The following is a 57,671-nucleotide window of genomic DNA, read 5'->3' as shown; positions in this document are numbered from 1 at the left end:
TTATCAGCAGGAAGAGTGCAGTCAGTCTCAGTACGATTAATAGTAGAAAGAGAACGAGATATACTTGGTTTTAATCCAGAAGCTTCATTTAGGATTGATGCAGAGTTTTGTAACCAAGCGGGGAAATCTTTTAAGGCAAAATTGCCTAAAAATTTTAAAACGAAAGAAGAAGCTCAGGCGTTTTTGCAGAAAAATATAGGAGCTTCTTTTGCTGTAGGAGACCTTTCTAAAAAGCCTGCAAAAAAATCACCAGCGCCACCATTTACAACGTCAACCTTACAACAAGAGGCGTCAAGGAAATTGTATTTCTCAGTGAGTAAAACAATGACTATGGCACAACGGCTGTATGAGGCAGGATTGATTACATATATGAGAACTGATAGTGTGAACTTATCTGCAGAAGCTCAAAATGGAGCAAAAGCAGAGATTGATTCTGCTTATGGGAGTGAGTATAGTAATCCAAGACAATATAAAGGAAAGACTAAGGGGGCTCAAGAAGCTCACGAAGCAATACGCCCAACAGATTTTTCTAGACATAGTGTGAATGTAGATTATGATCAGCAGCGATTGTATGAGTTGATCTGGAAACGTGCTATAGCCTCACAAATGAGCGATGCTCGATTAGAGCGAACTAATGTGAAAATTGATGCTAATACACATAAGGAGCAGTTTTCTGCAAGTGGAGAAGTGATCAAATTTGAAGGATTTTTGAAGGTGTACCTTGAAGGTAATGATGATGAAGATGAAGAGCAAGAAGGGATTCTGCCAGAGATGAAGATAAGAGAAAATCTATTTAATAATTATATTACAGCGACCCAAAGATTTACAAGGCCACCTAGTCGTTATACAGAAGCGTCGTTGGTTAAGAAATTAGAAGAATTAGGAATTGGGAGACCATCAACATATGCTCCTACAATCTCAACTATTCAAAATAGGAATTATGTAGAGAAAGGAGCCAAAGAAGGAGAGTTGAGAGGGTATGTTCAGATGGTTCTTTCTGGAGATGCTGTGGAAGAGAAAAAACTTTCAGAAAAAGTAGGTAGTGATAAAGGTAAGTTGATACCAACCGATGTAGGTATGGTGGTTAATGATTTTCTTGTGAATCACTTTGCATCTATTCTTGATTATAATTTTACAGCAAAAGTAGAACAAGATTTTGATGAGATAGCAGAGGGTCAGGAAGATTGGACCCAAGTGATGAGGGAGTTTTATCAAGAATTTCATCCAAGGGTTGAAGATGTTGCGCAAAATGCAGAAAGAGAAGTAGGAGAGCGTATTTTAGGAGAGGATCCTGCTACAGGTAAAGTGGTGAGTGTGAGGCTTGGTAAGTTTGGTCCAATGGTTCAGATTGGTACAGCTGATGATGAAGATAAACCTAGGTTCGCAAGTTTGCCTCCAGGACAAACGCTTAGTAGTATTACTTTTGAGGAGGCGATAGATTTGTTTCAGTTGCCAAAAGAATTAGGAGACTATAAAGGAGAAACGATAGTTGTAAATAATGGTCGTTTTGGTCCTTATGTAAAATTTGGTGAAAAATTCGTTTCGTTAGAAAAAGGAGAAGATCCTTTGCAAACTACGTTAGATAGAGCAATAGAGCTAATAGATGCTAAAGAAAAAGCAGACGCTCCTATATACACATATGAAAATCTTCCTGTTCAAAAAGGGAAAGGTCGATTTGGACCATTCATTAAATGGAACGGAATGTTTATTAACGTGAACAAAAAATATGATTTTGATAACTTGTCAGACAATGATATTGTAACTCTTATTGAAGAGAAAAAGCAGAAAGAGATTGATAAGGTGATCCATAACTGGGAGGAAGAAGGAATTCGTGTAGAGAAAGCCAGATGGGGGCGAAGTAATATTATAAAAGGCAAGGTGAAAATTGAATTGCCAAAAACAGTTGACGCTTCAAAATTGACTTTGGATAAGGTGAAGGGTCTGATAGAAAAGAATGCTCCTAAGAAAAAAGCAACAAAAAAGAAAACAACAAAAAAGGCCACTAAAAAGAAATAAATTAATCTATGTCTTTTGAATTTCTTGTACCTGTTAGTGATTCGGTTATCGAGTATATTGAACCACTTTCTGATTACGCATTAGGAAAACAAATTAGAATTCATACACTTGATGATGGGATTCCAGATCTAGAAAAAACAGATATTGCTATTCTGGGAATTCAAGAAAACAGAAATGGAATTAATGCTCTGGAGGAAGAAGGATTGGATTTTTCTTCTATCCGTAAGGCATTCTACGAGCTTTATCCAGGAAATTGGAATACAAACATTGTAGATCTTGGAGATATTATTGCGGGTAATGAGGTTAGTGATACGTACTATTTGGTTCAAGAAGTGTTGTCAACCTTACTGGTCAAAAATATAATACCTGTAATTATTGGTGGTAGCCAGGATTTGGTATACGCACAATACAGGGCATTTGATGTGTTTGAGAGAATGGTTAACCTAGTAAATGTTGATAGTAGGTTTGATTTAGGAAACTCATCTCAGCCAATAACCAATACTTCTTTTGTTGGTAAAATTATAGTAGAACAACCGTATAATCTGTTTAATTATAGTAATATAGGGTATCAAACGTATTTTAATCCTCAAGATGAAATAGATCTTATAGAAAAGTTGTACTTTGATGCTTGTCGTTTAGGAGAAGTTATAGCAGATGTTACTGTGGTTGAGCCTATAATGCGTGATGCAGATATCGTTGCTGTGGATTTAGGGGTTATGAATGCTACAAGTCTTAATGGGTATACAGCCTCCCCTAATGGTTTTGATGGAAGAGAGATTTGCGCGATTTCAAGATATGCTGGAATTAGTGATAAAGTAAAAAGTTTTGGGATTTATGAATTCAAGAATTTTGAAAATGAAGCGGCGGCATCGTTACTGATAGCTCAAATGGTTTGGTACTTTGTAGAAGGAGTGAATTACAGATCAAATGAGATTGATATAAAGAATCTAAAAAATACATTGCATTATAACGTTCCTGTAGAGGAGGAAATCTTGTCTTTTTATAAAAGTGTAATGACTGGAAGATGGTGGATTGAGATACCATTTATTTCGTCTGGTAATAATAAATTGAAAAGACATACGTTATTACCTTGCACATACGCTGATTATGAGCGTGCTTGTAATCAAGAAATCCCTGAAAGATGGTATAAGGCAAAACAAAAAAACGAAGTTTAACATTTTTATTAGGCAGATTTAAGGTTTTTTTTGGAAAAAAATTGTTTTTCTGGAAATAAATAAATAGGTTTACGTCCTTAAATCTAGAAGATCTTAACCTAAAATACATTATGAAGAAAATTGTATCACTCTTTGCTATTTTAGCAATGCTCTATAGTTGTGGTGGAGGAAGCCGAGGAGAACTGGTAGGAGCGCAAGGAAAAAAATGGCACCCTCAAAAACCATATGGTATGGCCCTCATCCCCGGAGGATCGTTCATTATGGGTAAGTCGGATGATGACAAAGCTGCTTTGGCAAACGCGCCAACCAGAATGGTTACGGTTCGTTCTTTCTACATGGATGAGACCGAGATTACTAATAGTGAATATAGACAATTTGTAAGTTGGGTACGTGATTCTGTAATTAGAATGCGACTTGCAATAATGGCTGATGAATTAGGTAAAGCACCTGGTGATGATGGTATTGGAGAATTTGCATTTCTAGATGCAGATACTGTGAATATGTCTGTCTATGAGAAGTATATGTATGATAATTATAGCGGGATGGGCGAGACTGGCTATGAAGGAAGGAAGCTTAATAAAGATATGGATATTGAGTGGAATGTTGAAGATTATCCAGATGAGTATTACGCAGAGGTTATGGATACAATGTATATTCCATTAGAAGAATCTTACAATGGAAGACGTACACTAGATGTAAGTAAGTTTGAGTTTAGATTTACTTGGATGGATATCCAAGCAGCCGCTAGAGCAAAGAAGGGTGGAAGAAAAGATTTTGTAAAAGAAGAAGTAATAGAAGTATATCCTGATACTACTGTGTGGATCAAGGATTTTAACTACTCATATAACGAGCCGATGCACAATGATTATTTTTGGCATAGTGCTTATGACGACTACCCAGTAGTTGGAGTTTCTTGGGAGCAAGCAAAAGCTTTCTGCCGATGGAGAACTATTGAAAAAAATACCTTTCAGAAGAAAAAAGGTAAAGAATTTGTAAACTATTTCAGATTACCTACAGAAGCTGAATGGGAGTACGCTGCTAGAGGAGGTCTTGAATCAGCTACTTATCCTTGGGGAGGCCCTTATGCATTAAACGACAGAGGTTGTTTCTTGGCAAACTTTAAGCCCCTAAGAGGAAACTATGCTGCAGATAATTTTCTATATACTGTAGAAGCTAAAACATTTGATCCAAATGATTATAACCTGTATAATATGGCAGGGAATGTATCAGAATGGGTACAATCATCCTACGATCCTGGAGCATACGAATACGTCGCATCAATGAACCCAAATGTCAATGATGATGATAATAAACGTAAAGTAGTACGCGGAGGATCCTGGAAAGATGTTGCTTATTTCCTACAGGTAAGCACCAGAGATTACGAATATGCTGATTCTGCAAGAAGTTATATCGGATTTAGAACCGTTCAGGACTATATGGGTACTGACGTAACTGGAGAAGATAATACTAAGAATCAAAAATAAGTCCCAAAATTTTCTATCAACTTAATTACTAACCTTTTTTTAAAACTTTAAGATTTAAAAAACAAAAACAAAACAAATTTATTATGGCAAATTCAAAAGCAAGCAAAAAATTAATGAACATGGTTTACGGTCTGGGAGCAGCCGTTGTAATACTAGGTGCACTATTTAAAATTATGCACTGGCCATTTGGTAATCAGATGCTTATTGTTGGTTTGGTTACAGAAGCATTAGTATTTACTGTGTCTGCATTCGAACCAGTAGATGATGAATTAGATTGGTCTCTTGTATATCCAGAATTAGCTGGAGGAAAAGGAAGAGATAAAAAGAAAGAGCAAGACGCTAGTCCAGAAGGATTATTATCTAAAAAATTAGATGACATGCTAAAAGAAGCTAGAGTAGATTCTAGTCTTATGAGTAGTCTTGGTGAGAGCATTCGTAATTTTGAAGGAGCTGCTAAGAATATTTCTCCTACTGTTGATGCAATGCAAGGAACAAAGAAATATAGTGAAGAAATGGCTAGTGCTGCGTCTAACTTAGAATCTTTGAATAGTTTATACAAGGTACAGTTAGAATCTTCTTCTCGTCAAGCTGAAGCTAATCAGGCAATTGCTGATAATGCAGCTAAGCTTAAAGACCAGATGGAAAGTCTTGCTAGTAATCTTTCTTCACTTAATGGAGTATATGGTGGTATGTTAACTGCAATGAACAGAAGTTAACATTTGTATTAATTAATATTTTATAAAAAATAACTACCAAAATCTAAAAAGAATATGGCAGGAGGAAAACTATCCCCAAGGCAGAAGATGATTAACCTGATGTATCTGGTTTTCATCGCAATGATGGCATTAAACATGTCAAAGGAAGTGTTGTCGGCTTTCGGTTTGATGAACGAAAAATTAACAGAGTCTAATGTAATTTCTACAGAACGTAACACTGCTTTTATGGCAGGACTTGCAGAGAAAGTTACAGAACAGCCTGAAAAATATACCCCATTAAAAGAAAAAGCTGATCAGATCAGTGCATTATCAAATGAGTTTAATGCATATATAGATCAGATTAAAGCAGAAATCACTAACGGATTAAGTGATGCTACAGATTACGAAACAATGGATAAGTCACTAGCTTTGGATGAAAAATTCTTTAAAGGTGGTAAAAACACTCCAGCGGCTCAAGAATTTGTAGATAACATTGCTAAGTACAGAGACGGTGTTGCTGCAGCGATTAAAGAAGTGAAAGAGGTAGAGGATAAAGTTGCTGAAGGTATCGTTCAGACATTTTCTACATCTGATGTAAAAGATAGAGATGGAGTTACCAAAAAATGGCTAAATTATAACTTTGAAGGATTTCCTTTAGTAGCATCATTAACCAAGCTTACACAAATGCAAGCTGATGTTAAAGCTACTGAAAGTAAAGTGCTTTCTGCATTGTTAGCAGGACAACAAGCTTCTGAGCTATCATTTAGTAACTATGAGGCGATTGTGGTACCAGATAAAACAGCTTTCTTTAGTGGAGAGAAGTTTAAAGGTAGAATAGTTTTAGGACGTTTTGATGCTACGCTTAAGCCAACCAAAGTAATGGTAAATGGTAAAGAGCAAACAGAAGTTAAGAACGGACAAATTATGCTTGATTTCCCTGCAGGAAACGTAGGAGAAAGAGAAGTAAAAGGAGAGCTTCAGTTTAAAGAAGGAGATTCTATAGTTTCTATACCTATCCAGAGTTCTTATGCGGTAATTCCTAAACCTAATTCAGCAGTAATATCTGCAGATAAGATGAATGTAGTATATCGTGGGGTTCAAAACCCAATGACGATTTCTATTCCAGGAGTGCCTGCAGTAAGTGCTTCAGCACCAGGCCTTAGAAAAGCTGGAGGAGCAGGAAAATATATGATGAATGTTACTAGTGTAAAAGCTCGTGAAGTAAGTATTAAGGTAAGTGGTAAACTGCCAAATGGTACTACTGTGAGTGATAGTAAGAAATTTAGAATTAAAGGAATTCCAAGACCTGTTGGAACTGTACGTGGAGAAGATGGATCTATAAAAATGGCTAGAAATGCATTAGAGATTTCTTCTGTTGGTGCAATCCTACCTGATTTTGATTTTGATATAAAATTAAAAGTAACAGGATTTAAATTTAAAGTAGAAGGACAGCCTACAGTAAGAGTTCCTGGAGGAAGACTTAATGCTAAAGCAAAATCTGCTTTACGTAAAGCTAAAAGAGGTTCTTCTATTCAGATTATTGATATAAAAGCACAGTTAGCTACCAATTCTGGATATAAATTGAAAAAAATATCTCCAGTTGTTGTAGAGTTGACCAATTAAAAAATAAACTTACGTAGTTATGAATTTGAGAAATTTTGTATTAACCGTTTTTGGTCTATTGGTTTCTTCTCTTTCTTTTGGGCAGACAAATGTTTTGAATGCAAGTAACCCAGAAGAGATTGGAATAAAGACAGATGAGCAGATATTATATGATAATGATCATCCATTAGAATATGGGTACGTTGATAAGCGTGATATATTATGGTCTAAGACTACATGGGAAACAATAGATCTTGATGAAAGAATCAATTTTCCATTGTATTATCCTATAGATACTTTTAATATTGGAGCCAATCGTCGTTCATTGTATGACGTTTTGGTAAATAATATTAGAAATGGGAAAATCAAAAATATTTACTCAGATTCTTACTTTAATGAGACACGTACATTTGAAGATTTACAATCAACAATGTCTAAAATAGATACTACTGATCTTGGTTATGAGCAATATAATGCAGGAGAAGAAGTGGACCCTCAATATATTAACAGAAGAGATATTAATTCTGCTGATATTGCTGAGTATAAAATTAGAGGATATTGGTATTTTGATAAACGTTTAGGTGAGTTAAGATACAGATTAATCGGTTTAGCACCAGTTGCTCCTGATGTGAATTTTATCGATGACGATGAGCCAGATATGGTTGCATTGTTCTGGATCTGGTATCCCGATGTGCGAGAAATTCTTCATAATGCAATGGCATTTAATAGAAAGAATACTTCAATGCCTTTTACTTATGATCACATTCTTAATGCAAGACGTTTTAGTTCTGTGATTTATAAAGAAGATAATATTCAAGGTGACCGTGAGATTAAAGATTATGTGGTTGATAACGCTTTGATGCAACTTCTAGAGAGTGAGAGAATTAAAGAAAACATACGTAATTTTGAAATGGATATGTGGAGTTACTAGTAACCCATATTTTTTCAACGATTTATACAAAACGCCCAACAATAGTTGGGCGTTTTGTTATTTTTGAATAAAACTAAATAATAATTATGCTTTTTGTATTACTTAATTTTAACACGTATTGTTTGAACTTTGTAATAAATAATAGATATAGTAAAATCAAAAAAAAGTAAATAATGCTAGATTATATTGTTGTAGGGTTCGGGTTGTCTGGAATGTCTTTTGTTGAAGAATTAGAAAATAATAATAAAACATATAGAGTATATGAGGATTTCTCTCAAAAATCATCTAGAGTTGCTGGAGGGTTGTATAATCCTGTAATTTTAAAACGTTTTACGCTTGCCTGGGAGGCTTCAGAGCAGATTAAAGAAGCAATTCCTTTTTATAAAAGCATAGAAGCCAAATTGAATAAAAAATTAGTTTCTGAGCTTCCTGTTTTAAGAAGATTTAATGCAGCTGAAGAACAAAATAAATGGATAGAAGCTGGTGATAAACCATTGTTAGGTGAATTTCTTTGTCCAGAACTAATTAGAAATGAAAATGAACATTTGGATATCCCGTTTCATTACGGAAAAGTAAAACATACAGGTAAGATTGATATTAAAACTATGCTTTCCTCTTATGCAGCGTATCTTGAAGAAAAAAATGCTTTTTATAATCAGCCCTTTGAATATGAAGATGTGGTGGTAAAAGAAGGCTTTATTGAGTATAGAGGAGTCCCATGTAGGCATATTGTATTTGCAGAAGGGTTTGGTTTAAAAAAGAACCCTTTTTTTAATCATTTACCATTGTATGGTAATAAAGGAGAGTATATAATAATTAGATCGCTTGAATTAAAGCTAAAAGAGGCTGTAAAGTCTTCTATATTTATTATTCCTTTGGGAGATGATTTGTATAAAGTAGGGGCAACGTATAATAATGAAGATAAATCTGCAGAGATAACAACTACAGCAAGAGAAGAGCTAGAAAAGAAGCTACAAAAGTTTTTAAAAGTAAATTATGAGGTGATAGGTCAAGTATCAGGGATACGTCCTACAGTTAGAGATAGAAGGCCTTTGGTAGGAACACACCCTCATAATCCAAGTTTTCATATCTTAAATGGGTTAGGTAGTAGAGGTATACTTATCGCACCATCTGTAGCTAAGCAACTATACGCTCATATAGAGTTGGGAGTTTCTTTAAGTAAAGAAATAGATAGCAATCGTTTTGATACGTTATGATAGTTTTTTTTCTTTCTTATAGTGCATAAATAAGTTGATCCATATATTTCTGGATAACCTCATAATAACTGGCATAAAGCCTATAAGTGTTGCTACAATTGAGAAAAATGAATATAAAAGCCCTAATTTTAGAAAAAAATGGCTAATCACAAAAGCAGCTACCGCAAAAGCAATTCCAACTCCGTAGCTTATATACATAGCTCCATAGAAAAAGGAAGGTTCTATTTTGTATTTAGTATTACAATGGCTACAGCGTTCTTGCATTTTTAGAGTTTGACTTAACTTATAAGGATTTGCTTCTGTATACATACTTTCGTTATGACATACGGGGCAACTACCTGTTAGTATACTATAAATTTTTGTTCCTTTTAAGAAATTCATAAGCGCTTTTATTCTAACACAAAATTAATCATCTTTGCACAAAATATTCAAAAGCTGATGTTAAACATACATAACTTATCGATTTCGTTTGGAGGAGAGTACCTTTTTGAAGAAATAAGCTTCAGATTAAATACAGGAGATCGAGTAGGATTGATAGGAAAAAATGGTGCAGGAAAATCAACCATGCTCAAGATTTTATCTAAAGAGCAAGAGCCTGATTCGGGGCAGATAGCCATGGATAAAGAGGTGAAAATTGGTTTTCTAAAACAAGATATAGATTTTGTATTAGGGCGTACTGTTCTTGATGAAGCTTATGAAGCTTTTATAGATATTAAGAATGCAGAAAGAGAAATTGATAAAATCAATGCTCAACTAGCAGAGCGCACAGATTATGAAAGTGAGGAATACAATCAATTGATTACTGATTTAAGTGATCTGACACATCATTATGAAATTCTAGGAGGGTATAATTACCAAGGAGAAACAGAAAAAGTCCTACAAGGGCTTGGATTTATGAGAGAGGATTTTGATAGATTAACAGATACTTTCTCTGGAGGATGGCGTATGCGAATTGAGTTGGCAAAACTCTTATTGCAAAATAATGATATTTTGTTGCTCGATGAGCCGACAAACCATCTAGATATAGAATCGATTATATGGCTTGAAAGTTTTTTAAGAAATTATGCAGGAGTTGTTGTCATTGTATCTCACGATAAAATGTTTTTGGATAATGTGACCAATAGAACAATAGAAATCTCTTTAGGTCGAATTTATGATTATAATAAGCCATACTCTGAGTATTTAGTGCTTAGAGAAGAAGTAAGAGAACAACAGCTTGCAACTCAAAAAAATCAATCCAAGCAAATAGAGCAAACAGAAAAACTCATAGAAAAGTTTAGAGCAAAAGCTTCTAAAGCTTCTATGGCTCAATCGTTGATTAAAAAATTGGATAAAATAGAGCGTATAGAAGTTGATGAGGATGATAATGCAGTGATGAATGTTAGTTTTCCTATCAGTGTACAACCAGGTAAAGTTGTTATAGAGGCAGATGGAGTAAGGAAAGCTTACGGAGAGAAACAAATTTTAAGTGATATTGATTTATTGGTAGAACGAGGTTCTAAAATTGCTTTTGTAGGGCAGAATGGTCAAGGTAAAACAACATTAGCAAAGATTATAATCAATGAAATATCTCATGAAGGAGTTCTTAAACTGGGGCATAATGTGCAGATAGGGTATTTTGCTCAAAATCAATCTGAATATCTGGATGGAGATATAACGATTCATGAGACCATGATCAATGCAGCAAACGAAAAGAATCGAAGCAAAGTTAGGGATATGCTAGGTGCATTTTTGTTTAGAGGAGATGAAGTTGATAAAAAAGTAAAAGTGTTATCAGGAGGTGAGCGTAATAGATTAGCATTATGTAAGCTACTTTTAGAGCCTTTTAATGTATTGGTGATGGATGAACCTACCAATCACTTAGATATTAAATCAAAAAACATCCTGAAAGAAGCATTACAACGTTTTGAAGGAACATTAATTCTTGTGTCTCACGATAGAGATTTCCTACAGGGATTAACTAATACTGTTTATGAATTTAAAAATAAGCAAATCAAAGAGTATCTGGGTGATATAGACTTCTATTTAGAAGAACGAAGAGTAAATGACCTGCGTGATATCGAAAAGAAAGATAAGGTTGTAAAAACGGTTTCAGATACCAAAGAAACGGCCAAAAGATCTTATGAAGATCAAAAAAAGATAAAGTCGCTTAATAATAAGCTAAGTAATGTTGAGTCTAAAATTAATAAGCTAGAAAAAGAAATCAAAGAAATCGATGTAGAACTTGCTATCAACTATGATGAGACTATTGCGCAACCAGATTTTTTTGATAAGTATCAAGCAAAGAAAGACCTGTTGTTATCTTTGATGGAAGATTGGGAAGCGTTACAAGAAGAGATAGACTCAATAAAATAGGTAGCAAGGCGTTCTTTGTTTATAAAGTATGTATATGTCTATGGCATATATTATCTTTAAGTTATCAGAAAAATGAGATGTTACTTTTGTGATATTTTTATCACCAGTTGAAGGAACAACTAGATTTTTATAGATATTTTTGTATTTAACAAACTAAAAAACAGTATTTATGAATGACATAAAAGCTATAGATTTAAATGCTCATGCATTATCATGGGTAGGTAAAATTCACTATGATTTTGGGTTTTTAGTTCAGAAAGCATTTAGAGAAAATGGATTAGATTTGTCTAAAGAGCAATGGAGTGTATTAAAACGTTTGCATGTAAACGATGGACAACCGCAAAATGATTTGGCTTTTATAACACATAGAGATAAAACATCTATGACTCGATTGGTGAATACCATGGAGAGTAAAAATTTGGTGATTCGTAAAAGTGATGAAAATGATAATCGAATAAATCGTATTTTTCTTACTGATTATGCTAAAGAAGTGATTCAAAAAGTACAACCCATTATGTATGATCTTATACCTGCAGTTCAAGAAAGCTTGGATGAGAAAGAAATTAAGGTTTTGGTCACTGCACTACAAAAAATAAAAACCAAGATAGCAGAAATAGCAGAAGGATAGGACAAAAAAATGTTGTCTTCTGTGCATTTCTTTATAAAGTAATTTAAACTTTTTGGATTGAAGCGAAAATTCATGATTTTTTGCTGTTTTGAAGCCTTTTTCGAGTTGCATAGCAGGGCTACGGAAGGAAAAAAAGTCGAGTAAAGGGTGAAAAAGCATCATTTTCTAGCCAATTGAAAAAGTTTAAACCATTTCTATATGATTAAGTAATGTTTGAACATTTTTTTCAGTGCCCCTATTGTTGGGAAGAAATATCCATGTTACTGGATCCTTCAGTCTCATATCAAGTATATATTGAGGATTGCGAAGTTTGTTGTAACCCTATAGAGGTTCATCCTAGATTTGAAGATATTCAACTGTTTTCGTTTGAAGCATTACCTATAGAACAATAACTATATTTCTGAATAAAAGAAAAAATAAAACCGATTAGAAACTTCAATTTTCTAATCGGTTTTTGCTTAATCATAGTAGGTAATGACTAAATACTAAATGCAGTACTTTTTCTGTAAATCGAGTTTTATTCTATAAAAAGAGTTCCACTAGTCTTTTTGTTATCCAATAAGAGGTTATATAGATATAAACCAGATTTCAAATTACTCATATCAAAAGTAAGGGTGGTTTTACTACCTTTTTTTAGTGAAACATTAGTTTGTTCAAACACTTTTACTCCTGTAGGGGTAAAAATTTGTAAAGTAAAAGAAGAATCATTGATTGGAGTATCAATTGACACTGCAAGATGATTATCCGTTATTGGATTTGGGTATAGATTTATATTGTTTGATGATTCATTATTTCTTTGTAAGCCAAGAGGAGACCTGTTTTGAAGTCCATCTAGATATATTCTTACAGGGTTAGAAAAAGAGAAATTATCATATTCATCCCAGTTTATAGACCAACTCATAACTCCTCGTAGGTTGGAGTATGTTTGGTTTAATTGATACTGTCCTCCAAAAGAAGTTCCTTTTATAAGATAATCCATTGCTTTTATAACACCATCAGGTCCTGTATACCCGCCACCAGCTTGTACAAAAGCGGGGACTCCTATTAATATTTGATCCTGTCGTAGAGGGGGGAAAAAATAACTTTGATTTTTTGTAATAGGAAATCCTTTGAGTAGCATATCTACTAGAGAAACATAAAAATCTGAATTTCCCATAGCATATGCCTGATCGTCCAAAGCAGTTATAGATCCAGAATTGTAATACTGTACCTGTAAAAAAGTCAATTTATCACGTAGTGCGTGTATTAATGGTAAATAAGCACCAGCTCGCCTGTCTGCACCTTGTGATATTCCACCATAAAAAGCATATCCTAATTGTACAAAAAATGTCTCTGGAGCCATTGTTAGGATAAAATTGTTTCCAAAATGAGTACAAATACTTTTTACAGCATTGATGGTATTTACGATAACAGGAGTTGTTGGGTTAGCAAAATCATTATCACCAAAATCAAGAGATAACGATTGCCCCTCAAAATCAATGTCCATTCCATCAAAACCATACTCCTCGATAATAGAAATCATTGAACTTGTAAACTTATCTCTAGCAGATATAGAGTTGAGTCGTACAGTTCCTTCTGCCCCACCAATAGAAATAATAACTTTTTTGCCTTGGCTTTGCAGTAATAAAATATCAGATTTAAAATCAGCTACACTATAATTTATGGTGTTGAATACAGGATCTAACTGAAAACCAATTTGTCCATCAGTAGACGAAACAGTTGGTACAGCAAAAGAAACATTAATGACATCCCAATTAGGATTTATATCTCTAAGCTTACTGATACCAGAACCATTCTGAAAATTATGCCAATATCCATTCAGTATTCGTGCTGGTAAGGCGCCATTACCTCCTCCTGTATCTCTTCTTATAGATACGATAGGTGATGTAGTTGATGCGCCTTTGTCATCAGTAGCAATAGCAGTAAGTGAATAACCATTTGCACTAGTGGTTAGGGTAAATGAATAGGGAAGAGTTGTGTCTTCTCCTAGTTTGGTTGTGCCATCAAAAAACTCCACTTTTGTTATAGTGCCGTCGTTATCTGTAGCATTTGCAGTAATTGTTATAATGTCACCTAAAGCATAAATAGTTCCATTATTGGGAGCAGTAATATTTACATTAGGAGGTGTGTTTCCTCCAGAACCCCCACAATTTCCAGTTTTAACCCATGCATCTTCCCAGTGAGCTCCTGTTCCTGGGGCATAGGCCCAACCAGAGCTAGATGAGCACCATCCTGCTATTTTACATTCGTAAATCATATTTTCATTTTGTACACTTTCTCCTTGGTCATAAGGATTTCCTTCTACATATTGAGGTAAACCATTACAAGTATTTCCTCCAGTACCCGCAGGTGTAACCATAACAGAAACTGATATAGATGTAGTTGATGCTCCTTGGTTATCTGTTGCTACGGCAGTAAGATTGTAACTCCCCACTATGGGAGTGTTGATGCTAAAAGTATAAGGAGTAGTAATATCTTCTCCAAGTAAAGTGTTGTTGTTAAAGAATTCAACTTTTGCAATACTGCCATCTTGATCACTGGCATTTGCTGTAATGGTAATTGTAGTACCTTCTTCAAAGGATGAATTATTTGTAGGAGATGTAATATTTATTGTAGGAGCAATATTGTTGTTCCCGCCACTACAAGCCCCTAAAGATTCCCACGCACCGTAAGGTTGTGAGTTGGTTGATGGATTCATATTTCGATTCCACCATTTGGCTTTATATCTACTATTATTATGTTTTATAATTTCACCGCCAGTATATATCTGGTCCGATGACCAAGCAGTTATAGTCGTACAATTATCTTGAGTGAAAAATGTGTTTTTACTTGGTAAAAGATGAAGCTCTTTGGCGTGAAGATTAGTAAGAGTACTAATAAAACATATTAGAAATATATTTAAAATTAAATTTGTAAGAATAGGTATTGGTTTCATAATCTATAGAGTTTGTATTAATAGTGAGATTATAAGGTAAGAATATGTGAAATGTTTTTACAACAAAATAGCTAAATGACAGCTATTTATCGATTTTCAGAGCTGAACGGCTATAAAAGGATTAAGTATTGAACACGATTAGTGTTTTAAATTCAGTAAAAAAAGCACTTCAATTATTCCAGATTAGAGTTTCTTGTAAATGAATTTTATTAAAGTGTTTGCTGTAAGTGTGTTATGGTTTTTTTTATTTTTTTTGTAAAAATAGTATTGTTTAAACTAAAAAGGATTGTATATTTGCACTCCGATTAGGAAATGATATATGAAGAGGATGTAATCGGAAAGTTCATATAAAATGACATTACAATCAGATTTCTTCTGATTTATACAATATACATCGCGGGATAGAGCAGTAGGCAGCTCGTCGGGCTCATAACCCGAAGGTCACAGGTTCGAGTCCTGTTCCCGCTACTTTTAAAAAGCTAAAACTTTGATTTTCATTGTTTTAGCTTTTTTGTTTTCCATCTAATTCATCTAAAAAAACTCATTTTTTGCCTTAAAAGGTGTGTAACTTTCCAATTCTCTACCCGAAGGTCACAAATTCTTTTTTTATTCTCATTTTTAATATAAATAATTGGTAATGAAGGGTTTGATTTTTGTTTAAAGAAAGAGTCTGGTGGATATACTTAATATAGGTGGAGGGTTTTGGTGGGGGGGATTTTTAGTTTGAAAGTAAAAAATTATAGATTTTTGTAGTCATAAGTATAAAATTGAACTACAGTTTTCTAAATTTTTTAAGCAAAATATTTCATAAAATGGATCAAGACCAAAAGTTGTGTTTATGCAAATATTCTGGTTAATCTAAACAAGAAGAATTCTACATTTTTGACTCCTCTAAATTGTGCTCTAAATGCTTTTATTTTTGCATTGGACTTGCAAGAGAAATTCGGACAATTTTTCTAAGACCTATGCTGCATTTTTAAGTTTATAAAATTCTAATTCAACTTCTATAGGGGTTTTATATCCCAAAGAAGAATGTAATCTTTTTCTATTATACCACACCTCTATATAGTCAAACACCGCTGTTTTAGCCTCTTGTATTGTTTTAAAATTATGATGGTAAACAAGTTCTGTCTTCAGTGTTTTAAAGAAAGATTCAGCTACTGCATTATCCCAACAATTTGCTTTTCTACTCATAAACTGGGTAATTAACTTATTAGCAGTAACAACTTTTTTAAATTCTTTACTAGCATATTGAACTCCTCTATCAGAGTGAAAAAGTAAAGGTAATTCTATTGCTCTTTTGGAAGTTGCCATTTTCCAAGCTGGTACTATTGTTTGATCAGTAAACAAAGAAGTACTCAATGACCAACCTATGACCTGACGGTCATATAGATCAATTAATGTTGTTAAATATAACCATCCTTTATTGGTTTTAATGTAAGTAATATCAGAAACCCAAACCTGGTTTAATCTTTTGGGGTTAAAATCCCTATCTAAATGATTTTTGAATATAGGAAAAGAATGATTTGAATCTGTAGTTATCTTATGTTTCTTTTTTAATTTACTTCTTAACCCATTAGATTTCATTAATCGAGAGATCCTGTTTCTAGATACTCTATAACCTCTTCTAAGAAGTTCTTGTTTAATTCTAGGACTTCCATAAGTTTGTCTACTATCATAGAAGATGTTTTTTATTTCTAGAGTTAGTTTCTGATCTTCTAAAATCCTATTACAAGGAACATTACTATACCACCTATAATAACTACTCCTACTAATTTTTAACGCTTTACACATTCTCTCGATGGGATACATATGTTTATATGAAACTATGAATTGATAGATTTTCCATCGCTCTTGGAGAAAATGTGAACGGCCTTTTTTAAGATTTATAGTTCTAATTGAGCATCTTTAAGGGCTTTACGTAACTCCTTTACTTCCTGACTATCTACTTGTGAAGGCGATTTAGAAGCCTTTTTAGAAACTCCATCTTCACTATCTAACTTACGCCAACGATAAATCCTGTCAACTTTAACCCCTAATTCATTGGCTAATTCTTTTATGTTTTCTCGCTGATAGCTTAATTGAACAGCTTCTGATTTAAATTCTTTACTATAAAATCGTTTTTTCATTTTTCTAAGATATTTATTTAAACATAAATTGTCTTAAAATATCTGTCCCAATAAAGGTAGCAACTCCAGAGTTCAGTTTACAGCCTCTTGCATGCTATTTCATAAAATTAAATAGCTAGTGATCCTGTACTCTTATTCTATTAAAATTCTTTTAATAACTTCATTGTTATCAATCATCGAAATCTTTATTAAATAAATACCTTTAGGATATCTACTAAGGTTAATATCAATTTCTTTAGCATTTTTGAAATTTAGTTCATTTGATGATAAATCCAATTTCCCAAGTAAGTTATAGATAACTATATTTTGAATATTAATATTTCTAGATTTAACATATACAAATCCATTCTGTGTTGGGATTGGATATATTGTAATCGGATTTAAATTAACATCTTCTTCACCATAAATTATCTTTATTGGACTTGAATCTTCATTATTTTGTCCAGTAGAAGCATTACTTTTATTTTGAGAAGAAATTATTGAATTACAGATTTGGTTTTTTAATGTAAATAATACTGTAGAGCCTGATTTAATTTTAGTACCTGGTTTAAGATGAATAGCTTTTCTTGCTGAAATATCTTTAGAAACTCCATCAAATGTAACATTACAATTACCTCCAAAAGTGACTTCATCAGAAAAATAAGATACTTTCAATTCTGGAACAGAACAATTTTTATATTTATAAAATTCAGAATCATAAATATAATCAGCACTATATCCCATACCTGATAATATATCATACATGTCATACACATTTATTTTTTTACTGCCACCTATTCCAGAAAATAATAAATTACCATATACCTCATAATCAGAATCATTATCCAAGAAACATTCTAAATCAATATCTTTTTGTTGCCACTCTGGAAAAGTAACGTTTTGTCCGTACTTAGTATTAGAGAAAAACAAATATGAAAATCCTCCATAAGATCCAGGGCCAAAAATAAAGAATTGATCTCCAAAAACCTTTAATTTACTGCTATAAAAGGCGTTGTTGTACTTTTTTAAAAACTGTTTTCTATTTGAAATTGTACCTGTAAGAGATTGTTTTATATTATCTAACTGTATCGGTATTGTATATAGATAAATATCATCATATACTGTTCCATAATTTTTTTTTGTAACCAGATATAAGTAATTATTAGATAATTCAGAAGTGATAAATCCTTCTTCTGACGGTATAAAATCCATTTGTATCGTTTCAGATAAATACCATTGATTATTATTACTCAATTCTAAAATACCAAATGATTTATTAGTAAGAGGTAAAAATATTTCATTAGGATCATAACTACCCCTCTTTATCTTAGAGTAATTTAAAACTGTATAATGACTCGAATTAAATGACAAGCTATACCCAGGAACAGAGAAATTTTGATGAAACTGATAATTTCCATTACTATCTTTCTTATATATTCTTATTATATTATTTGCGTCTGATGCTTCTAAAACAAAAAGAAAATTATCTAAAGTAAAAACATCATAGCCTACCTTACTAGTTGCTGAACTATTTTGAATGGTTTGCTTTAAATACCATTGATTACTGGTAGTATTGTAATTATAGATATAAACTTTATCATCTATCCAAGAGGAAACAATTATTTCATTATCCCTAAGAATGAGACCCTCGTCTGCAGAAATTGACCAATAAAAGTCAATTGCAAAATTCTGCTTAAGATTATAAGCACACCCATTTCTTTCATAAATTAATAAAAAATCAGCTTCAGCATCAATAGCAATCAGCCATTTATCATTCACTTCAATTCTTCCTCCAAATTCACTATTTTGCCAATCCTCATACAATTCTATAGGAGGATATATGCTTTGAACTGGAGTATTTCCAAAGGAACATCCTCCTCCTGGTGTTCCTCCAGTTCCTGGAGATACTCCTGAACACGAAACAATACCATTTGTATTCGATTCTTTATTGTAAATCATTGGCTTGTATAAACTTAACATATTGCGCATTCTATCCTTTTGCCCTTGTGTAAAAAAAGTTTGACATTCATCTCTAGCATAATCCATAAAATTTTGAATAGCATTGGTAACTTGATTGTTACAATTATACCCTAAACATGCATCTTTATTAGAATAATGTGCTGAACTTTGTACTCCTTCGGTATCGCAAATCATATCTCCATCTGTGTCACAATTTGACGAACAAGAATCGTATTGAAAAGTATGAAATAAACCTAGCCAGTGTCCAATTTCATGAACAGCTGTTTTACCTAAATTATATACTGTGGAATTATCACTTTTTCCAACATAATAGTAGTCAATAACTACTCCATCTAATTTATTGTTATCTCTTATGAAAGGAAATGAAGAGTACCCTAAATCTTGATTGTTACCACAGGCTCTAATATCTGTTGTCCATAAGTTTAAATATTGATTTGTAGGGAATCCCGGTTTTCTATAACTTTTAATTTTTTGATCTGTTATTAAGCTAACTTTGTTAGGATTACAAGGAACGTCACTTCCAGTATCAAAATAGGAAGGGCCAAAATAACGATTAACTCCATTTGTATAATTTCCATAAATATCCTTTTCTGCTAAACAAAATTTAATCTTTGTATCTACTCCTCCATAAGCCCCTGCATAGGCTTCATTCAAAATATTTATTTGCTCTAAAATTTTCTGTCTAGATAAGTTTTTTCCATTTCCTATAGATTCACCCGAATGAATTACATTAAATACTACAGGTATGATAATTGTTTGATTAGAGGAGTTGCTTTTAGCTTGAAAACTTTTAACAACAGTCTTTACATTTTCTACTATATTTTTATCTACTAATTTGTACTGATCTAAATATTCATCACTCAAACATTTTTGAGAATAACTAAAAGAAAATGTCATCAGTAAAATTAGGGTTATTGTATAATGCTGTATTTTCATAATATTTTTTAATTATGTTTTTTTAACCAATATACTAGGGATTCATGAGGAGAATCCTTATACTCGATTATTAGAGAATCTTTAGTTAATTTGCGAACTGAAAACTTCATTCCATTACCAAATTGATACATTAAATGTAGTTCCGTACATTCCGCATTCATTACATAAGTATGTTGTCTATCATCGCCTATCCTAATAGTTTTCTTACTTATAAACCAACGATTATAGTATCTAGAAGAATCTATTGGTGGTCTTTGATAAGGAACAATACAATTGAAAACTTCCCAATTACCAATCAATTTGATCTGGCATTGATTTTCTTGTGAGAAAGAAAATTGACTTATTGCAAGAATTAAGAAGAAGGTAATCTTAGCTCTTGAATCAAAATCAATCCAGATTTTATGTATTCTTAAATAATTAGAAACTGGAGTGTTAAACATATTAAGTTATTATTTTTTTTTTTCAATTCACTGCGTAAAATTAAAATGTTGTCTACCATAGAATATATCTTTTTGCAGTTTGATTATAAGATTTCAAACAAAAGACATTAAAGTTATACTACCTTAAGACAATATTTTTAATTTTTTAGACTCCAGTTTTTCAAGTCGAGATTGTAACTCAACAAGCTTTTGATTTAAAGATTCTAATTTTTTAATCTTTTTTTCTTGCACGATAATATAGAGTGTTAATTCTTCTACCTTTTTAAGAAGGTTCATGTCCATTTCTGCTTGCATCACTCCATTTTGTTCAAATTCCTTTGCAGATGGTATTTCAGGTAAATGATTATTTTCTATAATAAATTTCTCTACTTCCTCAATACTTCTCAAATCATAATCCTTTTTAAAAACATAATCAGGAGCAGGCACGTTTAAGTCGATTAATACTTCTTCTGCATGGATGTTTCCTTTTACAGTCAACTTCATATCAGGACTGGTTGTTCCTATTCCTACATTACCACCCTCTGGGTTAAGAGATAAATTGTAATATAAATTGGAATTTTTATCTCTGGATTGAATCCAAGAATGGAATAAATTATTAGCATCAATACCAAGGTTTAAAATTCCAGCAGTGTCATTACCGCCTACAATTATTCCCTGATTGGGAATATAGTTATTTGCAGCTCCTCCATTTCCTCCAGAAGAAATATGCAATGGACTTAATGGTTTTCTAATTCCAACTCCAACATTACCTCCCTCTGGATTAAGAGCCAAATTGTAATATATTGAAGACGTTTTATCTCTGGATTGCAACCAAGAATAAAAATATCCGGTTGCATCAACACCTAAGTTCAAAATTCCTGCTGTACTATTATCACCAATTAAGACTCCATGATTAGGAATAGTATTATTGGCAGACCCACCAGAAAGGTCAGAGGAAATATGAAATAAACTTAATGGCTGCGTTGTACCAATTCCAACATTTCCATTAGTTTTAAAAGTCACTCCATTAATTGTTTGATCTTGTCCTTGAACTCCAAGAATAATTCCAAATAATGCAAGTGGTAAAAGTATTTTTTTCATTTCTCGTTTTTGTTTTCTGGTTTATATTTATGATACTTAATTTAATGTTTATGTCTCTATTATTAAAAATGTTACTGATGTTTTTATGTTTTTTTCGATTAATTTTAATAACGAAAATATATGTTTTTTCATGAAGCATTATACAATTAATTGAAAAAAGTATAAATCACTTCCATACATTATATCTTTGCAAAAAAACTTCCTTATGCAGGATTTTATGATGTCTCCCAATGATTAGGTAATAACTCATGTAATCGATTTGCTTTATATTCTAGTATTTTCTCCAATACATCCTTAAGCCATGAATAAGGCTCTATGTTATTAATTTTACAAGTAGCAAAAAAAGAATAGAAAATTGCTGATTTCTGAGCTGCCTTATGAGATTATGAGATCCTGAAAACAAATAGTTTTCCTCCCCACCGCCAAAGGTCTTATCGTGTTTTCTATCAAATTATTATCAATCTGATAACGTCCATCTAGAGTATAACTTTTAAGTTTAGTCCATAATTTCAAGGAATATGCAATTGCTTTTCCAATAGAACTTTTAGGAAGCACTTGAAGGTTTTGTGATTTCAACCATTTTTCCATAACATTTAAAATAGGGATTGCATATATCTTTTCGTTACTTTATAACTACTATCTCGCTCTTTTGCTTTTCGCTCAATAGCATATAAGCGTTGGATTTGTTCCAATGCATAACTCGCTCTGAATACATCATTATCCAGTGCTTTTTCAAAATATCTTCGAGCATGCGCCATACAAGCCAGCAAAGTAATCTCTCCCTTGGTCTTCAAGTTTAGATAGGCTGTATACCCATTGGAGTTTAAAAAATCAAAAAGATGTTCGACTTTAATTATAGTCGTGTAAAGAAGTTTTATAAACTCTGGATTTTCATTTTCTTCAAATATTGCAAGATCAGAAATTGGAAATCTGAATATAATGCTGTAGTCGACTAATTTTTCGAAATTGCCTTTAGATGTAACTTCTGTTTTTTGATTTTGATTAAGTTCTTCATTAATTAAAAGAAATGATTTGAAAAGGTTTAATTCCAGGTCATCAACAGAAATTTCTTCATCAGTTTTTGATAAAGTTTCCCGATTAGATAATATTAGTTCAACTAATTTTAGACTAGCTTGCCTAGTGACTAAAACAGGTTTTTCTTTAATTCCATTTATATGGGAATAGACAACTATCCTATCATAAATATCTTTTGCTATTTTGGGGTTAGTAAAGAAACTATCAAAGTTAGGGATGGGAGTAGTATTAAAAAAACCAATAATTTTAAGAAGTGTTTCTTTTGAAATTCCATTAAGGTATTCTGAAATATCTTTTTTTTCTTCCTTGGGGAAAACATGTGCAAACTCTAATCTCAGAACTATTTTGATCATAATATTATCGGGTAATTTATGGTATCACTCATTATTTGTTTCTTAGAAGTTGTGTAGTGATTTTTCTATCCATTCTTTTTGTATTGGAGTGCTATACGGTGATGGATGGTAATCTTCATAATCTGTATCTTCCTTCCTAATTCCAAAGGGGTCTTTATTGCCTATTGTCATGATAGCTTTTAAGGCCAATGGTCTTAATCTTTTATCCACACCCCAACCAAATAGTACTGAAATTTCGGGAACAAAAAGCTCTTTAAAACCCCTACTTCTACGACTGTCAAATATAGAATGTGCAATTTCCTCCTTATCCATTTCTTGTATGGCTTTAAGTAAATTGAATTGTTTTGTATCTCTACCATCTGAAAGGTTCAGGATTCTTGCATATTCCATTTCACAATTCAGCATAGCCTTCATAATTTGATCTTGTGTTTTATCAGGGTTAGCTTCAGTTTCAATAGCACTATTATCTTTTTGATCTATGGGATAAGATCCTCCAAAATTCATCATAACTACCATTAGATCTGGATTCGTTTTTTGGGTTGTTCGAAGTTTTATGTTTAAGTACTTTCTAGATTTATAACCTTGATTTTCGTAGAATAGTCCAGAAATATAAAACAGCTCCTTCATTATAAATAAATGGTTTTAAAATAAAAAATAACCCAATACTCGAGTTTTTATAAATATAACAAGTTTGGAGGAATAAACACCCTTAACTCAGAAAGATGATTATAATGCTGGTATGTTAAATGTTTCCTAAGTATTTGACTCAGGATCATATTTATAATTGGTTCGAAAAATTAATGGAGTATAACTAAAAGCTTTATCAATTACCTCAAAATTTTAAACCAAAAATATCAAAGAAATAGACAGGATTTCTCCTAATTCAGGTGGGGGGGTTATGTGGGTGGTTTTTGCGGTATTTTGGGCTATTTTCATCCCACTTAATTATTTAAAGAACTGAAAATCAACATATTGAAAATGTGATTATCTCCCTCATAACCCGAAGGTCACAGGTTCGAGTCCTGTTCCCGCTACTACGATAACCACTTCATTTTGAAGTGGTTATTTTTGTTTAGAGACGTTTTTTCTTCTCGAAAATTATCAGTTTTTCCACTTAGAGTACTGTTTGGAGTACTGAATTTCCGTTTTTTAGATAAAAACCTTCTATTTCTGATTACGAAAATGGTTTTGACTTTATATACCTGTGGTGCTGAGATCCTTATTTTTATTGGGTTTGTAACTGTTGAGGAGGCGTTTTTCTAAAAGGTTAGAATATGAGACCTTCGGGGTGAGATCCCGAGAGGACTCTGGGAATTATTTTTACAGACAAATTTTGAATGTTTTTATGCTTATTAGGTAGTAAGTATGGAAATATTGAATTTGTAAGACAAACTTCCAATATATTCTCAGTTAATTTGATAGTCTCAATTTGTATTCTGGTGTTACTTTAGTTTGTTTATAGATTTATTAATTAGCTTTTTAGGGATCAAGACCAAAAGTTGTGTTTATGCAAATATTCTAGTTAATCTAAACAAGAAGAATTCTATATTTTTAACTCTTTTGAATTGAGCTCTAAACGCTTTTATTTTTGCATTAAAAGATTCTGGTGAAGCATTAGTACTTCTATTGATAAAGTAATTTAAATACTTCTGTTTTGATATTCAATGGCATTTTACACTTTCCTAAAATTTTAATAAATAACGTAATAAAAACAATATTACGGATTTCCTCACATATTGATTATGGAAAAACCATAGTTTTGCATGTGGTTTTTGTGTCGTACTACTATGAGTTTAGTAAAATAATATTGTTAAAAAAAACTCAGTGTCGGAAAACGGTACTCTTAAGGCTTAGTTTTGTAAAATAGTAATGTGTAGAACATTAAAAAATTGATATTATGATAAAATGTAAAAAAGAAGGGAAATATTTTTTTATTTCAAAAAAAGGTTATAGCTGTATTTTTAACCTATATGTTTATTAGTAATAATCTGATTTAAAGCTGATTAAATGTTTCTGAAACTATTTATAAACAAGATGAGTTGTTTTTTTATAAAATACGTTTTATTAAAAAAGGGGATTTTCCCCCTAGTACAGCTATTGTTTTACAGTAATAGGTCTCTTACTTTTGCCTCGTAAGTATATGAAATTAAAGTAGTAATACTATTTTGCTTATATCCTTACAGCCCCAAAATGCCTCAAAATAAAATGAATACAAAACCACAAGGTCACCTAATCCTATGTGCTAGAGAATTGTTTGCCAATGTATTGGCCTTTTTCGCTTTTCTGCGCACTATATTCTTATATCCATTTCAAAACTATCTTATTACAACAAAAACTTTTTGTGTGATGAGAATGAGATCATTACTCTTGCTGTTTTTTTGTATTCCTATGGTAATGATAGGTAATGTTATATCCAATGAAAAAAAGAAGGATACACTTGCAAATTCTAATGAAGTAGTAAAAGAATCTTCAACAGATCAATTCTTTCAGTTGCCAGAGCTTGATACTAAATTTCCAATACAAAGGAAGCTCAATATTTCTTCTGCCCCCGAATTTAGTTATGAGTTACTCGAAAAAGAATACAATCCACCTATGGCAGCTGTAACTGATCGAAAACAAGAAGCTAAAGAAGGTTTTGAAGAAATAAATAAATACGACAAATGGATTACCACTTTTAGTAGTGAGAACATACAAACTCTTCCCGTTGGAATAAAATACACTGATTCTACCAGTCAGGTACAGTATCAGGTAGGTTTTACCAAGGCACATTTCAATAAAGATTATACTGAATTAACAGCATTTGTTAAGGTATTAATTCCTCAATCTGATAAAAATGGAAAGCCTTTGGAGCTCTTTTTTGGGGCTAGTAATGTAAAATTATCGCATCAAGGAGGACTTGTTGGAGAAACACATTTAGTACTGTTGGGTGATATGTTTATACCTTTTAACGGAGGGAATTGGCTGTTGATGCTTAAAGGTGGCTTTAATATGAAAACAGGAAATACTCAAAATAAAACATTTGTTACTCTTACCTGTGATGGTATAAAAGAAATGGGAATCGAGGGTGAAGTTCAATTTTCCAGAAAACTTATTATCCCTGTAGACCCTTCGGGAAATCCTGTAGAAGCAACTAGAAAGTATAGGGGAGCTGATAATAAAACGATTCAAATTCCGAATCGAGTAACTGGATCATTTAAGGCTGTTGCATCTGGGTGGAACGATATGATTGTTGAAATAGGGATCTCTCCCTTTGTATTAGCCAATCAGCCAAAAATGTTTATGTTCTCTGTTAATCAGGCAGTTTTTGATTTTAGTGACCTTAGAACAGAAAATGTCGATTTTCCACAACATTATTATGATAATGGGCTTTTATTGCCTAATTCAAATGCTTGGAGAGGAGTATATGTAAAATCTTTAGAAATAGGGCTTCCAAAAGAATTTCAAACTAAAGAAACAATAGCAAAAGAAAGTAGAGTTAGTTTTAAAGCCGCAAATCTTCTGATTGACAGTTATGGAGTATCAGGAGAATTTATGGCAGAAGGTGTTATACCAATAAGCACAGGGAGAACTTCAGAAAAGAAAGCTTGGGCTTTTTCGGTAGATGATATTGGTATAACATTGGCATCAAATCGTCTGATCGGCGCTCAATTTGGAGGGCAGATTGTGTTACCAGTCTCTAAAGGAGTTAAGAGTCAAGAAGGAAACAAAAAAACTTCAGCCAAAGAATTAGGTTTATCCTATAAAGGAATTATATCAGAAGATGAATACTCCTTGGTAGTATCTTCTTTAAATACAATAGAATTTGATGTTTTTAAAGCCAAAGCAGAATTATTACCTAATTCCTCGGTAGAATTAGCAGTTCGTGATGGTTCCTTTAGACCCAAAGCTGTTTTGAATGGGCGTATGGCAATTTCTGCAAGTCAGAAAAAATCGTTAGAAGATGAAGGGAAGGAAGATGTAAATGCAGATACAGCAAATACTCATAATGTAAATTATGCAGGAGATGGTACTTCAATTTACGGAAAGACCAATGAAGTAGAACAATCCTCAAAGAAAACAGTAGAGTTCAGAGGGATTCGTTTTGAGAATTTGGTTTTACAAACTGAATCTCCAATTATTAGTGTAGATTATTTTGGATATGAAGACAAAGTAAAACTTGCTAATTTTCCAGTATCTATTTCTGATATAGCTTTTAAGTCTACAGATTATGAAGCAGGCTTAGAGTTTACTTTGGATGTATCCTTGTGTAAGGCATTTGGAGGAGGCACGCGACTAGGTATTTATGGGGAATTTGCAGAAGAAGGCTATCGCCAAAAATGGAAATATGATCGTATAGAGCTACAAGAGATTAATCTGAATACTGATCTTGGAGGAATGGAGATAGAAGGTTCCTTGCTATTAATGGAGAATCATCCAGAGTATGGGAATGGGTTTTCTGCAGAAGTAAAAGCTACTTTTAGCAGTTTTGGGCCTATTACCTGTAAGGCAATTTTTGGTAAAAAAGATTTTAGATATTGGTATGTAGATGGTGCTGTTCATGGATTAAAAATACAGGCGGGACCAATTCAGCTTTCTGGATTTGCAGGAGGAGCATTTTATAAGATGACCCGTAGAAAAGGTGTAGGGCCTAAGTTTTCTCCTTCAGGGCTTTCATATATTCCTAATAAAGATACAAGTATTGGAGTCAAAGCTATGGTGTATGGTTCTATAGGTGATGAAACTGCTATTAGCCTAGGAGCAGGTTTTGAAATTGAATTTAATCGTCATATGGGACTCAATCGAATAGGATTCTTTGGAGAAGCACAAGTAATGAAAGCCTTTAATTTTCCTAATCCATTAGGCAAACTTACAGATAAATTAGCAAAAGAGGTAGGAAACAAAATTGCTGAAACCGCTGCAAAGGCAGTTGAAAAAAGCTTGATGAAAAAAGCAGTAGACGATTATGATCGGGATAGTGAGTCTATTGAGGTAGGCGCTTCTATTAAAGCATATATGGCGATGGAATATGATTTTGTAAACACCTCTTTTCACGCAGAGTTAGATTTATTTGTCAATGTTCCTGGAGGTGTTATTCAAGGTCGAGCTTCAAAAGGTCGTGCAGGGTGGGGAGTAGTGCATGTATCACCCGATGAATGGTATGTACACATGGGAACTCCGACAGATCGTTTAGGTTTAAAAATGGGTATTGGCTCATTTAATATGGAAACAGGAGGGTATTTTATGATGGGAGACCGTATCCCTGGTAGTCCTCCTCCTCCTCCAGAGGTAGCACGTATTCTTGGCGTTCAAGCTGAGACATTAGACTATATGCGTGATGAAAACGCATTGGGAGAAGGTCGAGGTTTTGCCTTTGGTGCAGATTTTAAAGTAGATACAGGAGAAATCAATTTTTTATTATTGTATGGTAGATTTATGGCAGGAGCAGGTTTTGATATTATGCTCAAAGATTATGGTACAGCAAAATGTGCTAATACAGGAGATGTAGTAGGTATTGATGGGTGGTATGCCAATGGGCAATCATATGCCTATCTTCAAGGGGAAATGGGAATTAATCTCAAGCTATTTTTTGTAAAAAAGAGAATCCCAATTATCAAAGGATCTACAGCAATTTTGTTACAGGCCAAAGGGCCAAATCCTTTCTGGATGAGAGGGTATGCTACAGGAGAATTTGATTTGCTCGGTGGTTTGGTAAAAGGTAGTTATCGATTTAAAGTCTCCTTGGGAGAAGAGTGCGAATTTGAAGATGCTACACCATTAGGAGGTATTAGGATCATAGCAGATCTCTCTCCTAAGGATGGTGAGAAAGATATTGATGTATTTACTGCTCCACAAGCTTCTTTTGCCATGCGTGTTAACGAACCTGTAGTTATTCCTGAAGATGAAGGGGATAGAACCTATAAAATTATACTTGAACAATTTGATATTACAGATACTGCTGGGAAAAAAATTGAAGGAAAATTAGAATGGAATTATTTAAAAGATAGAGCAACATTTATATCTGATGATATTCTGCCTCCTAATACTCCTTTAAAAGTTACAGTACAAGTGAGTTTTCAGGAGCAAATAAATGGAGTATTTCAAACGATACTATCAGATGGTAAAAAAGCTATAGAAGTAGAGGAACGTAGCTTTACAACAGGTACAGCACCAGCATATATTCCATTACATAATATTCAATATTCATATCCAGTAGTAGAACAGCAATTATATTATCCAGGAGAATATGGTACAGGATATATACAACTACAACGAGGACAGGATTATCTTTTTGATACCGTAGAGTGGAAAAGCGTTGTAAACTATATAGACCCTTCTGGAAAAACGCGACAAACGGATTTTAATTATGATACATCCAATAATAAGGTTTTTTACAAAATCCCTAAAGTTGCAAGAGAAACTACCTATACTATGGCGATTAATAGTAGTCCGAAAAAAGCAGGTACTAGATCTCGAAATCAAACAGAAACACAGACTACAGATTATGGGGATAATACTACTGTGACGGTAAGAAAAAATAAAGCAGAAAATGTGCTTACTGATGGAGAAATAGAAAGACTTGCATATGAATTTAAAACCAGTAAGTATAAAACTTTTGCAGCCAAAATAAAATCCATTAAGAAATCCCATGATTTATGGGGTAAAATTGATTCTAAAGTCATCTATTTAACTTCTAGAATAGAAAACCATGAAGGGTTTGATCTGGTAGAACTTGTCGGAAATAGTTTTTCAGAGAATACTCCACTGGTTAATGCAGAAGCAACATTAAAAGACACATATTTTGGTTCAGATATAAACCCTTTGATTTATCAACGATATGGCCCTTCAAGCAGGTATACCATATCTCGAGATGTGAGCGAATATGGTTTTTATCCTAAAAAAGCAGTGCCGATTTCAACCAGTTATATCAATGATTTGAAAAATGAAGTAAATCTAAACTGGAGGGCTGTCTCTTTTCCTTATCGCTATAATCTTATGGAAATATATAATATAGATTATAGAGATTTATACAGAAGGATTAATAATGAATACATAAACGGTGTATTATCAAAAGAAGATCCTTTATTGAACATTTTGTATCATACGCTTCCTTATATGCGCTATGGGAATTACCAAATTGAGATGAAATATACTCTTCCAGGTAATATTTCAGGATCATCAGCAGTCTATAATTTTAAAAACCCTATAAAATGATGAAGAAATTTCTAGTACTATTGAGTCTTTGGTTTGTAGGTAATGTAGGTATTGCACAACAAGAGGAGCAACATTCAGAGATTAAGGCAATTGCAAGATATCAAGAAGGTAAAATACTGTTACGATGGGCGGTTACTACACCATCTGCATGGCGCAAAGGAAATCGTTATGGATACACTATAGAGCGATTTATGGTAAAGAAAAACGGAGAATTACTTTCGCAACCACAAAAGAAGGTATTAACATTATCTCCTATTACTCCAAAACCAATATCAGAATGGGAAGATATTGCTTTGAGTAATGACTATGCAGGTATTCTTGCACAAGCTTTATATGGTGAAGCCTTTGAAGTAGAAGGAGGGCAAGATGGAGTTACACAGCTTATTAATAAAGTGAAGGAAGTAGAACAACGATTTTCTTTTTCATTATTTGCTGCCGATATGAATTTTGAAGCTGCCCAGATGGCAGCTTTGGGTTATGAAGATATTGATTTTGAAAAAGATGCAGAATATGTATATCGTGTTCAAAGTGCAGTCCCTAAAGAAATAGACACAATACTCTACGGGTCTGCTGTGGTTAATACGCATACAATAGAGAAATTACCAACTCCCATAGATCTGCATGCCGTATCAGGTGATAAAAATATTATCCTTACATGGGAGTATGAAATGTTTAAAGAAAAATTTACATCTTATTTCATAGAACGATCAAATAATGGAGTTGATTTTAAGAAGCTTAGCAATACCCCAATGGTAAACCTAAATGATAAGCCAAATGCTCCAGTAAAACAAATGTATTACGTAGATACTCTTTCTCAAAATAATAAAAAATACCAATACCGTGTAATTGGGGTATCTCCATTTGGAGAAGAGAGCCCTCCTTCTCAATCTGTAGAAGCTATGGGGATCAAAAAGCTAGAGCACGTGCCTTATATTATAGATTACAAACTCAATAAATCAGGAGGAGTAGAATTACAGTGGGAATTTGAGGCTTCTGCAGAGAAAGATCTTTCTAGCTTTTCTCTACATTGGGCAGAAAAAGAGAAGGGGCCTTATAAAGAAGTACAAACTAATATTGCAGTAAATAAAAGAACAACTACCTATGATACAATAGGTCCATCAAATTATTTTACGATTTCTGCTATTGGAAAACACAAACAAAAATCAACTTCTTTTCCCAAATTTGTACAATCGATAGATACGATCCCACCAATGCCACCTGCAGGATTGCAGGCAAAAATTGATACGCTAGGCATCGTTAAGTTATCTTGGCAAAATAATACAGAATCTGATCTATTAGGATATCGTATTTATAGAGGGCATAGAGCTAATGAGGAAGTGGTGCAACTTACTGTATCCCCAATTACAGCTCCTGTTTTTCACGATACAGTGCAGATAAAATCTTTGAATAAGAACGTATACTATCAAGTTGTTGCAGTTGATAAGCGATTTAATATGTCAGAATATTCTGAAAAGCTAACAGTAGAAAAACCTGATATTATTCCCCCTTCCGCTCCTATTTTTGAAACCTATGCAGTGCAAAAAGATAGTATTTATTTACAATGGATTAATAGTAGTAGTGATGATGTAGCAAAACATATTTTATATCGGCAAAAAGTAGCAGAACTTGAAAAAGGCTGGAAACTACTCTTTACCACAGATACAGTAACCTCTTATGTGGATACCGATATACAACCAAATACAAAATATCGATACGCCATCTTTGCCAAAGATCATGGAGATTTACAGTCATTAGCATCAACACCATTATCGGTAACAAGCCAAAATAGTATAAGTAAGGATGTTATTAAAGGACTATTCGCTATTCCTGACCTAACAAAAAAAGAAATTGTTATCTCATGGAAAAAAATGCCAGATATAGTACAAGAAACATTGATTTATAAAAGTAAAAAGGATGGAACCCCAGTCTTATTAAGACAGGTTCCTAATACTATTCACAGTATTACAGATACTATGGTAAACCCTGGTACAACCTATATATACTCTCTCAAGGTAATTATTAATGATGGGGGACAGACAAAAATAAAAACAGTAGAAGTAAATTATTACTAAACGGTTTAATATGAAAGAAATTCAATTATATAAAAACATACTTGGTATAGTACTACTTTTTCTTACGTTACATGTGCAAGCACAAGTTAGTGTGGGAGGTACGGCTAATTATAAACTCGAATTATCGTTAACTCAAAAGAGAGGCTTTTCTAATTGCGATGGTGATGGTGGAATATATTATATGATTTTAAAAGGTAATACAGACATTGAAATGTACAGTGGTTCCAGATTTCAATTCCCAGAGAAGACGAAGACTTTTACAGAAGAATTCAACAGTCCTAATGCTTTTGACTATATTCAAATTGATGCAGCTTCAAAAAGAAGTAAAAAAATTGGAGGATGTAGAAGTTCTCAATATCATAATGATAGAAGAGTTCAGTTAAGCAAACGAACATGTTATAGCACATCTGGAAATTTATCTTTTCAACATGCAGATGATTTCTTTTATAGAGCAAGAGTATTCCCAGTAGTCAGTATTAATCAACCCAATAACAGTGCTTATCTGGCCAACGATGAGTTTTTAACCATTACCTTGCCAGATAATATAGATCCTAGTTATTATAATTGGGAATATTCAATTAGAGAAGGTAAAGTTGATGGGCCTTTTCTTCCTTTTCCATCTACTGTAAATGGAAGAGTTACCAATAATATCGCACGATTACGTATTCGAGGAGATGAATTTTTAACAGATAATGAATTTGGTAAAATAATAAATATTAGGGTTAACCCAAAGTGCGGTATAGGGGTTCCTTCTGATCCGATACCATTAGAATACTTAAAATCGGTTCCTCGTATTATCAATAAAAACCCTACAGATGTAAGTTGTTATGATTCTACAGATGGTAGTGTGTATATAACCTTCGATGGGCCATTAGATCCAAATTTAAAAGGAATTAATATTTTTATAGAAGATTTTTCTAGACCATCTGGTGTAGATTCTAATCAAGTGCCAACCTATGAGGTTGTCATGACTGTAAATAATATCAAAGAACTTGATGCTAATAATGGAATTCTTATTGAAGATATCCCCCCAAGTAATCCCCCAACTGCAAATAATACTCGAATACGTTTGTTTGGAGAAGGGTATTATACTGATGCTTCTGGTCATACAGCAAATGTAAATATAGGAAGACCTGATTTCGTTTCTTTTGATATTATAAATACCATTCCTATTTGGTGTAGAGGAGGGCAAGATGGTGAAATTGTACTACAAGCCTCTGGAGGGACAAATAAAGGGTATCAATATACCTATAAGTTAGAAGGAGAAACAAAGGCAGACGATTGGAAGCCTTTTAGTAATGACACTACACACACTATAAAAAATCTCCCTCCTGGAAAATATGAAGTTAAAGTCAGGGATGCTAATCAGTGTCTGGCTAAAATTCCGTTTACCGATACTGATGGAACTATAAAACTAGGGAATCCCTTAATTCGAAAAACTGAGATTACCCAACCTGACGCAACTTTAGAAGTAACCACCAAAATCCTTAATCATCCCACAGCATTTGGTTTTGAGGATGGCAGAATATTAGCAACCATGACTGGCGGTACATTAATTAGTGGTAACCGATACACATATGAATGGAGAGATCAAAATAACAATCTTGTAAACACTACCTCTGCAATTTATAATGCAGGGCAAGGATATCTGGTAACATTGCATAGTGTTGGGCAGGGTTCCTATCGAGTTTCAGTAAGGGATGCTAACTATACTAGTGCCACAGATAAAGAAGGATGTATGGCAATTAGTGAAGTGGTAAATCTTGTAGAACCGCCTAAATTAAAGGTTCGAATAGAAGAATATCATCCTATTTCCTGTAATAATAATAATGAATATAGTGATCAAGTAGATACCAATGTCGATACTGTTCCAGATCAATTTCAGGATGGAGCATTAATTGCGTATGCAGAAGGAGGGGTACCTTTTGATATCATGACACCAGATTTCAATAACCCGTACCCTATAGATGATCAGGGGAATTTATTGCCTTATTTTTTCAATTGGAAACAGCAATTACCTAATGGCAGTTGGGTAGATGTACCACAAAAAGGAACTATAATTACTTTTCTCAGTACAGCCAATTATGCTTTGAATATTACAGATAAAAATAATATTGTATTAGGAACTTATGCACCAATAACTCTTCCTGATGGGTCTAGAAAATATGAATTAGTAACCGCTTTAGATGAACCTAGATTCTTACCACAACCTGATAAACTTGTATTGAGTTTTACACATACTTCTCCTAGTTGTTTAGGGGGTAATGATGCAAATGCTATGGTACATGTATCAGGGGGGATTCCACCATATACCTATAGTTGGAGCAATGGCGAAACAACAGATGCTATTACCAACCTTATCGGTGGTAGATATGTAGTATTTATTACAGATGCTAGAGGGTGCCAATTAGAAGGGCGATTAATGATAGAGCAGCCAAACGGAATAGAAATCAAACCGATAATGATAAAACACCCAACCTGTATAGGGTATAATGATGGTAAGATAACCTTAGATATTACAGGAGGAACACCCCCATATAGCTATCAATGGATAGAAGGAAGTACTGCTGCCACATCATCTATTGACCAGATAATAGCAGGAACATATCTTTTACAAATAACAGATAATCAAGGATGTGTTGCTTTTTATGAAGAAACCTTAATTGATCCCGATCCCATAGAGGTAGATCTGGGAGAAGATCGTTCCTTATGTCTTGAACAATCTCTCTTACTAGATATAAAAGTGGATGATCCCAATGCAAGTTATTATTGGTCTGCAGATAATGGATTTAGTAGCACAAATTCTACTGTAGAAATTGTTCAACCAGGAATATATACAGCCACATTGACAACAGGAATTGGTTGTATAGGAATAGATACTATTGTTGTAGATGTTTTTGATACACCGATTGATGCTCGTTTTTTATTAACTACACAAGCCTATACAGATGAAGAAGTTATATTAGTTAATATAAGTGAACCTATAGGGGATCGTGTAGTGTGGACAGTTCCAGAAGGGGTAACTATTGTATCAGAAAGTAAAGATGAGCTTATTGCGGTTTTTCCTGAAGCCACCTCATATGATATCCACTTACGTTCTTATCAAGGAGATTGTTATGAAGATTTTATAAAAACAGTTATCGTAGAAGAAGCAGTAGCTTTGCAAGTCAATACAGGGGATTTTATAGAAGAATTTATCGTGTACCCTAATCCCAATGATGGGACTTTTAAAACAAAAGTAAGCCTAGCAGAAGATGCTAATATTGTAGTAAAAATTATTAATCTCTTATCAGGAACTACCGTGCATGAACGATCTGAAAAAAACAAACAGGAGTTTTTGTTAGAATATTCGATATCGTTGCCTTCTGGAGTTTATTTGATGTTGTTAGAAACACCAAAAGGTTCTGAAATCCGAAAATTGGTAGTAGAGTAAGAAATGTAAAAAAAATTAAAATTTATAAATGTAAAACGAGAAAAGTTGGAAGTCCAAAATAAATATCAAACTCAGATTCTAAGAATTTTTGCTTCTAAGTTTCTTTATGACTTTAGAGCTTTAATTTTTTAAACGGAACATAATGAATAAAATAATATACATATTAATTATAGGAAGTCTTATTTTAGGTTGTGCAAAAGAAGAGGCCATACCTGTGATTACTGATTTTAATATAGATGTTTTTAATGAAGATTTTTCTGTTCCGGTACAAGTAGTTGTTATCAATAAAACAGAAGGCGCAGATGAGTATCAATGGGAGTTTGAGGGGGGTGTGCCTTCTAGTTCAGTAAAACGTAACCCAGGAATAATTCAATACGAAACACCTGGGCAATATGCAATTATACTTACTGCAAGAAATATAGATGGTTCTACAGACAAAAAAACGATAGACATTCAAATTGATATGCCTGTAGTAATTGATTTTAAGGTAACCCCAACGGTAGATAATTTCACACCAGCTCGATATCACATAGATAATAATAGTACTGGTGCAAATAGTTTTTTATGGAGTTTTGAGGGGGGGATTCCAGCAACTTCTTCTGAGCAAAACCCAGCCGAAGTTGAGTTTTTTGAACCAGGAGAACATACAATTAAGCTTGAAATAAGTAATGGTCGAGAAACGTATGACCTAGAACACATAATTACCGTTGCCCCATATTTGGTTTCAGGGTTTACTAGTGAAGTAGCTTTTGATGATGATGATTTTCAAGCGCCAGTACGCATGCAATTTACCAATACCTCAGTGAGTGCTACTTCATATGCGTGGGATTTTCAAGGAGCAACACCTTCAACATCTACAGCAGTAGATCCTGAGATAACATTTACAGAAGCGGGGATACATACGGTTACTCTAACTGCTACAAATGGCAAAGAAATAAAATCGTATAGTACTCAAATAGAAGTAGTAGAAAATACCAACTTGCGTACTTATACAGACATAGCTTTAGGAATTAATACGGCACATTTATCTAATGCTACAGGTAGTATGTATAATTTTATTGATCGAAAAGTGTATACGACAGAAGAGTTAACTGCGACTATAGAAGAACAAATAGACCTGGTGTTTTTTGGATTGAATAACCGTTTTGAACGCAACCGTTTTGTTAGCCCTGATGCGTTAGAAGGTGAAACTACTTTTTTACCATTTACAACCCCTAAAAAGACAATTTTTATCAATTCGCAAGAGTTATGTGGGTGTACAGCCTCGCTATCAGCAAATCAATTTGATACAATGAATACCGATGCACTATTAGCTTCAATGAATATTACAGAAACTTCTGGAGGAGTACAGGATTTTGATAAAACGATACATCCAAGGATTGTTCTGTTTCAAACACAGGAAGGAAAAAAAGGAGCGATAAAGGTGAAACAATTTGTAGAAGATGGGCAAAATTCATATATCCTTATCGATATAAAAATACAGAAAGAAGCAAGGTAAATGAAGAAACTGAAAAATTTAAAATGTAAAAGTGTTGAAAAAAAACAGAAGTCAGATATCTGAAGTAATAAATGAAAAAGGAGCAGTCTTAGATTCTCAGATTCTTTGAAACGTTACCTCTTTGAAAACTCTGAAACTAAAAAAAACGATCAACTAAAATATATGAATACACTATTAAAAATAGTAAAACTACCGATATGGGCATTAGGCATCCTAAAAATATGGTGTTCTTATTTTCTTGTAGCTATACGTTTCCCCTTTGCAAAGTCATTGATGTATCTTTGTTTTTTACTTATGTCTTTAAGTAGTATTGCACAGGTGTTTCCAGTTACAGCAACTCCGCAGATAGTACCTCCTTATAGTTTAAAGCTTTCAGAATACAGCACTTCTATTTCAGAAAAATTAATACTAAATCTGTTACTTACTGATGTCAATGAATTTAATTTTCAGGTAGGTTTAAAACTATATATAGAAAATAATTCAGGAATAGCGATCCAAAGTTCGGATGTTGTAGTTGGAGCAAATCCTATATTTTTAGATGGGGGAACCCCATTACGGTTAAGTAACTTAGATTTACAACCGTATTTTAGTTTACAAAACCTTCAAGGAATAACACCACAACAATACAGCACAACTTTACCCGAGGGGTTATATCGATTCTGTTTTGAGGTATATGATGTAATTACAGGAAAACGAATTTCTAGAAAAAGTTGCGCAACTGTATATCTGGTACTCAATGATCCTCCTTTTTTAAACATGCCTAATAAAGGAGAGCAAGTAGTAGTTAGAGACCCTCAAAATATTATATTTCAGTGGACTCCCCGTCATCTCAATGCAACCAATGTTTCTTATGAATTCACATTGGCAGAATTATGGGATACACAAATAGATCCACAAGCAGCCTTTTTAGCGAGTAGGCCATTGTATCAAACAACTACCTTTGCTACTACATTATTATACGGCCCAGCAGAAACTAGTCTATTACCCGATAAAAATTATGCTTGGCGAGTTCGAGCTATTGTAAATGATGGGATTAGTGAGTCTTCAGTATTCAAGAACAATGGGTATAGTGAGATATATCATTTTGCCTATACAGGGCTTTGTGGCGAACCACAATATATATTGGCAGAAGGTCAGAATCCTACCAAAGAAAAAATACTTTGGCAAGGCGTTGAGCATAAGAGGTATAATGTTCAATATAGAAAAAAAGGAGTAGAAAACAGTCGATGGTTTGAGGAGGAGACTCAAAACCAATATGCAACGATCAATGCTTTGGCACCTGGTACAACCTATGAGTTTCGAGTAGGAGGGCGATGTATGGATAATGGAGGGTTTACATACTCTCAAATTTATGAATTTACAACAGAGATAAGTTCACAAGAAACAGCTACTTATAATTGCGGAATTACTCCAGAGATTATAATAACCAATCAGGAACCATTACAAGAATTACTTAATGGAGATGTGTTTACAGCTGGGGATTTTCCAGTAACGATTATGGAGTTGGCAGATCCCTTAAATATCTCCCAAGAAGGTAGATATAGTGGTTGGGGGTATATTGTTGTGCCTTATTTGATGGATACCCGATTAAAGGTGATTTTTGATAATATTAAGATCAATACAGAATATCAACTTATACAAGGAACAGTATATACAGATTATGATCCTGACTGGAGTGGAGTGGATGATATAAGTGATGAGTTGGATTTGTTAGGAGGGCTTTTAGAAGAACTCACTAATCTATTTAAAGAACAACAAGAATTTTTAGATGCATACAAGGATGCAAAAGACCCTTTGGTAAAAGATAGTATCTTGACTAACTATAACACAAGTGTTCTAGAAACCGACAACAGGTTAAATGAGTTATTACAAAGTGACTATATTACCGAAGAGGAAAAACAGGAACTGCGTGATGTTAAGGATATTGATAAAATTGCTTCAAGTGATCTTAGTGATAAAGAAGTAGATAATTATAAGAAGCTCAATGCCCAGAAAGCAGACAAGGTAAAGGAAATTGCACAAAAAGCTGAAGAACGTGAGCGTAAGGCAGAAGAAGTGATATATGATGATGAAGAATATTTTAAAAAACTATTGCAGCAAATACGTTGCGCTTATATTTCTGGTCAGGATGCTATTGATATACCAGAAAAATATTTAAATATTGATAAATTAGTAATAGGATCTTTTAAGTATGGGGTTGATAGGGAAGAACAAATTAGTGGAAAAAAAGTATCTATAGCTACAGTTAGACCTGCTTTTGGAACTACAGTAATTTCGGGGATCAAAGATGCCAAAAGCCGAAATACCAATTCAGATGGAAAAATATCGTTTACTGGGTTTGATATTTTAATTACCAATCCTAAGTATAATGAGGCTGGAGGGATTACTCCATTAAAGCATTTTATGGAATATTTGTTTCCAACGGAGGAATCTGTACGCAATGATTTTGACTTTGTCTGGAACTCAGGGATCGGTGCCAAGGTTAATAAAAATGTAACCCTAGAAAAGAAAGAAATATATCAATTAAAACGGATCGCATCTTGTGGTACGAAGTATTTAAAAGCAGAGGAGCGATACAAGTTGATTAAAGCTGTTTTATTGTATGATAGTGATGAATATTATGAAGATCTTGTTTTAGATATTATTGCCACGATTGACACAAAACGTAAGGCAAAAGACCTATACAACCGTATTAATACAGATATAGGATTACAAAAATTACTTGTTGAGAATATAAATGACATTACCACTTATTTGTTTTTTGATGATGGTAATGAAAATAACCTATCCCGCTTTACAAAGGAATACTTTAAACTTTTTAAAAAAGTATATTCAAACTCAGAACTAGAAGGCCTGTATAAGGCTAAGTCTTTCCCTGATAAAAACAAGTTTTTCTTCTATGGTTTTGACCATGATTGTGACTTTACTTTGTCGGTTGATCAGAAAGAGGAGAAACTTATAATCAAAGAACAACCTAGGGTGTTTGATCCTCACTTGGGTAAAACAGGGCATTGTGTTGATAGAGGATCTGCAAAAGAAACATCATTCGTTGCTCAAGATATCCTAGCAGTTTCTATTGCTGATAAAGAGGTAAGCCTTTTTGGTGAGAAAGACAAAACAGTAATGATGCCAACTCTTGCTTATTACCTCTTAATAAAAGCTGCTAATGCAGAAGAAGTAGAGAATATTATAAACGGGCTGGTTACTCTTGTAGGAATTATAACTCCATTTGATGAATTCTACTTTTTATCGCAAGCCTTGAAACTATCTCAAAAAGGTCTGAGGGCTGCCAATTTGGTTACATTTAAGGCACTTGCTAAAATTGATAATATTAAAGTCCCACTTAATTCACTGGGTAGAAGACTTGAAAAAGAAGCATTTACAGATATAAATAAATATGTTAGTTTTGTAGATGACATCAACAACGCAGGAGGGGTTTGGAGAACAGCATTAGAAATGAGAGATGATGTGTCAAATTGGGCAAAACTATATCAATCAAAATTACCTACGCCAACACAATTAGATAAATTTAATAAAGCGACCGTAGCAAGTTATAAAAAAGTAGATAATAGTATTGAAACTGTGTTTGGAAGAAATGGAGGGATTTTAAATACTCAATCATCATTTCCAACAATTTCTGCTGAAAAAGGATTAGGAATACATCCAACATTACAAAATAAGCTTCCATCTAATACTAAGTGGCCAAACGTTGCAAATTGTGCTGAATGTGACGCAGTTAATCAAGCATTGCATAATGGCGCTAAATGGGATGATATTCAAATTCATACGGTTGATATTAGACCAAATGGTAAAATAACCGATGTGATAAGATGCCATGAGTGTCAGGATATTTTTAAAAAAATGTATGTAACAAGTGAGTAATTATGAAATCAGAATTTAATGATATTTCCATTCGAGGAAGAGTTGCCTATGCCATAATGTGTTTAGAGAACGCTATAAAGTGGTATAAAAAAGATAATCTTGATTGGTCTTTCCTTTTTCAGTTGTTATGGTCATTTATGAAAGGTAATGTCGCAGATTGGCATTATCCAATGGCCGAAGCTACTCCGAGATCTATATTATTTGATGCAGAGTATTCCGTAAAAGAAATGAATTATATAAATAGAGAAGAATATTCGAAATTAACTAATTTGTATAATTCCTCTAATGAGGTAATTATTTTTATTTTAAATAAATTATTTGAGATTGGTACACGTGATTTGTATTCCTCAATTTCAAATAATTCATTAGATACACTAGAATATTTAGAGGACATTATAGATATAATGAATAAAAATAAAATTCCACTCCCCGAAGTAAAGTTTTTTAAGAAATTTTCAATTAATGAAAATAATGGTTGGGGTAGAGAATTAAATAGAAGTGATCTAATGAGTTGAAAAATCCTACACAAGTGTAGAGGACATCAATAATGCAGGGGGTGAATTCTTATCAGCCTTTAAATCAAAGTTAAGTAGTCGAGTAAACAGTGCATCGGGTTTTGTTTTAAAACATACCGATAATCAAATAAGTACTATTATTCAGAAAGGAAAATCTTTAGGTCTTTCTGATGAAGTTATTGATGATTTACTATTTATAAGTTGTAGAGAAGCAAAACTAATTGATGCAGATGGATTAATGAAACAAATGGACAATTGGGTAAATGTGGTGCAAAAACGAGGATATCCATATAAGTTTGCTGATATTGGTGAGTTTAATAGATTTAAAAGTGAATTAAAATCTGGATTAGATGATATTGGTATTTCTAGTGCAGATGTAAGAATACAAGGTTCTTCTTTACGAACTCCTGATGCTAATGATATAGATTTGGTAGCTATGGTAACACAAAGTGACTTTGATAATTTTGTGAAGGTAAAATTTAAAGATAACATCATTAAAAATGGTGTTAAAGTAGATATTTCGAATATGACTAATTCGCAATTGAAAAGCTTAGCAGATGATATTGTATCTAATAGGTCTTTATATAATAGTAAAGCATATCAAGATTTTAGCTATACTATAAATAGTCAAATTATTAATGCAAAAGGGAGTAAAAATATTATAGGAGGTTTTAAGAATTTAAAAAATACGATAAGTTCGAAGTATTCAAGTTTAAATGTTGAAAATATAGCAATACAACCTACAGGAGGTGGTTTTGACTTAAAGCCTTTTCTAAAATTATAATTATGGAATATAGAGTAGGTGGAACAGTTCTAAATGTAGAACCTCAAAAAATAGTTGAAAAACTATTAGTTTCTTATTCAGATTTAAAATATCGACCTAGAATATTTGGATATGATATTAAATTAGAAAGAGAAGAATTTGAATTATATCTTAATACTTTGGATGAAAAGGAATATTTTTTAGAGGTTACTTTTTACAAATCAGAAAAAGAACTTCTATTACTCCTTGAAAATTTAAAACACTCTTTTTTATCTCTAGGTTTAAAATTTGACATTTGGTATTGCTTGGAAGATGAAAAAGGGGATGAAATTTCACCAGAGATAATTTATTTTAATAATCATCCTACCTCAAAAGAGGTTTAGTCCAATTTTTGTTTTTCATTATCTTTTTGATGTCTTGGTAATTGATAGGTCCATAGTTGTGACAATCTACGCCAACATCAAAAGAAAGTGCATTAGGATCGTCTGATAGCTCTCCATGAGAATGTCCATAAATATGGTATGTTCCGTGATGAGAAGCTTGCCAAACTCTCATCGCATAATGAAATAATACAACTAATTGTTGCTCTTTAAATCCATCAGGATCGGGCATTATTAGTTCGTAATAATCTTTGATCCACTCGAATCTGTCTTTACAGGCTTCTGCAGATTTTTCGTGATTCCCTTTTATAAGGTAAATTTTGCCATTAAGCCTTTCTAATATTTTTTTGAGTTTATTGGGTGAACATAATCCTACATCGCCTAAATGATATACTTCATCATCAGGGTATACTTTATCGTTCCAATTTTCTATAAGTACTTCATCCATCTCATCGACAGATGAAAATGATCTATTTGTGTAGTCTAAAATGTTTTTATGCCCGAAGTGCGTATCTGCAGTAAACCAAATCATAATTAAGAATATTATTACAAAATCGACTGAATTTTTCTTTTGGCTATGAACGCATCAATCACGGAGAAGATATGGTTTTTATCTTCTTCGTTAAATTTAGATACTTCTAGAATACGTTTAGCAGTTACTTTATCCATCTCTACATCTGTTTTACCAGTCAGGTAATCCAAAGATATATCTAGAATATTCACAATATTATGAGTAATTTCTATTGTTGATTTTACTTCGTTATGTTCATACTTACTCAATACATTTTTATGAATGCTAAGCTGGTTAACAAGTTTAGTTTGGGGCATTTTTAATATCTTTCTGAGTATTGCTATTTATATCCATATTAACCTTTATAAGGTTTAATAAGTTCTTTTTTAGGGCTTATTACAAATATATAAACCTTATTTGAGCTAAAAAAGTTTAATGAGTTTTTGTAGTAAACATAGTATTCCAAAGGTTAGCATGAGTATCTTACATTGAAATTGGTAAGTTTACAGAAGAAAAAGGCTATTATAAAGTAGAGTTTGATTCTACTTTCAATATTAATAATTTAGATGAAATCATGTAATTTTTATAAATGATTATTATACTAACTAATATTCCATTTATAGATAGAGATACTTTTTCTGTAAGTACAGGAAAAGGGATAAGTTTTAGTGACTATAGTCGTATTTATCAGAAAATTAAAAAATGGATTAATTTAGATGATAGTAGAGGTAGTGAACTCATTTATAATGAAACTGATAAGTTTAGAGAATGTATTGTAACAGAATTATCTGGTTTATTAACTCAAAGAGAAAGCCCACCAGAAAATGCTACAGAAAAACAATTAAAAAAGTGGTTAAAGAAACACCCAAGAAAAATAGTAGAAATATTAGGTAAGAAAATTTCTATAGGCGGTTTAGGGTTAATACCTCCTCCTCTTGATAGAGAAATTATTACATATAATAAATTACTAGGTATTGTTGATAATTGTATTGATATCAATTCTCCATTATATATAAAAGTTGAAAAAAATTATTATACCGAGTAAACCCAATAATACGTTTGCCTAGAGAGTAATGAGTCAAAATTCAAGACTAAATAAAAGCATTATATCTTCTGGAACTTTAACATAATAAAACCCTGAATTACGGATTTCCTCATATATTGATTATGGAAAAACCATAGTTTTGCATGTGGCTTTTGTGTCGTACCACTAAGAGTTGAATAAAATAATAGTGTTAAAAAAAGCTCAGTGTCAGAAAACGGAACTCTTAAGGCTTAGTTTTGCAATATGTTAATATATAAAAAATATTAAAAAAATAGAGATTATGATAAAATGTAAAAAAGAAGAGAAATATTTTTTTATTTCAAAAAAAGACTATAGTCATATTTTTAATTTACAAATTAAAATTTAATTACTTGATTTTAAGTAAGTTAATTGTTGTTAAGGATGTTTGTAAACAAGATGAATTGTTTTTTGATGAAGTTCGTTTTATTAAAAAAGGGGATTTTCCCCCTCTTGCAACTATTGTTTTACAGTAATATGCCCCTTACTTTTGTCTCATAAGCATATGCTAAAGTGTTAATACTATTTTATTTATATCCTTATAACCCCAAATGCCTCAAAATAAAATGAATACCAAATCACAAGGTTACCTAATACCACGTGTTCAAAAGTTGCCTGTCAATGTACTGGCCTTTTTTTCGTTTCTACGAACAACACTTATATATAACTTTCAAAAATTGTTTTACTGTAAAAAGCCTCCCTTTATAATGAATATAGGGGTTTCGTCCGTGCTATCTTTTAATTCCTAAGAAGATGATAAATAGTAGTATTTCCATTGAAAAAGAAATGTAAAAAGTAATATAAGCAGAAACTATAAACTCATAGATCATTACCAATGGCTATGGAATATAGGAAAAAAATAAAACCATAACAAATTCAAGTAAAATAATAGTAACAATTAATATATAACAACCCAATTATTTTAAAACTATGAAAAAAGTAATTTTAGTAGCAACCGTATTTTTAAGTGCATTATCTATTTCTTGTAGCAGTGATGATGATAGTGCAGGACAAGACCCTCTTATAGGTGAATGGAATCTCATTGCAAGAGCCGATATTGTAGATGGTAAACCTGTAGCCGATGATCTTGGTTGTGAATTGAAAGAACCCCTTACCTTTAAAGCAGATGGCACTTTTTCTTCAATTGATTTTGATCAGGATCAAGACGGAAATTGCTTTGAAGAACGTACAATTAATGGTACATGGAAAAACCTAGAATCTGGAAAATATTCGATTGACAAAGAAACGATAGAGATCATATTTGAAGGAAATACTTTTATAATCACCTATACAAATATAGATGGTACTACAAAAGAGACATATCAAAGAAAATAATATAAAATATATATTCTGAAAATCGACTCTAATATAAGGAGCTTGATTTTTAGGATATGTAAAAAAATAAACACATGAAACTGAAAAGTATATTTTTAATCCTCGTTACAAGTATAATATTATGTTCTTGTAACAGTGATGATAGTGCAGGACCTATTGAATTTGATGCAAATGCAAAATTAGAGATCGTAAAAGTAAATGCGACTTCAATAGATGTAAACTATGAAACAAATTCTTTTTTTAATTTGGCTATAGGTATCCGTAAAGAAGGGGAAACAGAATTTGGATTACAAACTCAATATGATACTAATAATATTACAAGAGACAACCTTGAGCCTGCTCAAAAATATGAGATGACACTTTTGGTAAGTGGTTCTGATGAATTAAAATTTGATATTATCAAATTTACCACGCTTCCTTTTGATAAAGCAAATGGATTACTTGATTATGTGTACTCAGAAAGAGGACTTACCCATGAAATAGAACCAAATGTATATAATGCAGATGCTTCTATAAAGTTCTATTTGATAGGAGAATCTGATCCTAATATTAAAATAGAGTTACCATATACTTTTACAAATGGTAAAATTAAGTTTGTCACACCAGAGAATACACTTTCTGATACACCATATCAGGAGTATCAAAATTACAATGTTGGATATCAAATTGAAGAAGCCCCTATTTCACTATTAACCTTTTCTAGACATAGTGAGGTCAACAATATTGTGATTTCTGTGTTCAACAAAAAACCATATATTCAGTCCATAACAGAAAATAAAAGAACATCTTGCCAAAATGTAAGTATGTATAGCCTAAGGTTTAAGGGTGCTTTTTTTAGTCATTATGATGACTCGATTTATAATTTTGAGCAAACCAAAGCTGTAATTACAAGAATAGATGATGGCTCAGAATTTATTTTGGATGAAGGATCTAATGGATGTACACAGTATATGCGCCTTGAGGGTAATTTTGAATTACCTAATGGTGTGTCAAAAATTCATACCAATAGTGGGGTCTGGATCAAATATCCTAAAAGCACGTTGCCAAATGCTATGTTTACAGCAGGAGATTATAAAATTAAGTTTGTTTTTAGTAATCAAGGTAATGGAGTCGATGACTTTTATGAAACCAATGAATTTCCATTTACTTTAGATTAACTCATAATTCTATATTAAAACAAGAAAATAAACCTTTGAAAAGTAGTAAGACAATTATACTTTTCCTTACCATTTCAAAGGTTTGTTTAATCAGATATATAAGTTAGTTCCTAATCATAGCTCTTTATTTATAAAGCTCACTGTATACTATATCTATTAGAACAACACCAGAAAACAGCCCCTATTGAAAAAACTATTACTCATTTTTTTATGGCTTCCATTAAGTGTCCTTTCTCAAACATTGGACTATGAGTCTATTACTAAAAGTAAGCCAATCAAAGTAAGTGGACAGATTTCTGCTAGTGGAGTATACTATAGTTCGAACCAAAATAATAGTAGAGAGCCATTTACCTATTTTTTGCAAGGAGCACTCAATGTAAATATCTACAGTTTTTCGATTCCGATATCCTATAGTTTTTCTAATCAGGGAGAGAATTTGGGGTACCAATTACCCTTTGATTTTAATCGTATAAGCCTACACCCAAAGTATAAATGGGTTACGGGACATATAGGAAATGTAAGCATAACCTTTTCTCCCTATACATTAAGTGGACATCAATTTACTGGAGGAGGAGTAGATTTAACCCCACCAGGAGCTATAAAAGTAAGTGCAATGGCAGGTCGTTTACTCAAAGCAACAGAAGATAATGAAGACCCAAGAACTGTTCCTGCCTATAGCCGTATGGGATATGGGCTAAAAACCAGTTTAGAAAAAGATAGATATAAAATAGGAGTCATTGGTTTTTATGCAAAAGATAATAAAAACTCAATCGATTCTATTCCTGAAGCCAAAGGAGTATTACCGCAAGAGAATTTAGTGCTAAGTCTAGAAGGAGAGGTAAAACTAGGCAAGAGCTTTAGTGTACAAGCAGAATATGCATCTACAGCTATTACCAAAGATACCAGAGCAGAAGAAGTTGACAATACAGAGGTTTCGCCCATTGCAACTATTTTTAATAACCGAGCCTCCACAGAATATTATAATGCTGTAAAAGCCAGATTAGGGTATGCAATAGGAAGGGTAAATCTGGGAGTTGGATACGAACGTATTGATCCTGGTTATGAAACCCTAGGAGCTTATTACTTTAATAACGATTTCGAAAACATAACCTTAGATGCTTCTAATACTTTTTTTAAGGATAAATTGACCTTAGCACTTAATATTGGATACCAAAGAGATGATCTTGATAATCTAAAAGCTAATAACACCAATAGAACTGTAGGTTCATTAAACGCAACACTAGCACTATCAGAGCGATTAAACGTTTCAGGGTCTTATTCAAATTTTAGTACGTTTACCAATATAAAACCCAATCAGTTTGATGAGATTAATGATGCAGACCTATTAGACGAGCAGATAGAAGAACTAGATTATAAACAACTATCACAAACAGCAACAGTAACGATTAATTATATACTAGCCAATAAGAAAACATCTCGTCAGAATTTGACTATGAATTATGCATTAAATGATGTTTCCAACGAACAAGGAGGAGTTGTAAGATTAGGAGATGCTTCTACCTTTCATAATATGAATATAGGACATACGATAGATTTTTCAGAAAGAAACCTTGCAATAAGTACATCTGTCAATGGAACCTATAATACAATTGGCAGAGAAGAAGCAACCACTTGGGGTCCAACACTAAGTATTGGCAAACGATATTTTGAAAAAACCTTGAATATACGGCTTTCATCTGGGTATAATAGCTCAAATAGTGCTACAGCAACTACCAATGTGGTGAATATGAGGGGGGCGGTTACTTATACACTATTAGAAAAACACAATTTTAATCTGAATGCTGTACAATTATTCAGAAGTGGAGGTAATAATAGGCAATTAAGCGAGTTTACAGCAACTTTTGGATATAATTATGCTTTTGGACTTAAAAAACCTACTCTTAATTTTAAAAAGAAGCAAAAGAAACCCAAGGTAGAAAATGATTCTATCAAGATTCAGTATAAAAAACACCATTTTGAAGGTTTGCCAAAAGACATTACTCCGCAATTATTAGAATTACCACAAAAACAAGGTTTTTCCCATATTGTAAAAGACAAAAAAGGAAGGCTAAGTGATCTAAAAGAACAACTTAGAGAAACAGAACAAAAAGACAAACGAGTATATAAAGAAGTTGCTATTAGTTATCTCAAAGAAATGGATATGTATTTAGAGTTTGCAGAATTCTATAATCAAAAAATATACGAAGCATATCTAAAACTGGTGCATGAGGCTCAAGAAATAGATAGGCAGATACGAGATGAATTTACAGTATTAAGTGCAAAAATTAACAGTAGCGAAGAAAAAGATCCAGAAGATTTAGAAAGACAAAAAGTATTAGAAAAAAGATATGAGTCACATACGTTACTTTTACAATCATTACTCAAATGGAATTTAAAACTAGAAGATATAGAGAATCCTACAGCTGCTATTAAAACCCTCAAAAAGCAGAATGCTTCGAAAGTATTTACTATGTATGAAAATGAAAAATCTGAAGAACATATCGTAAAATTTATAGAAATACGATTAGCAGACATGTATCATAAACTATTAAAAGAAGAAGAATAACTTTTCCCCTTTCTTTCACGAAGTTCAGAGTAAGGTAAAAGTTGATGTGGGTTGTAGAAACAATGGATCAGGTAATCTGTAAATCTCTATCCGTAGTGCTTAAAGTTAGATTTATCTAGATTGAATTTACTATTGATTTATGTATATTATTTTGACATCACTAATAAGACTCCTAAGAAAATATTAAGTATTAAAGCATGTTTTAAAAGCAGAAATTTAGATTAAATAAGTTGAGGTTTAAAATTACGTTAAGTATTGATTTTGTTATCATTTAAGATATTTTTGTCTATTATAAAAGACAAAGTTTTTGTAAATTGAGGCATAAAACCTTGTCAAATGCGTTCAAAAAAAACGTATCGCTCAATTACATTTTTTAGCCCCTACCTTGCAAGAACAGCTTAACCCAAAACGTTAATTAGATATGATTTACTCACAAGGAGTATAACACAATTTAAGATCTTTAAATAATTCTATTGTAGGCTTACTGTTTGATATTAATTGCAGTATAAGTATTCTCTTGTCTAGCTTAGTCACTATAGCATTTATATCTCCATTATTATCTTTTAAAGTAATTTGTTTTTTATTTCGTTCGTATACCCAAGTTCCATTAACTTCTTCAGAAGTACTTAATGATTTTAAATTAAAACTTTTATCTGTTCTAAATTTTAAAGTAAGCTCATTATTCAATGAGTCTATTGGAACTTTCATTTTAGAGCCATTATTCAATATTTCCTTAAGACACCAGTTTTTACTCAAAAATGATTTCACCTTGGAGGGCTTCAAATCAATAATTTGCGAAAAAGAAGTAAAAATACCTCCTAAAATAAAAACTAAAGTTACAAAAAACGATCTTGAAAAATGTTTTAACTTCATCAATCTATTGAACTTTTAATTGGTAATCTTTTATTAAAGTATCCGCAGGTATGCGCAATTTATCATAAAGCAATCTAATGTGATTTAAGCTAAGCTTTCTCTGCCTTTTTAATATTTCAGTAGCTCTACTTGGGCTATTTAATATTTTTCCTAAATCAGACGGCTTTAAGTTATTTTGTTCCATAATAAACTTAAGAGTATCAATAGGATCTGAATCAGGCATAGGATATTGCTCTGATTCATATTTCTCAATAAGCAGAGCTAAAAGCTCTAACTCTATTTCTTCAGGAGAACCTTCTTCGCAATTAAAAATATCTTCAAATCTGTTTAGGTATTCTTCATATTGTTCATTATTCTTTATTATACTATATTCAATTTCCATATTACAAATCATTTACGTCTATTTTATCATATTCTTTATGTGTTCCTATAAATTGTATTAATGCAAACTGAGCTTGATATCTAAACTTGACAATTAATCTATATTTATTTCCACATATATTGAAAACTATTTTATTATCTCCAACAAAATCAGCACTTCCAAAAAGAGATTTTATTTCATTTGGGTTTGAAAACTTTCTTTTACTAAATATCTCATACCATGCAATAAGACTAATCTTAGAATCGGGGTATTCATCCCAAAAATCTCTTAGTGTTCCTCTTGAAAAGACTTTCATAATTGTTGCAAATATATATATATTCCCGTAACGGGAAAAATAATTAATGTTAAATATTCCCAAATAGGGAATTACTTTCGAATCAAAGTAGCACAAAAATAGTTCAATTGTATTACAAGATATATAAACAACAAACAAAACCCTACCAAAAGCAAACAAAAGCTCCCACCATGAGTACACCTCTTGTTTTCTTAACTCTTTATTTATAATGGTTTTATGTATATTGTGTTGAAAAGTCACTGCTTTTTTGGTATGAATAATATCAATTTTTTAGAAAATACTAGCCTGAATAGAGAATGTAATTCTAATCTAGAATATATAAAACAGTACTCTATCGTAGAGTACTGAATTTAAGTACTGAAATGCACGAAATGCAAGTGTTTATGTACTCTGTAAATTGTTAAATCCCTTATAAACAACAAGTTGTAGTCTAGCTCATTTAGCCTCATAACCCAAAGGTCACAGGTTCGAGTCCTGTTCCCGCTACTACATAACCACTTCAAAATGAAGAGGTTATTTTTGTTTATAAGTGTTTTTCTTCTTGAAAATCATCGTTTTTTTTCGCATAGAGTACTGTTTGGAGTACTGAATTTTCCTTTTTTTAGGTAAAACCTTCTATTTCTGATTATGAAAATCCTTTTGACTTTAGATACTTGTGGTTCACTGATCCCTTGTTTTTATTGAGTTTGTAACTGTTGAGGAAGTGTTTTTCTGAAAATGTTAAAATATGCGACCTTCGGAGTTTGGCTTACCGCGACTTAGGAAACTATTAGTATCATATTTATTAAATTCTTTTCTCCAACGGCCTAGCGCGATGTAGGAATATTTAATTCTCTACATACCTGGAATATATTTCCTCTGGCATAACCTGATTCTACAGATTTTAGCTTAAAATCGATACTGTAATTCTTTTTACGTTTAGACATAATTCAGAGATAAAGTAGATAGCAATAATTCTATAAACTTAATGTCCAGTCAAATGTAGTAAGTCCAAAATTATAGGTAGGGTAGTTTTGGGAAAATGGTTTCTATGCAAAATAGAATAGGTCAATATTCAAATGAAAAAGTTATAAAAGCATATGTCAAAAATTAAAAAGTTAAACAGAAGAATATTTTATAAGATTATCAATCATATAGAATAGGGGTTTTTTATTTACCTCTTTTAATTTACTGACAACCAATTAGTTGTGTTGTTTCTTAAAGAATGTATAAAAATTATTTTTATTTAGAATAAATAAAAATAATTATATAGTTTTGCCGGAATTTAATTTTTAGGACAAAAGAATGAACAAAAATTACTTAATAATATTTTTAATAGCTTTTTATTATAATATAAATGCTCAAGTAACATTGCTTGATGGGTTAAGTACTCCATCATCAATGAAGATAATTGACAATCGCCTTTATTTTTCCGAATGGTATCAAGGTCGTATATCTTATTTAGATTTAGATAACATCGGTGTAGGATCAACAGTTATTGATGAACTGGCATCAAGGACGTATGGGATGGACGTATATAACAATGAATTGTATTACGGAGACTCTGACACAAATCCAAGACACATTAGAAAATTGGATTTAACAGATTTAAACACCCCAAGTATCCCCGTTCTTTTTAATTATACATTTCCATATAGTTTAACTTTTGTGGGTGATATCTTGTATGTTGTAGATAGTATTGGAAAAATTGTCAAATTAGATATGACCGCCACTCCTATAGTAGGAGAGGACTTTGTTACTAATTTAGATTATCCGTTTGGGATTATTTATAATGAGATTGATAATTCTCTTTATTTTACACAGAGGGCTGGTTCAGGTGGAACACCTAGGGTTTCTAAGATTGATTTATCAAATTCGACTCCTGTTGTTGAAGATGTTGTAACCAATGTAAATAGCCCTTCTGGAATAGGTCTAGATGTTAAGAATCAGGTTTTATATGTGGCCGACCCTCCTACAGGTGCTCCTGATGTGGTAGATAGACTCGTAAAAATAGATCTTAAGTCCTCTTCGCCAACAGCAGAAGTCTTTCTTGACAATTTCAATGCCTGGGATTATCTATCAGGAATTCATGTTTCAGTAACTAATTCAGTAACTAAATTGTATTTCACTAAATTTTTTGCAGGAAGTATTCATTTTGTAGATATTACAGATACTGATGGTGATGGAGTATTAGATAAGGTAGATTTAGATGATGATAACGATGGAATTTTAGACACTATAGAAACAGGTGGATTAGACCCAAATGAAGATAATGATAATGATGGTTTCTCAATCTATTTAGATGACGATGACTCAGATCCAGCAATAGGTGATAATGACAATAGCCCTCAACCAATATTTGATGATTTAGATGGAGATGGGGTCCCAAACCATTTAGATTTAGATTCAGATAACGATGGTATTTTAGATATCGTAGAAGCAGGAGGAGCAGATGCTAATGAAGATGGTGAAGTAGACTACCTAACTCAAGGTCTTTCCCATACCATGATCGATGTTGATAATGATGGGTTAATAGACGCTTTAGATACAGTAGATAGTGGAAGCGGATCAGGAGAAGTAACAAATGGAACAGCTTTAATACTACCAAATACAGATAATGAAGGGTTATCAAACTATCTAGATATTGATTCAGATAATGATGGAATACCTGATAATGTAGAGGGACAAACTACTGCGGGTTATCAGCCACCATTAGAAGCAGATGATGACAATGATGGAATCGATAACCAGTACGATTCAGACTTTGGAGGAAGTACCCCAATAACAACTCCAACAGATACCGATGCAAATACTACAGAGAATTTGCCAGATTATTTAGATTTAGATAGTGATGATGATGGGTTATCAGATACAGCCGAATCAGGGTTAACAGATGATGGAACAACAGTAGATATTGATGGCGATGGGTTATTAGATACATTTGATACAGTAGATACGATAGCAACACTATTTGATGTTAATGATACATTAAATGCAGGAGCTTTAGACACAATAGACAGCACAGCAGATACACCAGAAGTTGACTTTAGAGAAATAGATATGGATAAAGATGATGATGGTGAAGATGCTACTACAGACCCCGATGATAATGATCCTTGTATAGGAGGAGATATTTCGAGAATCGACTTATCAATAACAACAAGTTTATGGGCAGTAGCAGACTGTGATGGAGATGGAGTATCAAATTTAAAAGAATTAGATAGCGATAGAGATGGAACAATAGGTCTAGATAATACTGACCCCAACGATCCTTGTGATTATAATTCCCCAGATATAAGCTTACCCATAACTACTACAAGTGAATGTAATATAATTATATATAACATAATGACACCCGATGGTGATAACCAAAATGATACATTTTACATTACAGGAATAAATAACCCTAAGTATAAGAATAATACTGTAGAAATCTTTAATAGGTGGGGGAATTCAGTTTATAAAGCGTCTGGATATAATAATGAAAATGTAGTATTTAGAGGTTTGTCTACAGGAAGAACAACAATAAACGGTTCAGAAATATTACCATCAGGCACTTATTACTATGCAATAGACTTTGGAGATGGCTCAAAGCCAAAAGTAGGGTGGTTATACATTATCAAATAAAAATAGAAACATGAAATTTAAAATATTTATACTGTTGTTAGTATTCACTTTAGTTTTATCTAAAGTTAATGCCCAACAAGACTCGCATTTTACACAGTACATGTATAATACGATGACCATAAATCCAGCTTATTCAGGAACTAATGAACATAAAATAATTAATTTATTAGGTCGTGCACAATGGGTAGGTGTTGATGGATCTCCGTCAACACAAACAGTAAGTTATGATACTCCTTTAGGATATAGTGGTATGGGATTAGGTGTGAACTTAACTAATGATCAAATAGGACCAGCTCACGAAATAGCTTTAGATATAAACACTTCTTACATAATTCGAGCTAGTGAGAAAGGAAAAATTTCTTTTGGATTAAAACTGGGAGGACGACATTTAGCTGTTGATTGGAATAAAGGGTTGGTGAAAGATGTTCAAGATAAAAAATTAACAGGAAACATTAGTCGTTTTTTACCAACTATAGGAGCAGGTATTTATTACTATACAAATAAATTGTATTTAGGAGTTTCGACCCCTAATATGTTAAAAGCCCGATACTATGATGACTCAATTGCCAGTGGTGGTAATGTAGCAGCAGAACGTATGCACTTCTTTCTTATAGGGGGGTATGTATTTGACTTATCTGAAAACCTAAAGTTTAAGCCAGCGTTTTTAACTAAGGTGGTAAGTGGAGCACCTTTATCATTAGATGTTTCTGCAAATTTCTTATTTAATAAAAAATTCACTTTAGGGGCATCTTGGCGCTGGGATGATTCTATAAGTGCTTTACTAGGGTTTAAAGCCACTAAAAACTTAGAATTAGGATTTGCATATGACTTAACAACATCTAATTATAGTAACTATAATTCAGGAACTTACGAATTAATGATTCGTTGGAATTTCTTCAAAGAATTAACCGCAAAATCACCAAGATTCTTTTAAAACTTAATAAAAATGAAAAAAATTACATACATATTGTTTATTTTATCAATAACGATAGGATATGGGCAACGAAAATATGCCGCAGACAAGTATTTTAAAGAATTTGCGTATAAAAAATCATCAAAAATATATAAAGCGATTCATGATAAAGGAGATAACTCTTATTTAACTTTAAGTAGGTTATCAGATTCGTATTATTATAATAATGAATATGAAGAAGCAGAAAAATATTATAGAAAATTAATAGGGGAATATGAAAAAATAGCGATTCCTGATCATATTTTTAGGTATGCTCAAACATTGAAAACTAATGAAAAAATAGAAGAATCTAACAGATGGTTGTTAAAGTTAAAAGATAAAGGATATAATACTAGTGCTATAGCATTAGAAAATAATAGAGATTATTTTACAGAATATTCTAACAAACCTCAAATTTATTTTAATCTTCATAATCTATCAAGTAATACCGAATATTCTGACTTTGGAGGATTTGTTAAAAATGGAGAATTTTATTTTTCATCAACACGTCCAAAAACTGGAACAAAAGGAAAGTTATATCAATGGAACCGTCAACCTTATTTAAATATCTATAAAGCAAAGGAATCGATTATAGAAAAAAGTACGAGAGATATAGCAGATATAACATTATTAGAAGACGTATCATCTAAATATCATGAATCAAACTTTGTAATTACAAAAGATGGAAACACAGCCTATTTTACTAGAGATAATTATGATGGTAAAAAACTACATGGAGATGATCATAGAATATCTCATTTAAAATTATTTAAAGCAGAAAAAAAAGATAATAAATGGGTAAATATACAAGAATTACCATTTAATAATGATGCGTATTCATGTGGTCATCCAACCTTAAGTACTGACGAAAAAAATCTATACTTTGTATCTGATATGCCTGGAGGTTATGGGAACACAGATATTTATCGTGTCTCTATTTCAGGTAATAGCTATGGTAAACCAGAAAACTTAGGAAAAACTATTAATACAGGAGGAAAAGAAATGTTTCCTTTTATAAGCGAAAATGGAAATCTATTTTTTGCTTCTAATGGACATTTAGGTTTAGGAGGATTAGATGTTTTTGAATCTAAACTGGAAAACAATACGTATGGTAAGCCAATAAATATAGGAACTCCAATAAATAGTACTTATGATGACTTTTCATTTATTATAAATGAAGAAGACAAGTATGGCTTTTTCTCTTCTAATAGAAAAGAAGGAAAAGGAGATGATGATATTTATAGTTTTATTGTAAAACCAGAATGTAAAGAAAGTATAAAAATAGTTGTTACAGATTCTATAACAAAAGCTCCGCTAGGTGGTGTTGATATACTATTTACAGGAGATGAAAAATCATTAGAGGAACAAGTTATAAAAGAAGATGGAACTTACCTTTTTACAGATAACGAATGTGATAAAGAGTACACTTTTGTAGCATCAAAAAAGAACTATAGAGAAGCAACAAAATCCATTAAAACTTTAGGTGTTAACAACAAAGAAGTAGTACAAAATATCGAATTGGTTCCTTTAATAGTAGAAGACGAAATAGTAATCAGACCTATTTATTTTGATTTTGATAAACATAATATCCGTAAAGATTCAGAGCAGGAATTAGAACATATAGTAACGGTAATGAATAATTATCCTGATATGGTTATCAAAATAGAATCACATACAGATAGTAGAGGAAGTGCTGATTATAATAAGCATTTATCAACAATGAGAGCAGAATCTGTAAGAGATTATATAATATCCAGAGGAATAGCTTCTAACAGAATAGAGAGTGCTATGGGTTATGGAGAAGATAAGTTGCTAGATGCTTGTGAAAATTGCACAGAAGAACAACACCAAAAAAATAGAAGATCTAGTTTTTACATAGTAAAAGGAAGAAAAGAGAATAACAGCAGAAGGTCAAATTAATTAATTCAGAAAAGTGTAAAATGTATACGATTAAAAACCCCAGGTTATACAATATAGCCAATTTTGGTTTTATAGTATTACATATACGCTGAAAACGTATCGAGTCATTATAGAAATACATGTCTCGATACGTTTTACTCTCATTAATTCATTAATCATATTGATTTTAATGGTATTAATCAATCCCAAGTTCGAGTTTGGCAATACCCTATTATGTACTGTAAATACTTTACGGAATTAAAATAATAGTCATGATATAATGGGAAGTAGTAACTAATACTGATTTTTAGAATATAAAAATGACAAC

Annotated in this window: 41 protein-coding genes and 1 tRNA gene (1 of these 42 only partly in view); 26 read left to right on the top strand and 16 right to left on the bottom strand. The window is 32.4% G+C overall.

Annotation, left to right across the window (positions count from 1 at the left end; all coding sequences use genetic code 11):
* From topA to DG508_RS06820, 7 genes are all read left to right on the top strand, one after another.
* Positions 1-2,016: the 3' portion of a type I DNA topoisomerase gene (gene topA, locus DG508_RS06850; protein WP_108867425.1), read on the top strand. Its footprint begins 483 nt before the window's first position; 2,016 of the gene's 2,499 nt are visible here — the last part of the coding sequence; its start codon lies off the left edge, out of view; its stop codon occupies positions 2,014-2,016.
* 8 nt (positions 2,017-2,024) lie between these two features.
* Positions 2,025-3,191, top strand: coding sequence for a formimidoylglutamase (locus DG508_RS06845; RefSeq protein WP_108867424.1), 1,167 nt, complete (start codon positions 2,025-2,027; stop codon positions 3,189-3,191).
* 110 nt (positions 3,192-3,301) lie between these two features.
* Complete coding sequence (porK, locus tag DG508_RS06840) at positions 3,302-4,675, top strand: T9SS ring complex lipoprotein PorK/GldK (protein ID WP_108867423.1); 1,374 nt, start codon at positions 3,302-3,304, stop codon at positions 4,673-4,675.
* Positions 4,676-4,758: 83 nt separating this feature from the next.
* Positions 4,759-5,391, top strand: a complete 633-nt coding sequence (gene porL / locus DG508_RS06835; protein WP_108867422.1) for a type IX secretion system motor protein PorL/GldL — start codon at positions 4,759-4,761, stop codon at positions 5,389-5,391.
* Positions 5,392-5,445: 54 nt separating this feature from the next.
* Positions 5,446-6,993, top strand: coding sequence for a type IX secretion system motor protein PorM/GldM (gene porM, locus DG508_RS06830; protein WP_108867421.1), 1,548 nt, complete (start codon positions 5,446-5,448; stop codon positions 6,991-6,993).
* 19 nt (positions 6,994-7,012) lie between these two features.
* Positions 7,013-7,903: a type IX secretion system ring subunit PorN/GldN gene (gene porN / locus DG508_RS06825; protein ID WP_103866117.1), complete on the top strand. Its 891-nt coding sequence runs from the start codon at positions 7,013-7,015 to the stop codon at positions 7,901-7,903.
* A gap of 173 nt (positions 7,904-8,076) precedes the next feature.
* A complete protein-coding gene (locus DG508_RS06820; RefSeq protein ID WP_108867420.1) occupies positions 8,077-9,120 on the top strand; it encodes an NAD(P)/FAD-dependent oxidoreductase in 1,044 nt (347 codons plus the stop codon).
* Here DG508_RS06820 and DG508_RS06815 read toward each other — a convergent pair.
* Positions 9,115-9,501, bottom strand: a complete 387-nt coding sequence (locus DG508_RS06815) for a DUF983 domain-containing protein (RefSeq protein WP_108867419.1) — start codon at positions 9,499-9,501, stop codon at positions 9,115-9,117. The genes DG508_RS06820 and DG508_RS06815 overlap by 6 nt on opposite strands.
* A gap of 57 nt (positions 9,502-9,558) precedes the next feature.
* On the opposite strand from DG508_RS06815, the gene DG508_RS06810 reads away from it, so the two are divergent.
* The 3 genes from DG508_RS06810 to DG508_RS06800 all read left to right on the top strand — a co-directional run bounded on the left by DG508_RS06810 (position 9,559) and on the right by DG508_RS06800 (position 12,495).
* Positions 9,559-11,475, top strand: a complete 1,917-nt coding sequence (locus DG508_RS06810) for an ABC-F family ATP-binding cassette domain-containing protein (protein WP_108867418.1) — start codon at positions 9,559-9,561, stop codon at positions 11,473-11,475.
* A 169-nt stretch (positions 11,476-11,644) separates the two neighbouring features.
* Positions 11,645-12,103 carry a MarR family winged helix-turn-helix transcriptional regulator gene (locus DG508_RS06805; protein ID WP_108867417.1) on the top strand — a complete coding sequence of 153 codons (459 nt, stop codon included), beginning with the start codon at positions 11,645-11,647 and terminating at the stop codon, positions 12,101-12,103.
* Positions 12,104-12,312: 209 nt separating this feature from the next.
* Positions 12,313-12,495 carry a CPXCG motif-containing cysteine-rich protein gene (locus tag DG508_RS06800; protein WP_108867416.1) on the top strand — a complete coding sequence of 61 codons (183 nt, stop codon included), beginning with the start codon at positions 12,313-12,315 and terminating at the stop codon, positions 12,493-12,495.
* A 125-nt stretch (positions 12,496-12,620) separates the two neighbouring features.
* On the opposite strand, the gene DG508_RS06795 is transcribed toward DG508_RS06800, so the two are convergent.
* Positions 12,621-15,038, bottom strand: a complete 2,418-nt coding sequence (locus tag DG508_RS06795; RefSeq protein WP_108867415.1) for an Ig-like domain-containing protein — start codon at positions 15,036-15,038, stop codon at positions 12,621-12,623.
* 395 nt (positions 15,039-15,433) lie between these two features.
* Between DG508_RS06795 and DG508_RS06790 the strand changes: the two genes are divergently transcribed.
* Positions 15,434-15,506 (top strand) — tRNA-Met (locus DG508_RS06790).
* 495 nt (positions 15,507-16,001) lie between these two features.
* On the opposite strand, the gene DG508_RS06780 is transcribed toward DG508_RS06790, so the two are convergent.
* The 9 genes from DG508_RS06780 to DG508_RS06740 all read right to left on the bottom strand — a co-directional run bounded on the left by DG508_RS06780 (position 16,002) and on the right by DG508_RS06740 (position 23,597).
* A complete protein-coding gene (locus DG508_RS06780) occupies positions 16,002-16,928 on the bottom strand; it encodes an IS3 family transposase (RefSeq protein WP_255412537.1) in 927 nt (308 codons plus the stop codon).
* The gene (locus DG508_RS06775) at positions 16,925-17,167 is read right to left on the bottom strand and encodes a transposase (RefSeq protein WP_108867413.1); all 243 of its coding nucleotides are present in this window, start codon (positions 17,165-17,167) and stop codon (positions 16,925-16,927) included. The genes DG508_RS06780 and DG508_RS06775 overlap by 4 nt, the downstream gene beginning before the upstream one ends.
* A 132-nt stretch (positions 17,168-17,299) precedes the next feature.
* Complete coding sequence (locus DG508_RS06770) at positions 17,300-20,062, bottom strand: M43 family zinc metalloprotease (protein WP_108867412.1); 2,763 nt, start codon at positions 20,060-20,062, stop codon at positions 17,300-17,302.
* Positions 20,063-20,070: 8 nt separating this feature from the next.
* Positions 20,071-20,502 carry a hypothetical protein gene (locus DG508_RS06765; protein WP_108867411.1) on the bottom strand — a complete coding sequence of 144 codons (432 nt, stop codon included), beginning with the start codon at positions 20,500-20,502 and terminating at the stop codon, positions 20,071-20,073.
* A 123-nt stretch (positions 20,503-20,625) separates the two neighbouring features.
* Positions 20,626-21,582, bottom strand: coding sequence for an autotransporter outer membrane beta-barrel domain-containing protein (locus DG508_RS06760; RefSeq protein ID WP_108867410.1), 957 nt, complete (start codon positions 21,580-21,582; stop codon positions 20,626-20,628).
* A gap of 215 nt (positions 21,583-21,797) precedes the next feature.
* Positions 21,798-21,938 carry a transposase domain-containing protein gene (locus DG508_RS21450; protein ID WP_108867448.1) on the bottom strand — a complete coding sequence of 47 codons (141 nt, stop codon included), beginning with the start codon at positions 21,936-21,938 and terminating at the stop codon, positions 21,798-21,800.
* 19 nt (positions 21,939-21,957) lie between these two features.
* Positions 21,958-22,170 (bottom strand): IS66 family transposase, encoded by a 213-nt coding sequence (locus DG508_RS21365; protein ID WP_108867409.1) that lies wholly within the window; start codon positions 22,168-22,170, stop codon positions 21,958-21,960.
* A gap of 5 nt (positions 22,171-22,175) precedes the next feature.
* The gene (locus DG508_RS06745; RefSeq protein WP_108867408.1) at positions 22,176-22,970 is read right to left on the bottom strand and encodes an IS66 family transposase; all 795 of its coding nucleotides are present in this window, start codon (positions 22,968-22,970) and stop codon (positions 22,176-22,178) included.
* 42 nt (positions 22,971-23,012) lie between these two features.
* Positions 23,013-23,597 (bottom strand): hypothetical protein, encoded by a 585-nt coding sequence (locus tag DG508_RS06740; protein WP_108867407.1) that lies wholly within the window; start codon positions 23,595-23,597, stop codon positions 23,013-23,015.
* Positions 23,598-25,175: 1,578 nt separating this feature from the next.
* Between DG508_RS06740 and DG508_RS06730 the strand changes: the two genes are divergently transcribed.
* The 8 genes from DG508_RS06730 (at position 25,176) to DG508_RS06695 (ending at position 42,707) form a co-directional block, all read left to right on the top strand.
* The gene (locus tag DG508_RS06730; RefSeq protein ID WP_234418193.1) at positions 25,176-30,161 is read left to right on the top strand and encodes a hypothetical protein; all 4,986 of its coding nucleotides are present in this window, start codon (positions 25,176-25,178) and stop codon (positions 30,159-30,161) included.
* On the top strand, positions 30,158-32,233 hold the full coding sequence (locus DG508_RS06725; RefSeq protein ID WP_108867406.1) for a fibronectin type III domain-containing protein: 2,076 nt from the start codon (positions 30,158-30,160) through the stop codon (positions 32,231-32,233). Before DG508_RS06730 ends, DG508_RS06725 begins: the two co-directional genes overlap by 4 nt.
* Positions 32,234-32,243: 10 nt before the next feature.
* On the top strand, positions 32,244-35,666 hold the full coding sequence (locus tag DG508_RS06720; protein ID WP_108867405.1) for a T9SS type A sorting domain-containing protein: 3,423 nt from the start codon (positions 32,244-32,246) through the stop codon (positions 35,664-35,666).
* 142 nt (positions 35,667-35,808) lie between these two features.
* On the top strand, positions 35,809-37,164 hold the full coding sequence (locus DG508_RS06715; RefSeq protein ID WP_108867404.1) for a PKD domain-containing protein: 1,356 nt from the start codon (positions 35,809-35,811) through the stop codon (positions 37,162-37,164).
* A gap of 162 nt (positions 37,165-37,326) precedes the next feature.
* Complete coding sequence (locus tag DG508_RS06710) at positions 37,327-41,046, top strand: fibronectin type III domain-containing protein (protein WP_159090720.1); 3,720 nt, start codon at positions 37,327-37,329, stop codon at positions 41,044-41,046.
* Positions 41,047-41,048: 2 nt separating this feature from the next.
* Positions 41,049-41,561, top strand: coding sequence for a hypothetical protein (locus DG508_RS06705; RefSeq protein ID WP_108867402.1), 513 nt, complete (start codon positions 41,049-41,051; stop codon positions 41,559-41,561).
* Positions 41,562-41,808: 247 nt separating this feature from the next.
* The gene (locus tag DG508_RS06700) at positions 41,809-42,345 is read left to right on the top strand and encodes a hypothetical protein (protein WP_159090718.1); all 537 of its coding nucleotides are present in this window, start codon (positions 41,809-41,811) and stop codon (positions 42,343-42,345) included.
* A 2-nt stretch (positions 42,346-42,347) separates the two neighbouring features.
* Entirely contained in the window at positions 42,348-42,707 is a 360-nt protein-coding gene (locus tag DG508_RS06695; protein ID WP_108867400.1) for a hypothetical protein, read from the top strand.
* Here the strand turns inward: DG508_RS06695 and DG508_RS06690 are convergent.
* Together DG508_RS06690 and DG508_RS06685 are read right to left on the bottom strand one after the other, a co-directional pair.
* Positions 42,688-43,236 carry a metallophosphoesterase family protein gene (locus tag DG508_RS06690; protein WP_108867399.1) on the bottom strand — a complete coding sequence of 183 codons (549 nt, stop codon included), beginning with the start codon at positions 43,234-43,236 and terminating at the stop codon, positions 42,688-42,690. The genes DG508_RS06695 and DG508_RS06690 overlap by 20 nt on opposite strands.
* A gap of 14 nt (positions 43,237-43,250) precedes the next feature.
* A complete protein-coding gene (locus DG508_RS06685; RefSeq protein WP_108867398.1) occupies positions 43,251-43,532 on the bottom strand; it encodes a helix-turn-helix domain-containing protein in 282 nt (93 codons plus the stop codon).
* A 272-nt stretch (positions 43,533-43,804) separates the two neighbouring features.
* Between DG508_RS06685 and DG508_RS06680 the strand changes: the two genes are divergently transcribed.
* The 4 genes from DG508_RS06680 (at position 43,805) to DG508_RS06665 (ending at position 49,336) form a co-directional block, all read left to right on the top strand.
* Positions 43,805-44,260: a hypothetical protein gene (locus tag DG508_RS06680; protein ID WP_108867397.1), complete on the top strand. Its 456-nt coding sequence runs from the start codon at positions 43,805-43,807 to the stop codon at positions 44,258-44,260.
* 948 nt (positions 44,261-45,208) lie between these two features.
* Positions 45,209-45,613: a lipocalin-like domain-containing protein gene (locus tag DG508_RS06675; protein WP_108867396.1), complete on the top strand. Its 405-nt coding sequence runs from the start codon at positions 45,209-45,211 to the stop codon at positions 45,611-45,613.
* Between the two features lie 74 nt (positions 45,614-45,687).
* On the top strand, positions 45,688-46,770 hold the full coding sequence (locus DG508_RS06670; RefSeq protein ID WP_108867395.1) for a hypothetical protein: 1,083 nt from the start codon (positions 45,688-45,690) through the stop codon (positions 46,768-46,770).
* A gap of 184 nt (positions 46,771-46,954) precedes the next feature.
* On the top strand, positions 46,955-49,336 hold the full coding sequence (locus DG508_RS06665; RefSeq protein ID WP_108867394.1) for a porin family protein: 2,382 nt from the start codon (positions 46,955-46,957) through the stop codon (positions 49,334-49,336).
* Between the two features lie 426 nt (positions 49,337-49,762).
* On the opposite strand, the gene DG508_RS06660 is transcribed toward DG508_RS06665, so the two are convergent.
* From DG508_RS06660 to DG508_RS06650, 3 genes are read right to left on the bottom strand one after another with little or no spacing between them, the layout of a single operon-like run.
* Positions 49,763-50,209 carry a hypothetical protein gene (locus tag DG508_RS06660; protein WP_108867393.1) on the bottom strand — a complete coding sequence of 149 codons (447 nt, stop codon included), beginning with the start codon at positions 50,207-50,209 and terminating at the stop codon, positions 49,763-49,765.
* A 4-nt stretch (positions 50,210-50,213) separates the two neighbouring features.
* Entirely contained in the window at positions 50,214-50,591 is a 378-nt protein-coding gene (locus tag DG508_RS06655; RefSeq protein ID WP_108867392.1) for a helix-turn-helix domain-containing protein, read from the bottom strand.
* A 1-nt stretch (position 50,592) separates the two neighbouring features.
* Positions 50,593-50,886, bottom strand: a complete 294-nt coding sequence (locus DG508_RS06650; RefSeq protein ID WP_108867391.1) for a type II toxin-antitoxin system HigB family toxin — start codon at positions 50,884-50,886, stop codon at positions 50,593-50,595.
* A gap of 1,284 nt (positions 50,887-52,170) precedes the next feature.
* Between DG508_RS06650 and DG508_RS06645 the strand changes: the two genes are divergently transcribed.
* From DG508_RS06645 to DG508_RS06635, 3 genes are read left to right on the top strand one after another with little or no spacing between them, the layout of a single operon-like run.
* A complete protein-coding gene (locus DG508_RS06645) occupies positions 52,171-54,492 on the top strand; it encodes a gliding motility-associated C-terminal domain-containing protein (protein WP_108867390.1) in 2,322 nt (773 codons plus the stop codon).
* A gap of 10 nt (positions 54,493-54,502) precedes the next feature.
* A complete protein-coding gene (locus tag DG508_RS06640; RefSeq protein ID WP_108867389.1) occupies positions 54,503-55,426 on the top strand; it encodes a PorP/SprF family type IX secretion system membrane protein in 924 nt (307 codons plus the stop codon).
* 12 nt (positions 55,427-55,438) lie between these two features.
* On the top strand, positions 55,439-57,364 hold the full coding sequence (locus DG508_RS06635; RefSeq protein WP_108867388.1) for an OmpA family protein: 1,926 nt from the start codon (positions 55,439-55,441) through the stop codon (positions 57,362-57,364).
* Positions 57,365-57,671: the final 307 nt, after the last annotated feature.

The organism is Aquimarina aquimarini (genome assembly GCF_900299535.1).
Classification (GTDB): domain Bacteria; phylum Bacteroidota; class Bacteroidia; order Flavobacteriales; family Flavobacteriaceae; genus Aquimarina; species Aquimarina aquimarini.
This window is presented reverse-complemented; position numbering and strand designations above follow the sequence as displayed.

Bases quoted from the DNA above. Each gene is read 5' to 3' on its own strand.
- DG508_RS06795 (WP_108867415.1), bottom strand. From the start codon at position 15,038: ATGAAACCAATACCTATTCTTACAAATTTAATTTTAAATATATTTCTA.
- DG508_RS06695 (WP_108867400.1), top strand. From the start codon at position 42,348: ATGGAATATAGAGTAGGTGGAACAGTTCTAAATGTAGAACCTCAAAAA.
- DG508_RS06700 (WP_159090718.1), top strand. From the start codon at position 41,809: ATGGACAATTGGGTAAATGTGGTGCAAAAACGAGGATATCCATATAAG.
- DG508_RS06675 (WP_108867396.1), top strand. From the start codon at position 45,209: ATGAAAAAAGTAATTTTAGTAGCAACCGTATTTTTAAGTGCATTATCT.
- porL (WP_108867422.1), top strand. From the start codon at position 4,759: ATGGCAAATTCAAAAGCAAGCAAAAAATTAATGAACATGGTTTACGGT.
- DG508_RS06770 (WP_108867412.1), bottom strand. From the start codon at position 20,062: ATGAAAATACAGCATTATACAATAACCCTAATTTTACTGATGACATTT.
- porK (WP_108867423.1), top strand. From the start codon at position 3,302: ATGAAGAAAATTGTATCACTCTTTGCTATTTTAGCAATGCTCTATAGT.
- DG508_RS06810 (WP_108867418.1), top strand. From the start codon at position 9,559: ATGTTAAACATACATAACTTATCGATTTCGTTTGGAGGAGAGTACCTT.
- DG508_RS06775 (WP_108867413.1), bottom strand. From the start codon at position 17,167: ATGAAAAAACGATTTTATAGTAAAGAATTTAAATCAGAAGCTGTTCAA.
- DG508_RS06680 (WP_108867397.1), top strand. From the start codon at position 43,805: ATGATTATTATACTAACTAATATTCCATTTATAGATAGAGATACTTTT.
- DG508_RS06635 (WP_108867388.1), top strand. From the start codon at position 55,439: ATGAAAAAAATTACATACATATTGTTTATTTTATCAATAACGATAGGA.
- porM (WP_108867421.1), top strand. From the start codon at position 5,446: ATGGCAGGAGGAAAACTATCCCCAAGGCAGAAGATGATTAACCTGATG.
- DG508_RS06645 (WP_108867390.1), top strand. From the start codon at position 52,171: ATGAACAAAAATTACTTAATAATATTTTTAATAGCTTTTTATTATAAT.
- DG508_RS06685 (WP_108867398.1), bottom strand. From the start codon at position 43,532: ATGCCCCAAACTAAACTTGTTAACCAGCTTAGCATTCATAAAAATGTA.
- DG508_RS06705 (WP_108867402.1), top strand. From the start codon at position 41,049: ATGAAATCAGAATTTAATGATATTTCCATTCGAGGAAGAGTTGCCTAT.
- DG508_RS06725 (WP_108867406.1), top strand. From the start codon at position 30,158: ATGATGAAGAAATTTCTAGTACTATTGAGTCTTTGGTTTGTAGGTAAT.
- DG508_RS06640 (WP_108867389.1), top strand. From the start codon at position 54,503: ATGAAATTTAAAATATTTATACTGTTGTTAGTATTCACTTTAGTTTTA.
- DG508_RS06710 (WP_159090720.1), top strand. From the start codon at position 37,327: ATGAATACACTATTAAAAATAGTAAAACTACCGATATGGGCATTAGGC.
- DG508_RS06655 (WP_108867392.1), bottom strand. From the start codon at position 50,591: ATGGAAATTGAATATAGTATAATAAAGAATAATGAACAATATGAAGAA.
- DG508_RS06805 (WP_108867417.1), top strand. From the start codon at position 11,645: ATGAATGACATAAAAGCTATAGATTTAAATGCTCATGCATTATCATGG.
- DG508_RS06740 (WP_108867407.1), bottom strand. From the start codon at position 23,597: ATGAAGGAGCTGTTTTATATTTCTGGACTATTCTACGAAAATCAAGGT.
- DG508_RS06845 (WP_108867424.1), top strand. From the start codon at position 2,025: ATGTCTTTTGAATTTCTTGTACCTGTTAGTGATTCGGTTATCGAGTAT.
- DG508_RS06715 (WP_108867404.1), top strand. From the start codon at position 35,809: ATGAATAAAATAATATACATATTAATTATAGGAAGTCTTATTTTAGGT.
- DG508_RS06765 (WP_108867411.1), bottom strand. From the start codon at position 20,502: ATGTTTAACACTCCAGTTTCTAATTATTTAAGAATACATAAAATCTGG.
- DG508_RS06815 (WP_108867419.1), bottom strand. From the start codon at position 9,501: ATGAATTTCTTAAAAGGAACAAAAATTTATAGTATACTAACAGGTAGT.
- DG508_RS06720 (WP_108867405.1), top strand. From the start codon at position 32,244: ATGAAAGAAATTCAATTATATAAAAACATACTTGGTATAGTACTACTT.
- DG508_RS21365 (WP_108867409.1), bottom strand. From the start codon at position 22,170: ATGGAAAAATGGTTGAAATCACAAAACCTTCAAGTGCTTCCTAAAAGT.
- DG508_RS06670 (WP_108867395.1), top strand. From the start codon at position 45,688: ATGAAACTGAAAAGTATATTTTTAATCCTCGTTACAAGTATAATATTA.
- DG508_RS06745 (WP_108867408.1), bottom strand. From the start codon at position 22,970: ATGATCAAAATAGTTCTGAGATTAGAGTTTGCACATGTTTTCCCCAAG.
- DG508_RS06760 (WP_108867410.1), bottom strand. From the start codon at position 21,582: ATGAAAAAAATACTTTTACCACTTGCATTATTTGGAATTATTCTTGGA.
- porN (WP_103866117.1), top strand. From the start codon at position 7,013: ATGAATTTGAGAAATTTTGTATTAACCGTTTTTGGTCTATTGGTTTCT.
- DG508_RS06800 (WP_108867416.1), top strand. From the start codon at position 12,313: ATGTTTGAACATTTTTTTCAGTGCCCCTATTGTTGGGAAGAAATATCC.
- DG508_RS06690 (WP_108867399.1), bottom strand. From the start codon at position 43,236: ATGATTTGGTTTACTGCAGATACGCACTTCGGGCATAAAAACATTTTA.
- DG508_RS06660 (WP_108867393.1), bottom strand. From the start codon at position 50,209: ATGAAGTTAAAACATTTTTCAAGATCGTTTTTTGTAACTTTAGTTTTT.
- DG508_RS06730 (WP_234418193.1), top strand. From the start codon at position 25,176: ATGAATACAAAACCACAAGGTCACCTAATCCTATGTGCTAGAGAATTG.
- DG508_RS06820 (WP_108867420.1), top strand. From the start codon at position 8,077: ATGCTAGATTATATTGTTGTAGGGTTCGGGTTGTCTGGAATGTCTTTT.
- DG508_RS06650 (WP_108867391.1), bottom strand. From the start codon at position 50,886: ATGAAAGTCTTTTCAAGAGGAACACTAAGAGATTTTTGGGATGAATAC.